The sequence below is a fragment of the Pseudomonas sp. Con_6 genome, assembly GCF_059379395.1.
In genome coordinates, this window is record NZ_CM182011.1 from 6,953,343 (window position 1) to 7,009,566 (window position 56,224).

The 56,224-nt window shown below is 62.3% G+C and carries 51 protein-coding genes and 1 pseudogene (2 of these 52 only partly in view); 25 read left to right on the forward strand and 27 right to left on the reverse strand.

Translation table 11 applies throughout. The annotated features are described in order from the left end of the window. On the reverse strand, positions 1–390 hold the 5' portion of the coding sequence (purE, locus tag AC5QPF_RS31515) for a 5-(carboxyamino)imidazole ribonucleotide mutase (RefSeq protein WP_009402441.1). 102 nt of this gene lie to the left of the window's left edge; 390 of the gene's 492 nt are visible here — the first part of the coding sequence; the start codon lies at positions 388–390; its stop codon lies beyond the left edge, outside the window. 258 nt (positions 391–648) lie between these two features. Between purE and AC5QPF_RS31520 the strand changes: the two genes are divergently transcribed. Continuing rightward, the gene (locus tag AC5QPF_RS31520) at positions 649–1,278 is read left to right on the forward strand and encodes a zinc metalloprotease (protein ID WP_494961449.1); all 630 of its coding nucleotides are present in this window, start codon (positions 649–651) and stop codon (positions 1,276–1,278) included. On the opposite strand, the gene AC5QPF_RS31525 is transcribed toward AC5QPF_RS31520, so the two are convergent. Continuing rightward, on the reverse strand, positions 1,259–2,188 hold the full coding sequence (locus tag AC5QPF_RS31525) for a LysR substrate-binding domain-containing protein (RefSeq protein ID WP_494961450.1): 930 nt from the start codon (positions 2,186–2,188) through the stop codon (positions 1,259–1,261). The two genes, AC5QPF_RS31520 and AC5QPF_RS31525, sit on opposite strands and share 20 nt — an antisense overlap. Positions 2,189–2,371: 183 nt before the next feature. Between AC5QPF_RS31525 and aspA the strand changes: the two genes are divergently transcribed. Next, complete coding sequence (gene aspA / locus AC5QPF_RS31530) at positions 2,372–3,796, forward strand: aspartate ammonia-lyase (protein WP_458979728.1); 1,425 nt, start codon at positions 2,372–2,374, stop codon at positions 3,794–3,796. A gap of 116 nt (positions 3,797–3,912) precedes the next feature. Here the strand turns inward: aspA and AC5QPF_RS31535 are convergent, their stop codons facing one another. Genes AC5QPF_RS31535 through AC5QPF_RS31565 form a run of 7 tightly spaced genes read right to left on the reverse strand, consistent with a single transcriptional unit; the run spans position 3,913 to position 10,639 of the window. After that, complete coding sequence (locus AC5QPF_RS31535) at positions 3,913–4,722, reverse strand: glycosyltransferase (RefSeq protein ID WP_494961451.1); 810 nt, start codon at positions 4,720–4,722, stop codon at positions 3,913–3,915. Positions 4,723–4,733: 11 nt separating this feature from the next. After that, positions 4,734–5,090: an SMR family transporter gene (locus AC5QPF_RS31540; protein WP_494964286.1), complete on the reverse strand. Its 357-nt coding sequence runs from the start codon at positions 5,088–5,090 to the stop codon at positions 4,734–4,736. Between the two features lie 2 nt (positions 5,091–5,092). Next, on the reverse strand, positions 5,093–5,920 hold the full coding sequence (locus AC5QPF_RS31545) for a TIM barrel protein (protein ID WP_494961452.1): 828 nt from the start codon (positions 5,918–5,920) through the stop codon (positions 5,093–5,095). Continuing rightward, a complete protein-coding gene (locus AC5QPF_RS31550; RefSeq protein WP_494961453.1) occupies positions 5,917–6,711 on the reverse strand; it encodes an NAD-dependent epimerase/dehydratase family protein in 795 nt (264 codons plus the stop codon). The genes AC5QPF_RS31545 and AC5QPF_RS31550 overlap by 4 nt, the downstream gene beginning before the upstream one ends. Positions 6,712–6,730: 19 nt before the next feature. Then, a complete protein-coding gene (locus AC5QPF_RS31555) occupies positions 6,731–8,515 on the reverse strand; it encodes a hypothetical protein (protein ID WP_494961454.1) in 1,785 nt (594 codons plus the stop codon). Continuing rightward, entirely contained in the window at positions 8,502–9,617 is a 1,116-nt protein-coding gene (locus tag AC5QPF_RS31560) for an FAD-dependent oxidoreductase (RefSeq protein ID WP_494961455.1), read from the reverse strand. Before AC5QPF_RS31560 ends, AC5QPF_RS31555 begins: the two co-directional genes overlap by 14 nt. Then, complete coding sequence (locus AC5QPF_RS31565; RefSeq protein ID WP_494964287.1) at positions 9,617–10,639, reverse strand: glycosyltransferase; 1,023 nt, start codon at positions 10,637–10,639, stop codon at positions 9,617–9,619. Before AC5QPF_RS31565 ends, AC5QPF_RS31560 begins: the two co-directional genes overlap by 1 nt. Positions 10,640–10,991: 352 nt before the next feature. On the opposite strand from AC5QPF_RS31565, the gene AC5QPF_RS31570 reads away from it, so the two are divergent. The 4 genes from AC5QPF_RS31570 to AC5QPF_RS31585 all read left to right on the forward strand — a co-directional run bounded on the left by AC5QPF_RS31570 (position 10,992) and on the right by AC5QPF_RS31585 (position 15,313). Further along, a complete protein-coding gene (locus tag AC5QPF_RS31570; RefSeq protein WP_494961456.1) occupies positions 10,992–11,987 on the forward strand; it encodes an asparaginase domain-containing protein in 996 nt (331 codons plus the stop codon). A 51-nt stretch (positions 11,988–12,038) separates the two neighbouring features. After that, positions 12,039–13,022 carry an AraC family transcriptional regulator ligand-binding domain-containing protein gene (locus tag AC5QPF_RS31575; protein WP_494961457.1) on the forward strand — a complete coding sequence of 328 codons (984 nt, stop codon included), beginning with the start codon at positions 12,039–12,041 and terminating at the stop codon, positions 13,020–13,022. Positions 13,023–13,166: 144 nt separating this feature from the next. Further along, positions 13,167–14,213 carry a histone deacetylase family protein gene (locus AC5QPF_RS31580; RefSeq protein ID WP_494961458.1) on the forward strand — a complete coding sequence of 349 codons (1,047 nt, stop codon included), beginning with the start codon at positions 13,167–13,169 and terminating at the stop codon, positions 14,211–14,213. Beyond that, positions 14,210–15,313, forward strand: coding sequence for an extracellular solute-binding protein (locus AC5QPF_RS31585; RefSeq protein WP_494961459.1), 1,104 nt, complete (start codon positions 14,210–14,212; stop codon positions 15,311–15,313). The genes AC5QPF_RS31580 and AC5QPF_RS31585 overlap by 4 nt, the downstream gene beginning before the upstream one ends. Before the next feature lie 93 nt (positions 15,314–15,406). Here AC5QPF_RS31585 and pdxR read toward each other — a convergent pair whose 3' ends face one another. After that, on the reverse strand, positions 15,407–16,936 hold the full coding sequence (pdxR, locus tag AC5QPF_RS31590; RefSeq protein ID WP_494961460.1) for a MocR-like pyridoxine biosynthesis transcription factor PdxR: 1,530 nt from the start codon (positions 16,934–16,936) through the stop codon (positions 15,407–15,409). A gap of 93 nt (positions 16,937–17,029) precedes the next feature. Between pdxR and AC5QPF_RS31595 the strand changes: the two genes are divergently transcribed. The 3 genes from AC5QPF_RS31595 to AC5QPF_RS31605 are packed head-to-tail and all read left to right on the forward strand — an operon-like array spanning position 17,030 to position 18,811. Continuing rightward, positions 17,030–17,662, forward strand: a complete 633-nt coding sequence (locus AC5QPF_RS31595) for an FMN-binding negative transcriptional regulator (RefSeq protein WP_494961461.1) — start codon at positions 17,030–17,032, stop codon at positions 17,660–17,662. A 13-nt stretch (positions 17,663–17,675) separates the two neighbouring features. Beyond that, positions 17,676–18,125 carry a GNAT family N-acetyltransferase gene (locus AC5QPF_RS31600; protein ID WP_494961462.1) on the forward strand — a complete coding sequence of 150 codons (450 nt, stop codon included), beginning with the start codon at positions 17,676–17,678 and terminating at the stop codon, positions 18,123–18,125. Positions 18,126–18,139: 14 nt separating this feature from the next. Beyond that, the gene (locus tag AC5QPF_RS31605; protein WP_494961463.1) at positions 18,140–18,811 is read left to right on the forward strand and encodes a GNAT family N-acetyltransferase; all 672 of its coding nucleotides are present in this window, start codon (positions 18,140–18,142) and stop codon (positions 18,809–18,811) included. A gap of 35 nt (positions 18,812–18,846) precedes the next feature. Here AC5QPF_RS31605 and AC5QPF_RS31610 read toward each other — a convergent pair whose 3' ends face one another. Next, a complete protein-coding gene (locus AC5QPF_RS31610) occupies positions 18,847–19,746 on the reverse strand; it encodes a homocysteine S-methyltransferase family protein (protein WP_494961464.1) in 900 nt (299 codons plus the stop codon). Positions 19,747–19,851: 105 nt separating this feature from the next. On the opposite strand from AC5QPF_RS31610, the gene AC5QPF_RS31615 reads away from it, so the two are divergent. Together AC5QPF_RS31615 and AC5QPF_RS31620 are read left to right on the forward strand one after the other, a co-directional pair. After that, a complete protein-coding gene (locus AC5QPF_RS31615) occupies positions 19,852–20,673 on the forward strand; it encodes a transporter substrate-binding domain-containing protein (RefSeq protein WP_494961465.1) in 822 nt (273 codons plus the stop codon). Continuing rightward, positions 20,670–21,491: an ABC transporter permease subunit gene (locus AC5QPF_RS31620; RefSeq protein WP_494961466.1), complete on the forward strand. Its 822-nt coding sequence runs from the start codon at positions 20,670–20,672 to the stop codon at positions 21,489–21,491. The genes AC5QPF_RS31615 and AC5QPF_RS31620 overlap by 4 nt, the downstream gene beginning before the upstream one ends. A 91-nt stretch (positions 21,492–21,582) precedes the next feature. Here the strand turns inward: AC5QPF_RS31620 and AC5QPF_RS31625 are convergent, their stop codons facing one another. From AC5QPF_RS31625 to AC5QPF_RS31640, 4 genes are all read right to left on the reverse strand, one after another. Then, positions 21,583–21,861, reverse strand: a complete 279-nt coding sequence (locus AC5QPF_RS31625) for a helix-turn-helix domain-containing protein (protein ID WP_494961467.1) — start codon at positions 21,859–21,861, stop codon at positions 21,583–21,585. Further along, positions 21,858–23,183 carry a HipA domain-containing protein gene (locus AC5QPF_RS31630; RefSeq protein ID WP_494961468.1) on the reverse strand — a complete coding sequence of 442 codons (1,326 nt, stop codon included), beginning with the start codon at positions 23,181–23,183 and terminating at the stop codon, positions 21,858–21,860. The genes AC5QPF_RS31625 and AC5QPF_RS31630 overlap by 4 nt, the downstream gene beginning before the upstream one ends. A 199-nt stretch (positions 23,184–23,382) precedes the next feature. After that, entirely contained in the window at positions 23,383–25,191 is a 1,809-nt protein-coding gene (oadA, locus tag AC5QPF_RS31635) for a sodium-extruding oxaloacetate decarboxylase subunit alpha (RefSeq protein ID WP_494961469.1), read from the reverse strand. A 10-nt stretch (positions 25,192–25,201) separates the two neighbouring features. After that, positions 25,202–26,617 carry an acetyl-CoA carboxylase biotin carboxylase subunit gene (locus tag AC5QPF_RS31640; RefSeq protein ID WP_494961470.1) on the reverse strand — a complete coding sequence of 472 codons (1,416 nt, stop codon included), beginning with the start codon at positions 26,615–26,617 and terminating at the stop codon, positions 25,202–25,204. Positions 26,618–26,821: 204 nt separating this feature from the next. Between AC5QPF_RS31640 and AC5QPF_RS31645 the strand changes: the two genes are divergently transcribed. After that, positions 26,822–27,769, forward strand: coding sequence for a LysR substrate-binding domain-containing protein (locus AC5QPF_RS31645; protein WP_494961471.1), 948 nt, complete (start codon positions 26,822–26,824; stop codon positions 27,767–27,769). On the opposite strand, the gene AC5QPF_RS31650 is transcribed toward AC5QPF_RS31645, so the two are convergent. Both AC5QPF_RS31650 and hexR read right to left on the reverse strand, forming a co-directional pair. Beyond that, positions 27,711–27,929, reverse strand: a complete 219-nt coding sequence (locus AC5QPF_RS31650) for a PA3496 family putative envelope integrity protein (RefSeq protein WP_494961472.1) — start codon at positions 27,927–27,929, stop codon at positions 27,711–27,713. The genes AC5QPF_RS31645 and AC5QPF_RS31650 overlap by 59 nt on opposite strands. Before the next feature lie 246 nt (positions 27,930–28,175). Continuing rightward, positions 28,176–29,042, reverse strand: a complete 867-nt coding sequence (hexR, locus tag AC5QPF_RS31655) for a transcriptional regulator HexR (RefSeq protein WP_330072859.1) — start codon at positions 29,040–29,042, stop codon at positions 28,176–28,178. 103 nt (positions 29,043–29,145) lie between these two features. On the opposite strand from hexR, the gene zwf reads away from it, so the two are divergent. Then, positions 29,146–30,588, forward strand: coding sequence for a glucose-6-phosphate dehydrogenase (zwf, locus tag AC5QPF_RS31660; protein WP_494961473.1), 1,443 nt, complete (start codon positions 29,146–29,148; stop codon positions 30,586–30,588). A gap of 33 nt (positions 30,589–30,621) precedes the next feature. On the opposite strand, the gene AC5QPF_RS31665 is transcribed toward zwf, so the two are convergent. Then, positions 30,622–33,492 carry an EAL domain-containing protein gene (locus AC5QPF_RS31665; RefSeq protein WP_494961474.1) on the reverse strand — a complete coding sequence of 957 codons (2,871 nt, stop codon included), beginning with the start codon at positions 33,490–33,492 and terminating at the stop codon, positions 30,622–30,624. 235 nt (positions 33,493–33,727) lie between these two features. Here AC5QPF_RS31665 and uvrD point away from each other — a divergent pair, with 235 nt between their 5' ends. The 4 genes from uvrD to AC5QPF_RS31685 all read left to right on the forward strand — a co-directional run bounded on the left by uvrD (position 33,728) and on the right by AC5QPF_RS31685 (position 38,445). Then, positions 33,728–35,908: a DNA helicase II gene (uvrD, locus tag AC5QPF_RS31670; RefSeq protein WP_494961475.1), complete on the forward strand. Its 2,181-nt coding sequence runs from the start codon at positions 33,728–33,730 to the stop codon at positions 35,906–35,908. 180 nt (positions 35,909–36,088) lie between these two features. Continuing rightward, complete coding sequence (locus AC5QPF_RS31675; protein ID WP_494961476.1) at positions 36,089–36,943, forward strand: TIM44-like domain-containing protein; 855 nt, start codon at positions 36,089–36,091, stop codon at positions 36,941–36,943. Positions 36,944–37,060: 117 nt separating this feature from the next. Next, positions 37,061–37,468 (forward strand): SMI1/KNR4 family protein, encoded by a 408-nt coding sequence (locus AC5QPF_RS31680; RefSeq protein ID WP_494961477.1) that lies wholly within the window; start codon positions 37,061–37,063, stop codon positions 37,466–37,468. A gap of 164 nt (positions 37,469–37,632) precedes the next feature. After that, complete coding sequence (locus AC5QPF_RS31685; protein ID WP_494961478.1) at positions 37,633–38,445, forward strand: alpha/beta hydrolase; 813 nt, start codon at positions 37,633–37,635, stop codon at positions 38,443–38,445. Here the strand turns inward: AC5QPF_RS31685 and AC5QPF_RS31690 are convergent. Continuing rightward, the gene (locus AC5QPF_RS31690) at positions 38,439–40,199 is read right to left on the reverse strand and encodes a cation:proton antiporter domain-containing protein (protein ID WP_494961479.1); all 1,761 of its coding nucleotides are present in this window, start codon (positions 40,197–40,199) and stop codon (positions 38,439–38,441) included. The genes AC5QPF_RS31685 and AC5QPF_RS31690 overlap by 7 nt on opposite strands. Positions 40,200–40,517: 318 nt before the next feature. On the opposite strand from AC5QPF_RS31690, the gene AC5QPF_RS31695 reads away from it, so the two are divergent. Further along, positions 40,518–41,009: a hotdog domain-containing protein gene (locus AC5QPF_RS31695; RefSeq protein WP_494961480.1), complete on the forward strand. Its 492-nt coding sequence runs from the start codon at positions 40,518–40,520 to the stop codon at positions 41,007–41,009. A 170-nt stretch (positions 41,010–41,179) separates the two neighbouring features. On the opposite strand, the gene pdxY is transcribed toward AC5QPF_RS31695, so the two are convergent. After that, a complete protein-coding gene (gene pdxY / locus AC5QPF_RS31700) occupies positions 41,180–42,046 on the reverse strand; it encodes a pyridoxal kinase PdxY (RefSeq protein WP_494961481.1) in 867 nt (288 codons plus the stop codon). A gap of 116 nt (positions 42,047–42,162) precedes the next feature. On the opposite strand from pdxY, the gene AC5QPF_RS31705 reads away from it, so the two are divergent. After that, positions 42,163–42,555 carry a DUF3301 domain-containing protein gene (locus AC5QPF_RS31705; protein ID WP_494961482.1) on the forward strand — a complete coding sequence of 131 codons (393 nt, stop codon included), beginning with the start codon at positions 42,163–42,165 and terminating at the stop codon, positions 42,553–42,555. Here the strand turns inward: AC5QPF_RS31705 and AC5QPF_RS31710 are convergent. The 3 genes from AC5QPF_RS31710 to zigA are packed head-to-tail and all read right to left on the reverse strand — an operon-like array spanning position 42,549 to position 45,417. Then, positions 42,549–43,526 carry a GTP-binding protein gene (locus AC5QPF_RS31710; RefSeq protein WP_494961483.1) on the reverse strand — a complete coding sequence of 326 codons (978 nt, stop codon included), beginning with the start codon at positions 43,524–43,526 and terminating at the stop codon, positions 42,549–42,551. The two genes, AC5QPF_RS31705 and AC5QPF_RS31710, sit on opposite strands and share 7 nt — an antisense overlap. 44 nt (positions 43,527–43,570) lie before the next feature. Continuing rightward, the gene (locus tag AC5QPF_RS31715; protein ID WP_494961484.1) at positions 43,571–44,206 is read right to left on the reverse strand and encodes a DUF1826 domain-containing protein; all 636 of its coding nucleotides are present in this window, start codon (positions 44,204–44,206) and stop codon (positions 43,571–43,573) included. Next, on the reverse strand, positions 44,206–45,417 hold the full coding sequence (zigA, locus tag AC5QPF_RS31720) for a zinc metallochaperone GTPase ZigA (RefSeq protein ID WP_494961485.1): 1,212 nt from the start codon (positions 45,415–45,417) through the stop codon (positions 44,206–44,208). Before zigA ends, AC5QPF_RS31715 begins: the two co-directional genes overlap by 1 nt. Before the next feature lie 128 nt (positions 45,418–45,545). Between zigA and AC5QPF_RS31725 the strand changes: the two genes are divergently transcribed. The 3 genes from AC5QPF_RS31725 (at position 45,546) to AC5QPF_RS31735 (ending at position 47,470) form a co-directional block, all read left to right on the forward strand. Next, entirely contained in the window at positions 45,546–45,929 is a 384-nt protein-coding gene (locus AC5QPF_RS31725) for a glutamine synthetase (protein ID WP_494961486.1), read from the forward strand. Between the two features lie 74 nt (positions 45,930–46,003). Then, positions 46,004–46,891, forward strand: a complete 888-nt coding sequence (gene folE2, locus AC5QPF_RS31730) for a GTP cyclohydrolase FolE2 (protein ID WP_494961487.1) — start codon at positions 46,004–46,006, stop codon at positions 46,889–46,891. Positions 46,892–46,909: 18 nt separating this feature from the next. Further along, the gene (locus AC5QPF_RS31735) at positions 46,910–47,470 is read left to right on the forward strand and encodes a gamma carbonic anhydrase family protein (protein WP_330072875.1); all 561 of its coding nucleotides are present in this window, start codon (positions 46,910–46,912) and stop codon (positions 47,468–47,470) included. Here the strand turns inward: AC5QPF_RS31735 and AC5QPF_RS31740 are convergent. After that, the gene (locus tag AC5QPF_RS31740) at positions 47,467–47,994 is read right to left on the reverse strand and encodes a DUF3617 family protein (RefSeq protein ID WP_494961488.1); all 528 of its coding nucleotides are present in this window, start codon (positions 47,992–47,994) and stop codon (positions 47,467–47,469) included. The two genes, AC5QPF_RS31735 and AC5QPF_RS31740, sit on opposite strands and share 4 nt — an antisense overlap. A 128-nt stretch (positions 47,995–48,122) precedes the next feature. On the opposite strand from AC5QPF_RS31740, the gene cls reads away from it, so the two are divergent. Continuing rightward, a complete protein-coding gene (gene cls / locus AC5QPF_RS31745) occupies positions 48,123–49,562 on the forward strand; it encodes a cardiolipin synthase (RefSeq protein WP_494961489.1) in 1,440 nt (479 codons plus the stop codon). Here the strand turns inward: cls and cfaB are convergent, their stop codons facing one another. After that, the gene (gene cfaB, locus AC5QPF_RS31750; RefSeq protein WP_494961490.1) at positions 49,563–50,747 is read right to left on the reverse strand and encodes a C17 cyclopropane fatty acid synthase CfaB; all 1,185 of its coding nucleotides are present in this window, start codon (positions 50,745–50,747) and stop codon (positions 49,563–49,565) included. Positions 50,748–50,958: 211 nt separating this feature from the next. On the opposite strand from cfaB, the gene lpdA reads away from it, so the two are divergent. Further along, positions 50,959–52,359, forward strand: a complete 1,401-nt coding sequence (lpdA, locus tag AC5QPF_RS31755; RefSeq protein WP_494961491.1) for a dihydrolipoyl dehydrogenase — start codon at positions 50,959–50,961, stop codon at positions 52,357–52,359. A 102-nt stretch (positions 52,360–52,461) separates the two neighbouring features. Here lpdA and AC5QPF_RS31760 read toward each other — a convergent pair whose 3' ends face one another. Beyond that, on the reverse strand, positions 52,462–53,229 hold the full coding sequence (locus AC5QPF_RS31760) for a methyl-accepting chemotaxis protein (RefSeq protein ID WP_375547338.1): 768 nt from the start codon (positions 53,227–53,229) through the stop codon (positions 52,462–52,464). Positions 53,230–53,364: 135 nt separating this feature from the next. Next, positions 53,365–54,426: pseudogene (locus tag AC5QPF_RS31765) on the reverse strand (cache domain-containing protein); the annotation flags it as partial. Positions 54,427–54,869: 443 nt separating this feature from the next. Here AC5QPF_RS31765 and AC5QPF_RS31770 point away from each other — a divergent pair. Continuing rightward, on the forward strand, positions 54,870–56,224 hold the 5' portion of the coding sequence (locus AC5QPF_RS31770; RefSeq protein ID WP_494961492.1) for an MFS transporter. Its footprint extends 235 nt past the window's final position; 1,355 of the gene's 1,590 nt are visible here — the first part of the coding sequence; the start codon lies at positions 54,870–54,872; its stop codon lies beyond the right edge, outside the window.

Consider the following 56,224-nt stretch of genomic DNA (forward strand, 5'->3'; position numbering starts at 1 on the left):
GCTCGCCGAGAGCAACGCGGCGTTGATCGCGCCAGCCTTGCCGATGGCCAGGGTCGCCACCGGGATACCGGCGGGCATCTGCACGATAGACAGCAGCGAGTCGACACCGGACAGCATCGACGATTGCACCGGCACGCCCAGCACCGGCAGGTGGGTCTTGGCGGCGCACATGCCCGGCAGGTGGGCAGCGCCACCGGCTCCGGCGATGATCACCTCGATACCGCGGCCTTCCGCCTCTTCGGCGTACTGGAACAGCAGATCCGGGGTGCGGTGGGCGGAAACCACCTTCACTTCGTAGGGAATGCCGAGTTTTTCCAGCATATCGGCGGTGTGGCTAAGGGTGGACCAATCGGACTTGGAGCCCATGATCACGCCAACCAGTGCACTCATCGTCGAGCCTCTCCTGCAAGCGTCTTGTGACGCGCCAAAAGCAACGAGCCACGCAGGAAGACCGGCGTGGCTCGTCATACGGATTCTGAATCGACCGGGTCGGTCGAAGGCGCGGGATTATAGCGCAGTCGGGGCCGGAGCGCCCAGCCCCGTTGGTAAGCTCGAAAATTACCCCGCAGACAGGCTTCCAGATGCTCTGGCGTGTGACTGGGGGACTACTGTCGGAACCAACTGTAGCCGCACGTCAAGGATGACCTCATGCGCAAACACCTCCGCACCACCCTGCCGCTGGCTCTGGCGGCCATGTTCCACGCCACCTTCGCCGGTGCCGATCACCGCCCCCTGACGATCTGGGTCTTCTCCCACGATGAGCTGACGGATATTTCAGACGAGCAACTGCGTCAGGACTACTTCGCCAACTGGCTCGCAGAAATACGCGAGATCAAGAACGTGCCCGTCGAGATTCATTTCCGCCGCCAGACCCCGGGCCTGACCGACCTCGACTATCGCAAGATGGACAGCCTGACCGCCCTCTCGGCCTGGTCCGACGCCACCGCAGCCTGGCGACGACAACAGAACAACCCGGGCGGGATGACGCGCTACCTGCTGCTGACCCGCAGTCCGCTGGACGAGGACGGCACCACGCTGGGCCTGGCCCACCAGACCGGCAACGCAGCCATCGCCTCGATTCATTCCTACGCTACCGCCGGCCATGAACTGGGCCACACCCTCAGCGCCACCCACGAAGCCTCCGAGGTGCTGTTCAATGGCTGGTTCTGCGAAACCTACATGTTCCCGACCCGGCTCAGCATCCGCTCCAACTGCTACCGCTATTCGGACACCAACCGGGAGAACATCGCCACCTACCTCAAGCGCCTGGGGCACTGACCGTGCCAGGCTCCTGCCGCGCCGATTCGAGCTTGCGCCACAGCAAGCGCACATTGGCCTTGCGCACCAGAGCACAGCGATACAGGCGGATCTCCAGCGGCACATGCCACTGGGGACCGCCACAGATCACCAGTTCGCCCCGTTCCAGCTCGGCTCGCGCCGACAGGCGCGGCACCCAGGCGATACCCAGCCCCTCCAGGGCCATGCTCTTCAGGCTGTCGGCCATGGCGGTCTCGTAAACCGTGGTGAAACGCAGGTTGCGCTGGCGCAACAGCAGGTTCACCGAACGACCGAGGAAAGCACCGGCGCTATAGGCCAGCAGCGGCACGCTGCCTTCACCTTCGAGGTCGAACAGCGGCTGGCCATCCGGGCCGGCGGCGCAGACCGGCAGCATCTCCGTATGCCCCAGGTGCAGGGAGGGGAAGATTTCCGCGTCCATCTGCAAGGCCGCGTCCGGGTCGTAGAACGCCAGCATCAGGTCGCAACCACCCTCGCGCAGGGCGTGAACAGCATCGCCGACGTTGGTCGCCACCAGGCGCGTGGCGATATTGAGACCGTCATTGCGCAACTGGGCGATCCAGCGCGGGAAGAAACCGAGCGCCAGCGAGTGCGCCGCAGCAACCTGGATCACCTCGCCCTGGCCGCCTTCAAGGTGGTGCAAATGGCGAAGAACTTCGCTCAATTGGTCGACAACGGTACGCGCGGTGACGAGAAACAGCTGACCGGCCGCAGTCAGCTCGATTGGCGTGCGCGAGCGGTTGACCAGGGTCAGCCCCAGTGCGGCTTCAAGGCTGCGAATCCGCCGGCTGAACGCGGGCTGGGTAACGAAGCGACGCTCGGCGGCCTGGGAGAAGCTGCGGGTCGCAGCCAGGGCGCTGAAGTCTTCCAGCCATTTGCTTTCAAGGTTCATCGGTCACTACTCCAAAAACATGCACCAAAATGGCACACGCTCGATCTCGGAAGAACGTCACATGGGGCGTTATGCCGTTTGTGCATAGGTTAGCGTGCAACAGCATTGGCCGCAAAACGGCCTCCGCCCCTACGATTGGCGCCATTCCGGCACATGCCGGGTTATTTCGAGATGATAATCATCATGTCCGCTGCTGCATCGTTCCGCGTTGAAAAAGACCTGCTTGGCACCCTGGAAGTCCCTGCAGATGCCTACTACGGTATCCAGACCCTGCGCGCTGCCAACAACTTCCACCTCTCCGGTGTTCCGCTGTCGCACTACCCGAAGCTGGTCGTGGCCCTGGCCATGGTCAAGCAGGCCGCTGCCGACGCCAACCGTGAGCTGGGTCACCTGAGCGATGCCAAGCACGCTGCCATCAGCGAGGCCTGCGCCCGCCTGATCCGCGGTGACTACCACGAGCAGTTCGTGGTCGACATGATCCAAGGCGGTGCTGGTACTTCCACCAACATGAACGCCAACGAAGTGATCGCCAACATTGCCCTGGAAGCCATGGGCCATGAGAAAGGCGAGTACAAATACCTGCACCCGAACAACGACGTGAACATGGCGCAGTCGACCAACGACGCCTACCCGACTGCGATCCGCCTGGGTCTGCTGCTGGGTCACGACGCCCTGCTGGCAAGCCTCGACAGCCTGATCCAGGCCTTCGCTGCCAAGGGTGAAGAATTCAGCCACGTACTGAAGATGGGTCGTACCCAACTGCAGGACGCGGTACCGATGACCCTGGGCCAGGAATTCCGCGCCTTCGCCACCACCCTGACCGAAGACCTGAACCGCCTGCGCACCCTGGCTCCGGAAGTACTGACCGAAGTGAACCTGGGCGGTACCGCCATCGGTACCGGCATCAACGCCGACCCGGGCTACCAGGCCCTGGCCGTACAGCGCCTGGCAACCATCAGCGGCCAGCCACTGGTTCCTGCCGCCGACCTGATCGAAGCCACCTCGGACATGGGCGCCTTCGTTCTGTTCTCCGGCATGCTCAAGCGTACCGCGGTCAAGCTGTCGAAGATCTGCAACGACCTGCGCCTGCTGTCCAGCGGCCCGCGCACCGGTATCAACGAGATCAATCTGCCAGCGCGTCAGCCAGGCAGCTCGATCATGCCAGGCAAGGTCAACCCGGTTATCCCGGAAGCCGTCAACCAGGTGGCCTTCGCCATCATGGGTAACGACCTGGCGCTGACCGTCGCCGCCGAAGGTGGCCAACTGCAGTTGAACGTCATGGAACCGCTGATCGCCTACAAGATCTTCGACTCCATCCGCCTGCTGCAACGCGCCATGGACATGCTGCGCGAGCACTGCATCGTCGGCATCACCGCCAACGAACAGCGCTGCCGTGAACTGGTCGAGCACTCGATCGGCCTGGTCACCGCCCTGAACCCGTACATCGGCTACGAAAACGCCACCCGTATCGCCCGCATCGCCCTGGAAACCGGCCGCGGCGTACTGGAACTGGTGCGCGAAGAACAGCTGCTGGACGAAGCGATGCTCAACGACATCCTGCGTCCGGAAAACATGATCGCTCCGCGTCTGGTTCCGCTGAAGGCGTAACCACCCGCGACAACTGTCTCACCAGGTCGAGGGACTAGACACCTCTCACCTTTCAAGGGCCCGGGATACTTCCCAGGGCCCTTTTTTTATGTCTGGGCACTCACGCGCCCATCGCGTTACGGGTTGTAGGCCCCGAAACAGGCGCGGAACAACACTTCCAGCACGGAGAGGTTGCCCTTCACGCTGCTGATCTTGGTCGGTACCTCACCTTTTGGATAGCGCCGCACCGTGGCCAACTCGACACAGCGATAGCCCAACTTCGGTGCCCGGTAGGAGAGATAGGCCAACAGTTCATAAGTGCTGAAGACATCGCGGAACGGTGCCACAGCCGGATCCAGCAGCATCTTGCGGCTATAGGCACGGAAACCCTGGGTGGTATCCGTCCATTTGAACCCGGAGGACAGACTCAGCATCGGCGCATGGATGAAACGAATGGCGAAGTCGCGTGAAAGAGGAGTGTTTTCCGCAACACCGCCAGCAATGAAACGCGACGCCTGAACGAAGTCGACACCCTGCTCGAGTGCCTCGATGAAACGCGGAATTGCTTCCGGATCGTCCTTGTCATTACCGTCAATGGTGACGATCCCCTCGTAGCCCTGATCGAGCGCAAACGCATAGGCGCAGCGCAACTGGGCGCTCAGTTTGCCAGGGGCGGTCTTCACCAGCAGCCCACGCACACCTACCTGCTGCAGGTCCTGCAACTCCAGCGAACCGTCGGTGGAACCACCATCGACGATGATGATGTCGGCCATGCCACTGATGTCGAGCGCCGCCATCCGCGCCAGCAGGTTCTTTATCCGCGAGCCTTCGTTGATGACCGGAATCACCACGCACCAAGGGTGCTGGCGACCGAGCCATAGACGCGTATCAAAGGAGGGCACCTGCCAGGTACCACGTACTGCGGAGATTTCAGCGGGGGAATTCATTTTCATCACCATCAAGCCACGCGGGCGGTGATCAACGCCACGCCAGCAATTACCAGAACGATTCCCGCCCCTGTTGTCCAGTGGAAGGATTCACGAAAGAAGAGCAATGAGAACAGTGCGACGGTTGCGATCGCGCCAGCGGTCAGCACCGGGTGTGCAACATTCAGCGGCAGGCGGGCCAGTGCTGCGGCATAGAGGAGAAAGGCCGCGCCATAAAGGCCTAATCCCAGCCAGAAGGGCCAATTGCTCAATGCCGCCATGGGATCGCTGAGGGAGGGGAACTTGCGGGGAGGCATCATCGCCATTTTCACCAGCACACTGGCGGATGCGTTGGAAAGGATACCCAGAAGCAGGATCAGCCACTTCATGCTCATGCCACGTCCCCTGCTCCGTAATACCGCACCGCGACTCCAAGCGCCCGTTCGACGGCTTCGATGGGCGGCTCCTCCTTCGTCGCAACCATTTCGATGGCGACCAGGGCCTGAGGCAAATGCTGGCGCAGCGCTTCCGCCATCTCCTGGTGCTGACAGCCGCCATCACCCAGCGCCAGCAAGTCGGGTTCGCTGGCATGCACATGGCCGATGAGTTCAGCGCAATCGGCCAGTACTTCAAACGGATTTTCGCCATTGATGGAAAGCGCGCCGGTATCCAGCTGCATCCTGATCGCGGGGTGGGCGATACTCCTGACCATAGCCGCCGTCTCGGCACTGCCGGTCATGAAGTTTGCCCCATAGCGGGTCGGATTCGGCTCGAGACAAATGACGACACCCTCGGCCTGGGCAATATCGCCCAAGCGGCGGAAGAACGGCACCGCCACCTCCAGCACCTCGGCATCGGTCAATCCACTGCGGTCGCGGTTCCTGGGCGAACCGAACACCAGCCGCGTGGCCCCGAGACCACCACCGATACGGCACACGGCCGCCAGGTGGGTCAACAGGGCCGCCTGGCTCTCCGGCGTGCCGAAGACGTTCAGGCCCGTGGTGCCGAACAGCAGCGCCTGCATGCCGGTGATTTCGATGCCGCGCTCAGCCCACCAGCCCCTGACGCGGGCAATGTCCGCGTCGGTCGCAGCGGCTGGCTGCGGAAAGTACTTGCCCGGCGCGATGTCGATGGCATCGACGGCAAAGCGCTCGAGCAACGCCGCAACCGCCTCATCCTGCGCGGTGTCCCACGCGATATTGGAAATGGACAGCCTCATTGACCCGCTCCCGCGTCATCCTTCACCGTGACCGGCTCGGATTGCGCATAGGCCCTGACAGCCAGCAGCGTCTCCCGCTGACTGTACTGATAGCGGCCGGTTGCACCGAAAACGGCGGCATGGCGGGTCTGCATGTCGTAGGCACCCACCGGGTTGTCGAGGGTATTGTCGAATGGCTTGCCGAATCCATAAGCAGCGATGTCCGCAACGCTGACGGGCTCGGCTGTGAGGTGAACCAGCGCAAGCCCGGCCTTGCGCGCCGCCTGGATGTCATGCCAAAGGTTGACCATCGGGTAGAACTGGAAAACACCCCGGCTGTCGATCGCCTGCAGGTTGTTGCCGTTGAGGAAGTCGAAAATCACGTTCTTGCGCAGCTTCGGCCCGACCAGGCCAGGAAGCCGAATGATCAGGTGGTCGGGAAACTGGCTTTCGACGAACTTCTCCAGCAATCGACGATTGAGCCCATATGCATGCAACCCAGCCTCCTCCACCGGAGTGTCCTCGTCCACGCCAGCGGAGTTCTTGAAGACATCGACGGTGCTGATCAGGATGAAGGTCTTGCATGTGATGGTCTTCAGGTGAGCGATCAGGCCCTCGATCTTCAGACGATCCTGTTCAGGCTCGCGGTTGGCGATCCACTTTTGCGCCGGTGCTCCGGCGCAGATCACCATGTCGTACGAACGCCCTTCGATCTCGCCGATCGTGGTAGAGCGATAACAATCGTCGAAAGTCGTCTGTGCCAACAATGTGCTGCCGACGAATCCGGAGTAGCCAATGAGTGCAGAAGTCATGCGTTCTACGACCTGTGAATTAGTGTGCAGAAATCAATGCGTTCTCTGGATCGACATACGTCTTGCCGCCCAGATCGATGCGTTGCTTCCAGGCAATACTGCCGTCAGGAAGGGTTTCACCGATCTCCAGGCTGGCCAGAGGGTAGGCCGGTAATTGAATGGGCGCAGCACAGCTCTGGTAATACTTCGAAGCCAGTTGCGCATTGCCGTTGAACACCAGCTTCGAACCCACATCGAGGAAGCCGTCCGTCATACCCGAAATGGCTTCAGGAGACTGCGGATAAACATGAATGAAGTAGGTGCCGGGCCGATAGGACGGGACGCAATTCTGCCGGAACAGTGTCAGTCCAGCAGTATCGGACACCAGCAGCCTGGCACCTGACTGCAGGTCGAACGAGGCTGTCGCAGAGGCATAGCGGCTGTCCAGCATGCGGTCGCTGTTCTTCACGTAAACGACCCAACCCGTCGCCATCAGGCAGACCACTGCGGCGACAGCAACTTTGCCCTTCACCCCAGCATGCATCAAGAAACCGGCGGCATCGCTGCCCATCCGCACCAAGTAGAAGACAACGGTATAGGCCAGGGCGGGCACGAAGCCGAAGTACCACAGGATGTAGTTCAGTTGCGTATGGCCGTAGGAATGGCTCTTGGCCAATACATACCAGGACAAGGACGCCAGCAGCATGATCGCGGTCAGGGCGACGAGACGCAGGTCATGCCAGCGACGCCGGGCAACGGAATATGCCAGGCCCAGGCCGACGACCAGCATGCTGAAGTTCAGATAGAACGCGGAAATACCCGCGAAGACCGGCGTGCGCCAGTTCAGCCACGACCAATAGATCTTCAGAACATCGACAATCGAAGCGTTCAGAGAATCTCTTAGCACCGGGTCAAATGCCGAAGCATCGCCATAAGTCCTCTTCTTCACATCTTGCTCGATGATGTTGGCGAGCCCATGAGCGATGGTGTCGCCACGCATTCCTGCATGCAGAAGGAGCGCGAGCACGAAGCCGAGTACACAGAGAACCCCAGCCAGCGCAGCCAGTTTCACATTGCTGAAGTAACTCCGACCAACGGGCTTGAACAGCGGTCCGATCACGAAAACAGAACACACCAGAATGGTGACGGCGGAAAGGTATTCATAGCCGGTGAGGCTTTTCACAAACATCGAGAGCAACAGGCCAATGGCAGCCAGCCACTGTCCCTTCGAAGTCTTGGCGAGGTAGAGCAGGGTCGAGAAGACCGCCGGCAGAAACCATACAAACGGCACCCAGTAGAGGTTGCGGGCGAAGGCAACAATCCAGGGCGAAGTGACCATGACAATGAAGAAAGCGAGGGCGAACTTCCAGTCGTAGGCCCTTGCGAACAGCACCGTCAACATTGCGATAACCAAAGCGAACAGGGTCGCATTGACAAACTGCAGGCCGTATACGTTCAGACCGAAGACATCGTGAAGCCAGAGAAATGCAGCCCCTTGGAGACCCAGATGGGACTGATAGGGGAAGTAGACGACCTCAGGCTTGGCGCCACTGGCGACCAGCGCGTTATAGGTCTCCAGATTGTGCTCGGTGTATTCCAGAACACCATTGATCTTGACCGAGCCCAGACTCCAACCCTGGCTGTCGACACCGGCATCATGAGCAATCAGGCGACCGGTGACCAGAATTTGCGAAAACCTGTCGAGTGCATCGAAGAAGCGATCATCGACTGTTTTCAGACCATTGCTGTTGAAAACGAAAATACCGGCCAGAAAAGCAATGAGGAATATTAAACTCGACCCCAATTTTCCATTATAAGATTTCAATTAACCTCTCCAGCACATCATAGATATTATCAATTTTCCCACCCAGCACCGAATAACACCCTGGCAAAGTATTATGCTGCTCAAAAAGAATCGGTCGACCGTCGTCACCTTCGTTCTTTACAAGTACAGTTTTAACTTCAAACAGCGAGTCAACGTGTTTCGCCTTCAACACTTCCGGAATATATCGCCCCGTGTCGCGGACCATCCGATCAACACGCGACTGTCGCTGATAGTTGTGCAGTCTCGCATAAGGATTTATACCCGCTTCATCCGCCCAATTAAAATGCGGCGTATAGCGAACATGCGACAAGGTGTGCAGCCCGCGGGCTGGAAAAGGCATCATCGAGAAGAATGGGCCGTCCATGACGGTCACTCCAATTCCAGCGAGCGACTCAGGCATCTGCATCAGCGCCATCTCGGTCACTTCTTGCTTGAGCGGAGTGCTGACGCCCGGAAAGTCACCGCGAAGTTGATTCAAGCCACTGTAAGTGCAGTTGAATACATAGCGGCTGGCAATCTGCTGCTTGTCACCCTGTGCCGTTTCAGCCACCGTCAGCAGTGAGTCCTGGCCTTTCGAGATTTCGCTGGCCCGAGTACTGAGCCGGACCTGAACGCCATGCTCCTTCAGGTTTCTCTGCGCCCAACTCGCCAGCCGTGTGGTGTCAAAGGCATATTCCTCGACCTGAAAGACATCTTCGATCAGCCTCGGCTCGAAAAGGTCGCGCAAGGCGCGCTCGGCTGGCTGAATCTCGGCACCAATGTCACGGCAAAAGCGTTCGAACTGTCGGGCGGTGACCTTGGAGTTGCGCCGCGCTATCGCATAGACCTTGGTGAAATCCTGCTTTACCGCATCCGGCCAGTCGCGAACGAACCTTGGCAAGTTCACCCGGCTGCGATAGGCCGTCGTAAAGCTGCGAGGATAATGGTAACCGTTGTGCACGCGGGCCTGGTTATTGTACGAGGCGCGCCGCATAAGCGCCGGCTCACGCTCGATCAGCAGGACTTTGAAACCGTATTGCCTGGCGAGAAAGATGGCGATGGCCGCTCCGTAGAACCCCCCCCCTACTACCACGGCATCCTGAACATGAGCAGACGCTGACATCAAACGGGCTGCCTGTAGTCACGCGGGTGACTCGTATCATCCGGCGCGACTTCTTCGATGTTCAGTTTTTCCAGGCGGGTCATGTGAGCGCTGGTGAACTCCTGACCGACATGGTAAAGCGGCCCCTCATTGGACAGGCTTGCCATGTTGAGGATGTATTCTCCCAACACCAGCAAGACCAGGGAGATCAGGAAGAACATACCTGACTGCTGCAACGAAACACTGATCCAGCCGGGAGCCACATCGGTTTTCAGGATGCCGACAGCAACCACGTAGACGCAGTACAGCAGGTTGGCAATGGCGCCAAACAAGGACAGCATGGTGACCAACCGCATAGGCGCCCGCGTCGTCGACACCAACAAACGCATGCCGCGGTCGATACTGTCGCCCAGGCGTTTCGCTCGCACCGCCTTCGGTTCGGCGCTGTAGTTGAGGTACTCGCGTGAAAAACCACCGGTGGCGGGCAGATGCCGATACGTCATCGATGGCTGCGGATGCTGCAGGATAAAATTGATCACACGCTTGCTAAGCACTCGAAAGTGCGGTGCTTCCTTGGCCAGATGAACACCGTTGAATGCATTGTACAAACGATGGAAGATGGCATCGGCAGTACGATACAACATACTCTGCGGCAACTTCTTTTCGTTACGGGCAAAGACGACATCCGCGCCGCTTACCGCTTTATCGAGCATTTCCGGAATGAAGTTGATGTCATCCGCCAGCGGATCGATGACAACGACAAAATCACCCAGGGCATTCTCCATTCCCACCCAGGAGGCAGTGTCGGTGTCGACTTCCTTGGTCAATGCATAGACCTGAAGATTGGCCAGTCCGCTCATACCGGTGAGCTGTTTCAATGTGGCGATACTTTCGTCGTCCGAGGCATTGTCAACCACGATAAGTTCATAATCACTTACGATGGAGGACACCACCGAAGCTGCATCGGCAAGAATACTTTTCAGCTCATCCGACTGATTACGAAAGACAAACACCACAGATAAAAAACAGGGAAAGAATGCCATCATAATTCTCGTTAAAATCTCTACCTGTCCGGTAAAGAAAATTCCATTTTCAGCAAGCGCCCGCGGATGAGAGGCATGCACCACGATGATCTCTCTGGTGCGGCATCGCGCCAAAAATCTGTCATGAACAGCTAGGCAGCAAGCTTTGCACTGGGAGCAAAAGTACCACATCACAGACACATTCTGTAAGAACCGTCCTACTTAGCTTGGAACTGAAACATACATTCAATCCATCTCCTTGCTTGCCATACTTGCACAGCTTCTCGCTGAATCAGCGAAAACCGCTGACACCCCATAGACCCATGGCGTACTGTGCCCGGCTACCAACAAGACCGACCATGGAGAATGGCGCATGATTTCGGCGCCCCCCCGCCCCGCTCGCAGCATCATGGTGCTGTACACCGGCGGCACCATCGGCATGCAAGCCAGTGCCAACGGCCTGACCCCCGCTTCCGGCTTCGAGCAGCGTATGCGCGCCGGTTTATCCACAAGGACCGACCTGGCTCCGTGGCGCTTCCGCGAAATGGCACCGCTGATCGACAGCGCCAACATGACCCCGCAGTACTGGCTGCGCTTGCGCGCGGCGATCATCGAGGCAGTGGACGCCGGCTGCGACGCGGTGCTGGTGCTGCATGGCACCGACACCCTGGCCTACAGCGCGGCGGCCATGAGCTTCCAGTTGCTCGGGCTGGAGGCGCCGGTACTGTTCACCGGCTCGATGCTGCCGGCGGGCGTGGATGACAGCGACGCCTGGGAAAACCTCACCGGTGCCTTGAATGCCCTGACCACAGGCCAGCCGGTCGGGGTGCAACTGTTCTTCCATGGTGAACTGCTGCCGCCACACCGCACCGCCAAGGTGCGTAGCTATGGCCGGCATCCCTTCGTTGCCCTTGCCCGCAACGTCTCGGCGAGCGACACCCCCGCGCTGCCTGCTGCCCTGGACTATCGCCAGCCACGCCAGCCTGTGGATATCGCCGTACTGCCCCTGGTTCCGGGCTTTTCCGCGGACCTGCTGCGGGCAGTTATCCACAGCGGGGCCCAGGGCCTGATCCTCGAATGCTTCGGCAGCGGCACAGGGCCGAGCGACGACGCGGATTTCCTCGCCGCCCTGGAACAGGCACATTCACGGAACCTGGTGGTGATCGCCATCACCCAATGCCATGAAGGCGGCGTCGAACTGGACATCTACGAGGCCGGCAGCCGCCTGCGCCAGGCCGGCGTGCTCTCCGGCGGCGGCATGACCCGCGAAGCGGCGTTCGGCAAGCTGCAGTTGCTGCTCGGCAGCGGCCTGCCGGTAGAGGACGTCCGTCGCCTGGCGGAACAGGATCTGGCCGGCGAACTGCGCTGAAGGCATGCAATTTGCTCGCTCCCCGAACAGTCCATCAGCCCGGTACCGAGCATGTTGCACTCCCACCTGACCACCCTGAACGCGGTTTCCCTGGTCCTGCAGACCTTCCAGGATCAGGGAGATGCCCTGCTTCATGGCAGCGGCATCAGCGCGGCCGACCTGGGCCGTGCCGACCCGCGCATCACCACCCGCCAGGAAATGCAGGTGTGCGCCAACGCGGTCGCGCGGCGGCGCGATATCGGCCTGGAACTGGGGCGGCGCATGCACGTTTCATCCTACGGCATGCTCGGCTATGCCCTGCTCTCCAGTGCCACCTTAGGTGACGCTTTGCGCCTGGCGCTGCACTACCCCGCGCTGTTGGGAACACTTTTCCGCCTGCGCCTGATCGAGGATGGCGAGCGCATCTGGTTCAGCGCCAGCGAGTACCGCGAAGAGCCACAGCTGGCGGCGTTCAATGCCGAGTTCTGCCTGGTGTCGCTGAAGGTCATCTGCGACGACCTGCTGGGGCGTTCGCTGCCGCTGCTCGGCGCGCGCTTCGCCCATGCCGAGCCGGACTACCATGCCCAGTACGGGGCCACCTTCAGCTGTGCGCTGCAATTCGACGCCGGCGATAACGCCTTCGCCTTCGACCGGGCCTGGCTGGCGCAGCCCTTGCCGCTGGCGGACCTGGTGACCCACCGGGCGATGAGCGAGCGTTGCCGGCAACTGAACCTGGAATTCACCGGACGCCAGGCCTGGCTCGGCAAGATCCGCCAGTTGCTTATCGACCAGCTCGATGCGCCGCCGGGGCTCGAGGGGCTGGCGCGGCAGATGAACTGCTCTTCGCGGACCTTGCGCCGTCATCTGGGTGAGATGGGCAGCAGCTATCAGCAACTGCTCGATGAACTACGCTTCGAGCGGGCCAAGCAGTTGCTCGGTGAAGGGCAGATGCCGATCTACCGGATTGCGGAAGTGCTGGGGTTCAGTGAGACGGCGAGCTTCCGGCATGCGTTCATGCGTTGGAGTGGGGTAGCCCCGAGCCACTTCAGGGCCTGAGCCAGCGATTGGGAGCACCACTGAATCAAGCCTGGCCACCCGCCCTGGCCATTTCGATCCCCTTTTGGCCGTTTGCGCCGTTCAGCTTCACCGCCCCACCCAGCACCATTCAGGAAAAAAACGCCAGTGATTTGGAGAACAACAATGCTGACGATCTATTCCGATGACCACCGCCTGCACCACGGCCGCTGCGAGCTGATCGACGGCCAGCTCAAGCCTTGCTTCGAGATGCCTTCCCGCGCCGACCACGTCCTTGACCGGGTCAAGGCACGCAATATCGGCCCCGTCAGTGGCCCCACCGATTTCGGCCGCGCGCCTCTGCAACGGGTGCACAGCGCCGATTACCTGCAGTTCTTCGAAGGTGCCTGGGCTCGCTGGGCCGAGCTGGAGCGCGACGGCGACCTGCTGCCCTTCACCTGGCCGGCACGCACCCTGCGCAAAGTCAAACCCACCAGCCTTCTGGGCGAACTGGGCTACTACAGCTTCGACGCCGGCGCGCCGATCACCGCCGGCACCTGGCAGGCCGCCTACAGCGCAGCGCAGGTTGCCCTCACCGCCCAGGCCGCGATCCAGGCAGGCGCCCACAGCGCCTTCGCCCTTTGCCGTCCGCCTGGACACCACGCCGCCAGCGACGTGATGGGCGGCTACTGCTACCTGAACAACGCCGCCATCGCCGCCCAAGCGTTTCTCGACCAGGGCCACAAGCGCGTGGCCATCCTCGATGTCGACTACCACCACGGCAACGGCACCCAGGAAATCTTCTACCAGCGCAACGACGTGTTCTTCGCCTCGATCCACGGCGATCCGCAGGCCGAATTCCCGTTCTTCCTCGGTTATGCCGACGAGCACGGTGAAGGCGACGGCGAAGGCTACAACGTCAACTACCCCCTGCCCGCCGGCAGTGACTGGGCTACCTGGAGCGCCGCCCTCGACCAGGCCTGCGCCCGCATCGACGCCTACGCGCCGGACGTGCTGGTGGTTTCCCTGGGCGTGGACACCTTCAAGGACGACCCCATCTCCCAGTTCAAGCTCGACAGCCCCGACTACCTGGCCATGGGCGAACGTATCGCGCGCCTGGGCAAGCCGACCCTGTTCGTCATGGAGGGCGGCTACGCAGTGGAAGAAATCGGCATCAACGCCGTGAACGTTCTCGAAGGTTTCGAACGCGCCCAACAGGAAGCCCACGCATGACTCGACTCAAGCGACTGCTCGCCCCCCTGCTGTGTACCACCCTGCTCGCCGGCAGCCTCCAGGCCGTCGCCGAGCAGCGTACCTTACGGGTCTACAACTGGTTCGACTACATCACCCCGCAGACCCTGACCGACTTCCAGAAGGACGGCCAGGTCAAGCTGATCTACGACATCTTCGACACCAACGAAGCGCTGGAGGCCAAGCTGCTCACCGGCAACTCCGGCTATGACGTGGTGGTCCCGTCCAACGTGTTCCTGGCCAAGCAGATCGAAGCGGGCGTGTTCCAGCCACTGGACCGCAGCAAGCTGCCTAACTGGCAGCACCTTGACCCGGCGCTGATGAAGCTGATCGAAGCCAATGATCCGGGCAACCAGTTCGCCGTGCCGTACATGTACGGCACCGTGCTGATCGGCTTCAACCCGGCCAAGGTCAAGGCTGCGCTGGGTGACAATGCGCCAGTGGACAGCTGGGACCTGATCTTCAAGGAAGAGAACATTTCCAAGCTCAAGCAGTGCGGCGTGGCGTTGCTCGATTCGCCATCGGAAATCATGCCGCTGGCCCTGCAGCACCTGGGCCTGCCGCCGAACAGCAGCAAGCCGGCCGACTACAAGAAGGCCGAGGATCTGATGCTGAAGATCCGGCCGTACATCACCTATTTCCACTCGTCCAAGTACATGGCTGACATCGCCAACGGCGATATCTGCGTGGCGGTCGGTTATTCAGGCAGCTTCTCGCAGGCCGCCAACCGCGCCATCGAGGCGAAGAATGGCGTGGTGGTGGACATGCGCCTGCCCAAGGAAGGCGCGCCGATCTGGTTCGACATGCTGGCGATTCCGAAGGGCGCGGCGAACCCGGAGGATGCCCACGCGTTCATCAACTACCTGTTGCAACCGAAGGTGATCGCGCCGATCAGCGACTTCGTCGGCTACCCGAACCCGAACAAGGACGCCACCGAGCTGGTCGCTCCGGCGATCCGCAACAACCCGAACCTGTACCCGACCCCGGAAGCGATGACCAAGCTGTATACCCTGCAGCCGCTGAACCGCGAGGGTGAAAGGGCCCGTACGCGGGCGTGGACCAAGATCAAGGCGGGGACCTAGTTCTGCGTCGCTGCTGATGGCCTCATCGCGGGTAAACCCGCTCCCACAGGTTTCGCGGAGCATGTGGGAGCGGGTTCACCCGCGATGAGGCCGTCAACCCCTCCACACCTTCCGGAGCTTGCCGAGAGCCTCGGCAATCTCCTTCTCCCCCACCGCCGCAAATCCCAGCACCAACCCCGCCTTCTTATCCACAGCCTGCTCCGGCTCGCAGAACCAATAATCACCCAGTCCATTCAGTTCCACCCCCACTTCCAGAGCCCTTTCAACCAGCCAGCGCTCGTGTTCGGAGTTATCCACATCCACCTTTACATGCAACCCGGCGACCATTTCCGGCAATCCTCCGACCCCGGGAATATCCACAGGCCACCCGGCCAGCAGCGCATTGCGTCGCACCAGCGCCGCCCGGCGCATGCGGCGTATATGCCGCTGAAAATGCCCTTGGGCCATGAACTGCGCCATCACCGTCTGCGTGCCCACTTCAGAATGCCGCACCATCAGCGCCCGGCATTGCGCAAACGGCTGTACCAGTTGTCGGGGCAACACCAGGTAACCCAAGCGCAATGCCGGAAACGCCACCTTGCTGAACGTTCCCACGTACAGCACCCGCCCACTGCGGTCCAGCGCAGCTAAAGGCGCCAGCGGCGCGCCGCTGTAACGGTACTCGCCGTCATAGTCGTCCTCGACGATCCAGCCTTGATTGCGCTCGGCCCAGGCCAGCAGTTCCAGGCGCCGGGCCAGGCTCATGACGACACCAGTGGGGTACTGGTGAGACGGGGTGACATAGGTCAGACGGCAATCGCCAAGCGCAGCCAGCGCCGCACAATCCAGGCCATCGTTATCCACAGCCACGCCATGTACGGCCGCGCCGGTCAGGGCGAAGGCACAAGCCGCCGCCCGATAGCCGGGGTTTTCCACAGCCACCCCCGCCCCCGGCTCCAGCAGCAGCTGTGCACAAAGGCTGATGGCCTGCTGTGCACCGGTGGTGATCACAATTTGTTCAGGCGTGCAGGAAAGTCCTCGTGATCGACGCAAATAGGCCGCAATGAGTTCCCTCAGCAGCGGTTCCCCCGCCGGATCCCCATAACCCAGCGCGGCCATTCCGGGATTTCGCCAGAAACCCGCCTGCAGCTTGGCCCAGACCTCGAACGGGAACAGGTCGTAAGCCGGTACGCCGACGCGAAACGCCCGTGGCGGACCGTTTCTTGGCGTAGGCAAATGATGGTTTTCCAGACGAAAAAGCGGTGCCGTGTGGATAACTTTACTGGACGGATCACCAGTATTTTCCGAGGGTTTTGTGGATAAACCTGTAGATAAACCCCGGGATAACCCTGTGGATACTTTTGTGGACAGTTTTGGCAGCTGACTGACATAGGTCCCGTCACCGACCCGGCTTTCGATGAAGCCTTCGGCATAGAGTTGGTCGTAGGCGCGCACCACGCTGTTGCGCGAGAGGCCGAGGATCGCCGCCATGTCCCGGCTCGCTGGCAGGCGCGTGCCGCTGCCCAGGCGCCCATCCAGCACCCGTGCGCGCAGTTCCTGGTAAAGCTGGCGGCTCAGGCCCTGGCGGCGGTCGAGGACAATGCCGGAGGGATCGAAAGGCAGGAAAACGGACGGCTCGACCATGATCAATGGACCCATGAAATTGGCACACAATGGCTCTTACTCTGGACCAATAGCCTGCCTAGGATTGCTCCCACTCGCCAAGGGATTTTTTCCATGTATACACCCAGCGCTTTCAAAGACGACGACCTGCAACGCCTGCACGACCATATCGCCAATACCCGCCTGGCGCTGCTGGTCAGCAATGGCGAGCAGGGCCTGCAAGCCACTCACGTACCGCTGCTGCTGGACCCGAACGTCGGCGCCAAGGGCACGCTCTACGGCCATGTCGCCCGCGGCAACAAGCAATGGCGTGACCTGGAAAGTGGCGCCGAAGTGCTGCTGGTGTTTCCCGGCGCCGACGCCTACGTGAGCCCCGGCTACTATCCGAGCAAGGCGCAAAACCCGCGCACCGTGCCGACCTGGAACTACGTCGCCGTGCACGCCTGGGGCATCCCGCAAGTTATCCACAGCCCGGAGCCGTTGCTGGACATCGTCCGCCGCCTGAGCGACCGCCACGAGCAAGGCCGCGACCGCCCCTGGTCGGTGGATGACGCACCGGCGGACTACCTGGACGGCATGCTCAAGGCCATCGTCGGTTTCGCCGTGCCCATCGAGCGCCTGCAATGCAACCGCAAGCTGAGCCAGAACCGCTCGGCCATCGATCACGAAGGTGTGCGCAGCGGCCTGGCCGCCAGCGCCGACCCGCTGGACAACAACCTCGCCGCGCTGATGCAGCGGCAATCCTGAAGGAACGCGTCCCATGTCTACCGTAGAGATTCGCCCGGTCACCGCCGCCGACCACGCCGCCTGGCTGCCGCTGTGGCAGGCCTACCTGCGTTTCTATGAAACCTCGCTGCCCGACGCGGTCAGCGCCGAAACCTGGAAGCGCTTCCTCGACCCGGCGGAAACCACCAACTCCGCCCTCGCCTGGGTCGATGGCAAGGCAGTGGGCATGGTCAACTGGATCTACCATCGCTCCAACTGGTCTGTGGAAAACTCCTGCTACCTGCAGGATTTGTACGTGGATGGCAGCCAGCGCGGGCAAGGGGTCGGTCGTCAGCTGATCGAGCACGTCTACGCCGTGGCCAGCGCGGCCGGCTGCAGCAAGGTCCATTGGCTGACCCACGAAACCAATGCCACTGCGATTTCCCTGTATGAGCAGGTCGCAGAGCGTCCCGGCTTCATCCAGTTCCGCAAATCACCGCTATAAGCCGAGGTGCATTCATGAGCAGCCAACTGAACTGGATACCGGCCACCGAGCCTCAAGCCGAACCGCTGACCGGACGTTTCATCCGCCTGGAAAAACTCGAGCCTGCGAAACATGGCGACGACTTGTGGGAAGTACTGCAAGGCCGGGACGCCGACACCGCGCTCTGGGACTACCTGCCCTACGGCCCCTTCACCGAGCGCGAGCCGTTCGATCGCTGGCTGCAGGACAACGCCAACAGTCGCGACCCGCTGTTCTACAGCGTGATCGACCTGGCCAGCGGCCAGGTGCAGGGCATTCTCAGCCTGATGTCCATCGTTCCGGCCCATGGTCGTATCGAAGTCGGTCATATCGCCTTCGGCGCGGCCATGCAGCGTACGCCCAAGGGCACCGAAGCGGTCTACCTGCTAGGCAAGCTGGCATTCGAGCTGGGTAACCGTCGTTTCGAATGGAAGTGCAACAACGCCAATGCCCGCTCGCGGCGCGCTGCGGAGCGCTTCGGATTCAAGTTCGAGGGGGTGTTCCGCAACCACATGGTGGTGAAGGACCAGAACCGCGATACGGCCTGGTATTCGATTACCGATGAGGAGTGGCCAGCGGTGGCGGCGGGGTTCGAGCGCTGGTTGAGCGAAGAGAACCAGCAGCCTGGGGGGCAGGTCAGGACGCTGGAGGCCTGTCGCAACGGCTAAATGCAACTGGGGCCGCTGTGCGGCCCCAAATAAGGTTACTTAAGCCCCTGAGCCAGCGAAGCAATATGCTCCGGCCCGATCCCGCAGCAGCCGCCCAGCAGACTGGCACCGCGCTTGCGCCAGTCCTGCGCCCACTGCAGGTAACCCGGCGGATCGAGGTCTTCACGCAGCTCATCCAGCCCATCGTTGGCCGTCGCATCCTTGGGCTGCGGCGGGAAAGCGTTGGCATAAGCACCCACCGAGATATCCACACCCAGGCGCTGGAATGTCGCCAGCGCAGCATCGATGGCATCACCGATCACTTCCGGCTGACTGCAATTGAACAACAGGGTCTGCACACCCAGCGCCGCCACCGCTTCGGCCGCTTCTGCCACCGGCTCGCCCGAACGCAGGCGCGGCACTTCATCAACATCCTCGTCCTGCAGGGTGAACGATACCCAGAACGGCTTGCCGTCCTGCGGCAGACCCGCACGAATCGCACGAACCTCGGCAACGGCACTCTGGGTTTCCGCCAGCCACAGGTCGACATGTTCGGCCAGGCCTTCTACCAGCGGGTTCAGAACTTCACCAACGCGCTCGGCCTGGAAAAGATCCGGGCGATAGGAACCAAACAGCGGCGGCAAGGAACCGGCAACCCGCACTTGCTGCGGCCCGGCATCCGCCGCGGCGCGAGCCAGTTGCCCGGCAGTGCTGGCCAGGGCGCGGCCTTCGGCCTTGAAGCGCTCCTCGCCGATATGGAACGGCACCACCGCATAACTGTTGCTGGTGATCACCTGCGCACCGGCCTCGATATATGCACGGTGCACGGCCACCACCGCTTCCGGCGCCTCGCTCAATGCGAGCGCCGACCACTCCGGCTGGCGGAATGGCGCGCCCCGACGCTGCAGTTCCCGGCCCATACCGCCATCAAGAATGACCAACGACTTTTCGCCCATATAACACTCGCTTCTATAAATATAAATAAAACGTATTAGTGCCCGAATATTTATAACTATTTAATACATGCCACGTTCTGTCTTACAACTTTTCCGGTGATTCTCATGCAACTTTCCTCCCTGTTGGGCGCGGGCCTGCTGGCCTTGACCGCTGCTACCCAAGCCTTCGCCGGCGCCACCCTGGACCGTGTGGAATCCCGCAAGGAACTGGTCAACGTGTTGATGGAAAGTTACCCACCGTTCTCCTTCCTCAACGAGCAGAACCAGCTGGACGGCTTCGACGTCGACGTGGCCAAGGCCGTCGCCGACAAGCTGGGCGTCAAGCTGCGCCTGGAAACCCCGTCGTGGGACGTGATCGCCGCTGGTCGCTGGAGCGGGCGCTACGACATCTGCATCTGCTCCATGACCCCGAGCAAGGCCCGCGCCGAAGTCTTCGATTTCCCGGTGGAGTACTACGCCTCGCCCGCCGTTATCGTGGTCAACGCCAAGGACGATCGCATTCATTCGGCCAAGGACCTGGACGGCCTCAAGGTAGGCCTGACCAGCGCCTCCAGCTACGAGAGCTACCTGAACAAGAACCTGGTGATCGAAGGTGCCGAGGACCAGAAGATCGACTACCCGTTCGACGCCGTGCAGATCGCCCCGTACGACACTGACAACGTCGCCTTCCAGGACCTTGGCCTGGGCGCCGGCAAGCGCCTGGATGCCATTCTCACCAACCTGGTCACCGCTCAGCCGCGCCTGAACCAGGATCAGCGCTTCAAGCTGGCCGGTGCGCCGCTGTATGAAGAGCCGAACTCGGTCGCCATCGAGAAAGGCGATGCCGAGTGGGACGCCAAGGTCCGTGAAGTCTTCGCCCAGCTCAAGGCCGATGGGACCCTGGCCAAGCTGTCCAACAAGTGGATCGGCGCCGACATCAGTAAATGAGTGCTCACGAACCCTCGCCAAAGCCCGTCGCCTCGCGCACGGGCCTGCCGCTACCGGGCTTCCGGACGCGGCTGTACCTCACCTGGCTGGTCCTGCTGCTGGTGTTCGTCGGCTTCTTCCTGAGTTTTGACCTGAAGTTTTCGATCATCATCGAGAAGTTTCCGAACCTGGCCGGTTTCAAGCTGGGCCCGAACGGTTTCCTCCAGGGTGCGGCGCTGACCCTGTTCCTCTGCCTGTGCTCGATGTTCTGCTCGGTGGTGCTGGGCTTTGCCGCAGCGCTGGCGCGCTTGTCCAGCAGCGCCGTATTGCTGGGCGTAGCGAGTTTCTACACCTCGTTCTTCCGCGGCACGCCGCTGCTGATCCAGATCCTCCTGATCTACCTCGGCTTGCCGCAGATCGGCCTGGTGCCGGGCGCCATCAGCGCGGGGATCATCGCCCTGTCGCTCAACTATGGTGCCTACCTCAGCGAAATCTTCCGCGCCGGCATCCTCGGTGTCGCCCCGGGCCAGCGCCAGGCGGCCATGGCATTGGGCATGCGCCCGGCAACCATCTTCTGGCAGATCACCCTGCCCCAGGCCATGCGCACCATCATCCCGCCGGGGGCGAACCAGTTCATTTCGATGCTGAAGGACTCGTCGCTGATTTCGGTGATGGGGGTGTGGGAAGTGATGTTCCTGGCCCAGTCGTATGGGCGGTCGAGCTATCGCTACCTGGAGATGCTGACGACGGCGGCGTTGATCTATTGGCTGCTGTCGGTGGCACTGGAGCTGGTGCAGGCGCGACTGGAGAAGCATTACGGCAAAGGGTTCGAGCGCTGACCGCGGCGCCTGAATCGCTGGCAAGCCAGCTCCCACAGGTCCTGCATGCACCGTACCTGTGGGAGCTGGCTTGCCAGCGATGATCTGAAGATCACCTCAATCTGTCAGGCCGCCGCAGAACCCCCATCTGCAACCCGAACGGCCGGAACACCGCATTCAGCGAATTGAGCGTCGGATTGCCCTCACCCTGTTCGATCTGGATCAGGGTCCGTACGGAAATCCTGCACATCTTCGCGAACTGGGTCTGCTGCAGCTTCGCCACCTCCGTGCGCAACTTGCGCACCGCAGCGCCCAGTTCCAGCGAACCATCGGCGATCCCCTCCAGAACGCTCTCGATCAGCAAGGCGCGAATCTCGATCGAAACCGTCATAGCAATCCCCAGCCCTTCATACGTTGTTCAAGATTCTTCAAAGCGATGGCCGGGTGATTCATCACCGCCTCCGGCAATCCTGAGTCAACCAGCAGATCCGGCAATGCCATCAGCCCACGAGCGTCATGGCGCAAGCGCTCGAACGCCTGTTGCGGATCGACGATCGGCTCCAGCAAGCGGCAGGCCGCAAGCCAGTCGACCTCTCCGCCGCGCTCCACCGGTGAGGCCCATTTGGTCGTCCGCGTGATGCCCTCGGCATCCATGACCATGGGCGCCAGATCGTAGATGGGCGCCAACCGCAACTTGTCGTCGCTACGAATGATCGCAGTGTTGCGGCCATGGTTGTCGGCGTTGCCAAGGATCTTGTTGATCAGGTCACGCCGCAGGTATTCAGCCACCAGGTCTGGCACCTGGTCCTTCTGCCCGGCTTTTATCCACAGCCCGGCGAGCGCCCGGATAACTTCCAGATGGTCCATCCGGCTGCCCGGCTCGGTCACTCCGGCCAGCGAATATACCGACTCCACGGCCAGCCGCTCGACGCCTGCCGCACCAATTCGACGGTCGAAGCGTTTCATCCACAGACTGGGCCTGTCGCCCTCTTTCAAATCCAGTTCGGCAGTCGCCACCGTGTCGATGCCCAGACGCTCCAGCGCTTTGTAGTAGAGGTATTCGGCGCGCAGGATGGTCTGGTCATTAACCAGCGCCTGGTTGCGGGAGAACTTCACGAACCAGTGGCGGGCCGCCCGATCATCCTGGAGCACCGCGTCCGGATAGAGCCGGCCGTCCCCTCCTTCGGTCAGCAGCAACTTGGGCGCCTCGCCGCCAGCACCTGTGGCACCGCCAATAGCCGCGCCTTGCTCATAAGCATATTCGAGGAAGCGTTGATCCCGGATGACCACATCGTCGAAGCTGAAGCCCATGGGATCCGAGGTATCCAGGCCTTCCAGCGATTCCTTGACCCGCAGGTTGCCGATGGGGGCTGGCGTACTGCGGGCAAGCAGGAAGAGGTCGTCAGCCAGTCCTTCCGGCTTTTCCCGGTTCATGTGTTTCAGCAGGAAACGCTTGGCGGCGCCAGACGGAGCGATGTCATGCAAGAACGCCGGTGCCTTCTTTGAATGCTGCGTATCGAAATCCACCGGTAACCTGACGCTGACGGCCTTGTCGAAGGTGCTTTCGTAAGCGTCCAGATTGGCTCCCACGTAAGCCGAGGTGTAGCCGAACTGGCAAGGACCGAGAAACCCTTTCTCCGGCTCGGAAAAGTTCAAGGTCATGGCGTCCTGCCATTTACCCTGGGCATGGATTTGGAGGGTCAACAAGGACATGGCGGCCTCGATCAACGTGAAACTGACTGATCTGCAATATAGTGCAATTCCTTCAGAAATCCCGCCAAGTTTCTGCATTAAAATGCACATATACAAATAAAAAGCCAGATGAAGCTGCATTAAAATGCAGATTCACAGAATAAAAAAAGGGGAGCAATTCGCTCCCCATGAGGTTAACCGTTTACCGCCGAAGGCTATCTCAGCCCTCGATCTCGATCAGGATTTCGCCCGGATTCACGCGGTCACCCTTGGCGATGTGGATCGCGGCAACCTTGCCGGCGATCGGCGATTGCACTTCGGTTTCCATCTTCATCGCTTCGGTGATCAGCACGGCCTGGCCGGCCTTGACCGTGTCGCCTTCCTTGACCAGAACATCGACGATGTTGCCCGGCATGGAAGTGCTGATATGGCCCGGCTCGCTGGCCTGCTTGCGCTTGCTGCCGCCACCGCCGACGAACTCGTTGAGCGGCTCGAACACCACTTCTTCCGGCATGCCGTCGATGGACAGGTAGAAGTGACGCTTGCCTTCGGCCTTGACGCCGACACCGGTGATGTCGACGCGGTAGGTCTCGCCGTGGACGTCAATGACGAACTCGGTCGGCACGCCTTCACCACCGGCCGAGGCTACGGCGCCGGCTTCCGGAATCGGCAGCAGCACTTCAGGGGTCAGGGTGCCGGCTTCACGTTCTTCGAGGAACTTGCGCCCGATATCCGGGAACATGGCGAAGGTCAGTACGTCTTCTTCGGAGTGCGCGAGGTTGCCGATATCCGCACGCAGCTTGGCCATTTCCGGCTTGAGCAGGTCGGCCGGACGCACGTCGATCACTTCTTCGCTGCCGATGGCCTGGCGGCGCAGCTGTTCGTTGACTACGCCCGGGGCCTTGCCGTAACCGCCTTGCAGGTACAGCTTCACCTCGTTGGTGATGGTCTTGTAGCGCTCGCCGGCCAGCACGTTGAAGAAGGCCTGGGTGCCGACGATCTGCGAGGTCGGGGTCACCAGCGGCGGGAAGCCGAGGTCTTCGCGGACCCGCGGGATTTCCGCGAGCACTTCGTTCATGCGGTTCAGCGCACCCTGCTCTTTCAGCTGGTTGGCCAGGTTGGAGATCATGCCGCCTGGCACCTGATTGACCTGCACGCGGGTGTCCACTGAGGTGAACTCGCTTTCGAACTGGTGGTACTTCTTGCGCACGGCGTAGAAGTACAAGCCGATTTCCTGCAGCAGCTCCAGGTCCAGGCCGGTGTCGAACTCGCTGCCCTTGAGCGCGGCGACCATCGATTCGGTGCCCGGGTGGCTGGTGCCCCAGGCGAAGCTGGAGATGGCGGTGTCGATATGGTCGGCGCCGTTCTCCACTGCCTTGAGCTGGCACATCGCGGCCAGGCCGGCGGTGTCGTGGGAGTGGATGAACACCGGCAGCGATTGCTCGGCCTTCAACGCCTTGACCAGTTCGCCGGTGGCGTACGGGGTCAGCAGGCCGGCCATGTCCTTGATCGCGATGGAGTCGCAACCCATGGCTTCCATCTGCTTGGCCTGGGCGACGAAGGCGTCGATGGTGTGCACCGGGCTGGTGGTGTAGGCGATGGTGCCCTGGGCGTGCTTGCCGGCAGCCTTCACCGCTTCGATGGCGACGCGCAGGTTACGCACGTCGTTCATGGCGTCGAAGATGCGGAACACGTCGATGCCGTTGACCGCGGCCTTGGCGACGAAGGCTTTGACCACGTCATCGCTGTAGTGGCGGTAGCCCAGCAGGTTCTGGCCGCGCAGGAGCATCTGCAGACGGGTGTTGGGCAGTGCGGCGCGCAGCTTGCGCAGGCGCTCCCACGGGTCTTCCTTGAGGAAGCGCACGCAGGCGTCGAAGGTCGCGCCGCCCCAGACTTCCAGCGACCAGTAGCCGACCTTGTCGAGCTTGTCGCAGATCGGCAGCATGTCGTCGGTGCGCATGCGGGTGGCCAGCAGGGACTGGTGGGCGTCGCGCAGGATCGTGTCGGTTACGAAGATTTTCTTGGACATTATGGGTTCCTCACAGGCCTGCATGCGCGGCGATGGCGGCGGCGATGGCGAGCGCCAGCTCTTCGGGTTTGCGCTTGATCGAGTAGTTGGTCAGTTCCGGGTGGCTTTCGACGAAGCTGGTGTTGAACTGGCCGCTGCGGAATTCCGGGTTGCGCAGGATTTCCTGGTAGTACGCGGCGGTGGTCTTCACCCCTTGCACGCGCATGTCGTCCAGGGCGCGCAGGCCGCGGTCCATGGCTTCTTCCCAGGTCAGTGCCCAAACCACCAGTTTCAGGCACATGGAGTCATAGAACGGCGGGATGGTGTAGCCGGTGTAGATCGCCGTGTCGGTACGCACGCCGGGGCCGCCGGGGGCGTAGTAGCGGGTGATCTTGCCGAAGCTGGGCAGGAAGTTGTTCTTCGGGTCTTCGGCGTTGATCCGGAACTGCAGGGCGAACCCGCGGTGCTGGATGTCTTCCTGCTTGACCGACAGGGGCAGGCCCGAGGCGATGCGGATCTGCTCGCGAACGATGTCGATGCCGGTGATTTCCTCGGTGATGGTGTGTTCCACCTGCACCCGGGTGTTCATTTCCATGAAGTACACCTCGCCCTCGGCGAGCAGGAACTCCACTGTACCGGCGTTTTCATAACCGACCGCCTTGGCCGCGCGCACCGCCAGGTCGCCAATGTAGGCGCGCTGTTCCGGGGTGAGCTGCGGGCTCGGGGCGATCTCGATCAGCTTCTGGTTGCGGCGCTGGATCGAGCAGTCGCGCTCGAACAGGTGCACCACGTTGCCGAAGCTGTCGCCAATGATCTGGGCTTCGATGTGTTTCGGGTTGACGATGCATTTTTCCAGGAAGACTTCGGCCGAGCCGAAGGCCTTGGTCGCTTCGGAAATCACCCGCGGGAAGGCCTGTTCCAGCTCGTCGCGGCTGTTGCAGCGACGAATGCCGCGGCCGCCACCGCCGGAGGTGGCCTTGAGCATCACCGGGTAACCGATACGGTCGCCTTCCTGGAGGGCTTCGTGGATATCGGCAACGTTGCCTTCGGTACCCGGGGTGACCGGGACGCCGGCCTTGATCATGCTGCGGCGGGCTTCGGTCTTGTCGCCCATGCGGCGAATGACTTCGGCGGCCGGGCCGATGAACTTGATCCCGCGCTCAGCGCAGATATCCGCCAGCTCGGCGTTTTCCGAGAGGAAGCCATAACCCGGATGCAGGGCGTCGCAACCGGTTTCCACCGCCAGGTTGACCAGCTTGCGCGGGTTCAGGTAACCGGCCAGGGGCTCGGCACCGATGCTGTGGGCCTCGTCGGCGCGCTTCACGTGCAGGGCGTGACGATCGGCGTCGGAATAGATCGCCACGGAGCGAATACCCATCTCGGCGCAGGCCCGCACGATCCGAACTGCGATTTCACCCCTGTTGGCGATCAGGATTTTTTTTATCACTGGAGTCTTCCCAAAGCCGCTGGACAAACGACCCGGAAATACGGGTCGGCGCGTGACCAGAATCAACTGGCCAGTCGTGCAATCACCCTAGCGCTGTGTGTGAATAAACAAAAATCAATAATTATTAGGGGCTCTATTAGCAATTGCTTATAGTGCGGTAACAAGGTTTTTCAGAAGGCTGGGGATAACGTGCGTAAGTCATTGATGCGTATGACATTGCGTCAATTGCAGATCTTCAATGAGGTGTGCGATTTGCGCTCCTACAGCCGCGCTGCGGAGGAAATGGCGCTGACGCAACCCGCCGTTAGTCTACAGATCCGCCAGCTCGAAGAACTGGTGGGGCAGCCGCTGTTCGAGTACGTCGGCAAGAAACTCTATCTCACCGAGGCCGCCGAAGCCCTGCAAAGGGCCAGCCGGGACATCTTCGGGCGCCTGGAAAGCCTAGACATGCAGCTTTCGGACATGCAGGGCTCGCTGCAGGGCCAGTTGAAGCTGGCGGTGGAGTCCAGCGCCAAGTACTTCGTGCCGCACCTGTTCGCGGCGTTCAAGAAGCTGCATCCGGAGGTCAACCTGACCCTGACCGTGGTCAACCGGGCCCAGGCCATTCGCCGGCTTTCCGACAACCGCGACGACCTGATCATCATGTCCATGGTCCCGCAGGACATGGGCCTGGAGTTCCTGCCGTTCCTCAACAACCCCATCGTCGCCGTGGCCCCGCCGGATCATCCGCTGTGCAAGCTGGACAGCCTGCGCCTGCAGGACCTGGAGCCGCATACCCTGCTGGTCCGCGAGCAGGGCTCGGGTACGCGCAAGGCCTGCGAGGAATACTTCAAGGAGAAGCGCGTGCACTTCACCCAGACGCTGGAAGTGGCCTCCGCCGACGCCCAGCGCGAATGCGTGATTGCCGGCCTGGGCATCGCCCTGCTGACTCGCCACGCTTTGAATCTGGAACTGGCCACCGGGGTGCTGCGCGAGCTGCCGGTGGAGGAGTTGCCGCTGTATCGGAGCTGGTGCGTGGTGCAGTCCAAGGCCAAGCGGCAGTCGCCAGTGGCCTTGGCGTTCCTTGCGTTCATCCGCAGCGAACGTGCACAGATCAGCGGACTTGTTGAGCGGTTCTCCGGGGTTCTGCCGCCGACACCTGCCACACGTTGAAATCTTTCAGGTCGGGGAAGTCGGCGATGTCCTGGAGCAGGCGACGCTGCTCGGAATAGCTTTCGATCGCACGGCGGAATTCCATCCGACGTTGATCCTTTTCCTGCTGCTTGCGGGATTTGGCGCTGGGTTGAAACGAGCCATCGAATTCACGAGCCATTGCATATCTCCCTGATCGAGTGCGGGAGCTTCAGACTGGAGTGGCAAGTTGACGGTTTGACGGCGGGAGGGTGACAGGGGTGTGAATCGTGATGGCTGGTTGATAACAGTCTCGAACGCTACGAGCCCCCCTGTGGGAGGTGGCTTGCCAGCGATAGCGATCGACTGGGCAATGATGCTGTCATTGCCGGCCTCATCGCTGGCAAGCCAGCTTCCACAGGGAATCTGGCCAGCAAGAAGATCGAGTTTATTCGTCAGCGTTCTTCAGCGACTTGGGCGACAGACGCAAGCTGCGCAGGCTGCGCTTCACGCTCTTCAGGTGATTGACCAGGCTCGGCCCGCGGGCCATGGCCACGCCCATCGCCAGCACGTCGATCACCACCAGGTGGGCGATGCGCGAGGTCAGCGGGGTGTAGATCTCGGTGTCCTCGTGCACGTCGATGGCGAGGTTGACCGTCGACAGCTCGGCCAGCGGGGTCTGGCTCGGGCACAGGGTGATGAGGTTGGCGCCGCTCTCGCGAACGATGTTCGCGGTGATCAACAGGTCCTTGGAACGCCCGGACTGGGAAATGCACACCGCCACGTCGCCAGGCTTCAGGGTTACCGCCGACATCGCCTGCATGTGCGGGTCGGAATACGCCGCCGCGCTGAGCAGCAGGCGGAAGAACTTGTGCTGGGCATCCGCCGCCACCGCGCCGGACGCGCCAAAACCATAGAACTCCACCCGCTGCGCCTGGGCCATGGCGGTCACTGCGCGCTGCAGGGCCACCGGGTCGAGGTGCTCGCGCACTTCCATCAGGGTGTGCAGGGTGGTGTCGAAGATCTTCAGGCTGTAGTCAGCGACGGAGTCGTCTTCATGGATGGCGAACTGACCGAAACTGGCGCCGGCGGCCAGACTCTGCGCCAGTTTCAGTTTCAGGTCCTGGAAGCCCGAACAACCGATGGCCCGGCAAAACCGCACGATGGTCGGCTCGCTGATGCCGACGCTGTGCGCCAGATCAGCCATGGAGCTATGCATGACCGCCGCAGGGTCAAGCAATACGTGGTCGGCAACCTTGAGTTCCGACTTGCGTAGCAGATGCCGCGACTGGGCGATGTGTTGCAACAGATTCAATGGCTGGACTCGGTTATGATCGGCTGGCCGGTTGTAGCAATCTTGTAGTTATACTACATGACTGGCGAACCGCCCAGCTAAACGAGACAGGAGAGTAGTGGGTTTGACTATTCCATGTGACATTCTGGTCTTCGGCGGTACGGGCGATCTGGCCCTGCACAAACTGCTTCCGGCGCTCTACCACCTGTATCGTGAGGGTCGTCTGCACCCTGCGGTGCGCATCGTCGCCCTGGCTCGCAGCCCGATGCCACGCAATAGTTTTCAAAAGCTTGCGGAACGCCGCTGCCGCGCCCAGATCGCCCGCAACGACTTCGACGAAGACACCTGGGACCGCTTCTCCACCCGTCTCGACTATTTCTCCATGGACGCCTCGCAGAGCGCTGATTTCGGCCGCCTGGCACACTTCCTTGGCGAGCCGGGAGGCCTGGCGCGGATCTACTACCTGGCCACCGCGCCCAACCTGTTCGTACCGATCGTCACCCACCTGAACATCGCCGGCCTGGTGGACAGCGAATCACGCATCGTCCTGGAAAAGCCCATCGGTCATTCGCTGGAATCCGCCACCGCGATCAACAGCGCCATCGGCGCGGTGTTCGAGGAGTCTCAGGTGTTCCGCATCGACCACTACCTGGGCAAGGAGACGGTGCAGAACCTCATGGCGCTTCGCTTTGCCAACGCCCTGCTGGAACCGGTGTGGCGCGCCAGCCAGATCGACCATGTGCAGATCAGCGTCTGCGAGACCCTAGGCGTGGAAAACCGCGGCGCCTACTACGACCGCGCCGGCGCCACCCGCGACATGCTGCAGAACCACCTGCTGCAACTGCTCTGTTTGGTGGCCATGGAACCACCGGCACAGTTCGACGCCGAGGCGGTGCGGGACGAGAAGGTGAAGATCCTCCGCGCGCTGAAGCCGATCAGCGACCAGGACGTGCAGGAAATGACCGTGCGCGGCCAGTACAGCGCCGGCAAGATCGGCGGCCAGGAAGTCCCGGCCTACTACTTCGAGAAGGATGTGGACAACGACAGCGACACCGAGACCTTCGTCGCCGTCGAAGCCCATATCAACAACTGGCGCTGGGCCGGCGTGCCGTTCTATCTGCGTACGGGCAAGCGCCTGGCCAAGCGTTCGTCGCAGATCGTCATCCAGTTCAAGCCGGTGCCGCACCGCCTGTTCGAAGGCGATCGTGCCAATCAGTTGCTGATCCAGCTACAGCCGGACGAGCGCATCAGCCTGCAGATGATGACCAAGACGCCCGGCAAGGGCATGCGCCTGGAGCCGGTGGAGCTCAACCTCAACCTGGCCCAGGTATTCGGCCAGACCCGTCGCTGGGATGCCTACGAACGCCTGTTGCTGGATGTGCTGGACGGCGACTCGACGCTGTTCATGCGCCGCGACGAAGTGGAGGCGGCCTGGGCCTGGATCGATCCGATCCTCAATGGCTGGCAAGAACACTTCCAGCCGCCGCGGCCATACCACGCCGGGAGCAATGGCCCGGAACAGGCCCACAGTCTGCTGGCGCGGCATGGACGGTACTGGCACGGCTAGGCTTTTGGGGGCCGCCTTGCGGCCTCAAATGGCCTACCAGACCGCCTCTTCCCGCAGCAGCTTCGCCAGCACGCTGGCCTGCACCGGCCGGCTGATCAGATAGCCCTGCACTTCATCGCAATCCTGCTCCCGCAGGAAGCGCAGCTGTTCCTCGGTTTCCACCCCTTCGGCAACCACCATCAACTCCAGGCTATGGGCCATGGCGATGATTGCCCGGGTGATCGCCGCATCCTCGCTGCCTTCCTTCAGACCGCGGATAAAGGCCTGGTCGATCTTCACGTAGTCCACCGGCAGACGCTTCAGGTAGCTGAGCGAGGAATAGCCGGTCCCAAAGTCGTCGATTGCCAGCTTCACCCCCAGCTCATGCAACTGCTGGAAGGTCGCGATGATGTGCTCGACGCTATCCAGCAACTGGCTTTCGGTCAGTTCCAACTCCAGCAGGTGCGGCGCCAGCCCGCTGTCCTCCAGGACCTGGCGCACCAGGCTGACCAGCTTGCCCTGGCGTAACTGGTAGACCGACAGGTTCACCGACACACGAATCGGCTCCAGCCCCTGGCGCTGCCATTCGCAGGCCTGCCAGCAGGCCTGGCGCAGGACGAACTCGCCCATCGGCGCGATCAGCCCGGTTTCTTCGGCCAGGCCGATGAAATCCCCCGGCGGCACCATGCCCATGACCGGATGATTCCAGCGCACCAGAGCCTCGGCCGCATGCAGCCGGCCAGTGGCCAGGAAAACCTTGGGCTGGTAATAGACCTCCAGTTGTCCCTCGTCGATGGCCTTGCGCAGCTGGTTTTCCAGTTGCAGGCGATCGAGGGTGCTGGCCTGCAGGCTCTCGGTGTAGAACTGGAAATTGTCGCCGCCCAGGTGTTTGGCGTGCTGCATGGCCATGTTGGCCTGGTTGACCAACTGGTTGAGGTCCAGGGTCATGTCCGACAGCAGGGCGACACCCACCGAAGCACTGATGACCAGCTCATGGTTGTCGAAACGCACCGGCACCCGCAGCTTTTCCAGCAGGCGCGTGGCCACGCGGACCAGGCTCGACAGGTTGCTGTAGCCGTCGAACAGCACCACGAACTCGTCACCAGACAGACGCGCCACGGTATCGGCCTCTGGCATGGCGTTGGCGATACGCAAGGCAATCTGCTTGAGTAACTGGTCGGCGACTTCATGGCCCAGGCTGTCGTTGAGCAGCTTGAAACGGTCCAGGTCGATATGCATCAGCGCCAGGCTGCGCCCACTGGTGCGCAGGCGCGCGCCGGCCTCATGCAGGCGCAGGCGGAACAGGGCGCGGTTGGCCAGGCCGGTCAGTTCATCGTAATGAGCCAGGTAGCGCAGGCGTTCTTCGGACTCGCGACGTTCCGACAGATCGCTGAAGAAGCCCACCACATTGCTGATCTTGCCGCGGCTGTCGACCACGCCATTAAGTTGCAGCCACTGTGGATACAGCGTGCCGTCCTTGCGGGCTTCGACCAGTTCACCCTGCCAACGACCATGCTGCTCCAGCGCCTGATCGATCGCCCCGTAGTGCCGTCGGGCATCCAGGCTGCAGGGCAGTTCCAGGGCATTGCGCCCGATCAGTTCCTGGCGGTGGTAGCCAGTCATGCGGCAGAACGCCTGGTTCAGCGCCAGCAGTTCATAGTCCGGGCCGAGAATGGCGATGCCCTCGCTGGCAGCTTCGAACACCGTCGCCGCCAGGCGCTGCTGCTCTTCCTGGGCCTTGCGCGCGCTTATATCGCGGCGCGTGCCGATCATCCGCACCACCCGCCCTTCGTGGTCGCGCTCCACGGCGCGTCCGCGGTCCTCGATCCAGCACCAGTGGCCGTGGTTGTGGCGGAAGCGGTATTCGATGCGGTAGTCGTCAGTGCGGCCCTTGAGGTGCTCGACCAGGGTGCGCTTGAGCGCCGGCACGTCATCCGGGTGCAGGCGCGGCTTGAGGTGGACCAGCATGGCCTTGACGTCGTCGGGGTTGAGGCCGAACAGCTCGCGCAACTGGGTGTGGTGGACCTCGTCGGTCTGCAGGTTCCAGTCCCACAGGCCCAGCTCGCTGGCCTCCAGGGCCAGGGCGAGGCGCTGTTCACTCTTGCTCAGGGCCTGGTTGGCCACGTCCAGCTCGGCGCTGCGCTGCGATACCCGATTCTCCAGCCCGGCCTGGGCCTCACGCAGTTGCTCCTCGACGCCGCGACGCTGCTCGACCTCGTCGGCCAGCGCCTTGTTGAGCTGTTCGCTACGGGCGTGGGCAGCCTGCAGGTGCTCGATCAGCGCCTGGTTCTGGAAGCGCCGCAGCAAGCTGTTCTCGATCAGCCGGTTGACCTGCCAGGCCACCACCAACAAGGCCCCCAGCAGCAACAGGCCGAGCAGGCCCCAGCCACGGTGCTGCTGGTCGCCACTCCAGAACAGGAAAGCGATGGGCGGCAGCAGACAAGGGAGGACGAAACTGAGGAAGGCCGGCAGGCTGACCGCATAGGCCACGCTGGCGGACAGCGCTGCGGCGCCGAGCAGGCCGAAGACCCAGGCCTGCTGCACGAAGTTATCCACAGGGACCAGGGCGATCGCCGCGCTTGCCAGGGTCAGGCCACTGAACGCCGACCCGAGCAGGAACATGCGTCGCCAGGTCGGCTTGGCCTGGCGGTCGGGCATCGCAGCATCGAACGCCGCCACCTGAATCACCCGTAGCGAAACCAGCGCCATCAGCCATACCACCCAGACGCTGACCAACAGGTAGCGCTGCGGACTCCACAACAGCCAGGCACAGACCAGGCCGTTCAGCAGCATGAACAGGGTGGGCAACAGAGAACCTTGGTACAACAAGCGGGTACGCTCAACCGCCAGCTGCGTGGCGAATTGCTTGCGAATGCCGCGGCGTGCCTCCAGCGGCACACCGGCAGGAGCAGATGCGAGTGTCATGGGCAGTGTTCTTGTAATGGTGAGCCACAAACGTGGACGGAGCATACACAAGCAACGCGCGCTGCCAAACTGCTCTGTGTCATAAATTCGCACCCCGCAATTCTCATTCCTTCGTACAAGCCGACCGCTCAAGCACGCGGGCCAAGGGCTGGGGCCGATGACCGGTCGGTCGTCGCGCATTTCTTTTTGCCAGGCGGGTTTGCCCCTGGATCCCCTGCCCCCATAGAATGGGCGGATGCATGACGATCTCTCTCTCCTGTTGAATTCCCTCAACGATGCCCAGCGCCAGGCCGTCGCCGCGCCGGTCGGGCGTCAGTTGGTCCTGGCCGGTGCCGGCTCCGGCAAGACCCGTGTGCTGGTGCACCGCATCGCCTGGCTGATCCAGGTCGAGCAGGCCTCGCCGCACTCGATCCTGTCGGTGACCTTCACCAACAAGGCCGCCGCCGAGATGCGCCACCGCATCGAACAACTGTTGGGCATCAGTCCGGCGGGCATGTGGGTGGGCACCTTCCACGGCCTGGCGCATCGCTTGCTGCGTGCACACTGGCAAGAAGCCGGTCTGAACCAGAATTTCCAGATCCTCGACAGCGATGACCAGCAGCGCCTGGTCAAGCGGGTGATCCGCGAGCTCGGCCTCGACGAGCAGCGCTGGCCGGCACGCCAGGCGCAATGGTTCATCAACGGTCAGAAAGACGAAGGCCTGCGCCCGCAGCACATTCAGGTCAACGGCGACCTGTACCTGGGCACCATGCGCAGCATCTATGAAGCCTACGAGGCAGCCTGCCAGCGCACCGGCGTGATCGACTTCTCCGAACTGCTGCTGCGCGCCCTCGACCTGTGGCGCGACCATCCGGGCCTGCTGCAGCACTATCAGCGCCGTTTCCGGCACCTGCTGGTGGACGAGTTCCAGGACACCAACGCCGTGCAGTACGCCTGGCTGCGCCTGCTGGCGCAGGGTGGCGACAGCCTGATGGTAGTGGGCGACGACGACCAGTCGATCTACGGCTGGCGCGGCGCGCGTATCGAGAACATCCAGCAGTTCTCCAGCGACTTCGCCAACGCCGAGGTGATCCGACTGGAGCAGAACTACCGCTCCACCGCAGGCATCCTCAAGGCCGCCAACGCCCTGATCGCCAACAACAGCGGGCGCCTGGGCAAAGAACTGTGGACCGAGGGTGGCGACGGCGAGCCGTTGAGCCTGTACGCCGCGTTCAATGAACACGATGAAGCCCGCTACGTGGTGGAAACCATCGAGAGCGCGCTGAAAACGGGCCTTGCCCGCAGCGACATCGCCATCCTCTATCGTTCCAACGCCCAGTCGCGGGTATTGGAAGAAGCCCTGCTGCGCGAACGCATCCCATACCGAATCTATGGCGGCCAGCGCTTCTTCGAGCGCGCCGAGATCAAGAACGCCATGGCTTACCTTCGCTTGCTGGAAGGACGCGGCAACGACGCGGCGCTGGAGCGGGTGATCAACGTGCCGCCACGGGGCATCGGCGAGAAGACCGTCGAAAGCATCCGCGAGCATGCCCGGCATGCCCAGTTGTCGATGTGGGAAGCCATGCTCCAGCTACTCGCCAACAAGGCCCTCAAGGGCCGCGCCGCCAGTGCACTCGCTGCGTTCATCGAGCTGGTCGAAAACCTGTCGGCCAAAGTGCTGGACATGCCGCTGCACCTGATGACCCAGACGGTCATCGAGCAATCCGGACTGATCGTCTATCACCAGGAAGAGAAAGGCGAAAAGGGTCAGGCTCGGGTAGAAAACCTTGAGGAACTGGTCAGCGCCGCGCGCAACTTCGAGACCAGCGACGAAGACGCCGACCTGTCGCCACTGTCGGCCTTCCTCGGCCATGCCTCGCTGGAAGCCGGCGATGCCCAGGCCGACGAGCACGAGGACAGCATCCAGCTGATGACCCTGCACAGCGCCAAGGGCCTGGAATTCCCCTACGTGTTCCTGGTGGGAATGGAAGAAGGCCTGTTCCCGCACAAGATGAGCCTGGAAGAATCCGGCCGTCTCGAAGAGGAACGTCGCCTGGCCTATGTCGGTGTGACCCGGGCCATGCAGAACCTGGTCATGACCTACGCGGAAACCCGACGTTTGTATGGCAGCGAGACCTATAACAAAGTGTCGCGCTTCGTCCGCGAGATTCCCGCCGGGCTGGTCCAGGAGGTACGCCTGTCCAACAGCGTCAGCCGGCCATTCGCCGGGGCCAAGCAGACCGTCAGCAACCTGTTCGCCAACGCCAGCATCCCGCAGACCGCCTTCAACCTGGGTCAGCGCGTGCAGCACGCGGTGTTCGGCGAAGGCGTCATCCTCAACTTCGAAGGCTCCGGCGCTCAGGCCCGGGTCCAGGTGAACTTCGCCGAGGGCAGCAAGTGGCTGATGCTCGGCTACGCCAAGCTCGAAGCCATTTAAAGAACAATTCCGACCGTCGGCGTAGACCTTTCTTTCATCCAATGAAAGAAAGGCCTACGGCATCCTGTGTAGGCGGTCAGAAATTTCAGGCAAAAGCTCGAAACATCTTGTCGCTGTCATGCGTCCCTGAACTTGTGCAACATGGCGCGCGTGTAATCCACAAAACGGGAATACCCTTCTATGCAACGTTTTCTCAGCATCGCCCTGGCGCTGTGCATCGGTCTCACGATGAGCCTCGACGCCAACGCCAAGCGCTTCGGCGGCGGCAAGAGCTCTGGCGCCGCGCCGACGCACCAGGCCCGTCAGGCCACCCCTGCCAACCCTGCCGCTACCCCGACTGCGCCAGGCCGTGCTCCCGCCGCTGCCAGCGGTGCCTCGAAGTGGCTCGGCCCACTGGCCGGCATCGCCGCCGGTGGCCTGCTGGCCTCGATGCTGATGGGTGATGGCTTCGAAGGCATGCAGATCTTCGACATCCTGATCATGGCGCTGATCGCGTTCCTGGTCTTCCGCTTCATCGCCGCCCGTCGCCGCAAGCAGCAGCCGCAAATGGCCGCCGCCGGCCACCCGGCCTACCAGCGCGAAGCCTACGAGCAGCAGCCTGCCCAGGCCCAGCAGTCGATCTTCGGTGGTTCTGCGCCAGTTGCACGTCCAGTGATCAACGCCCCGGCCTGGTTCAACGAACAGAACTTCCTGGCTGCTGCGCGCAATCACTTCCAGACGCTGCAACAGCACTGGGATGCCAACGAAATGGACAAGATCGCCGAGTTCGTGACGCCACAGCTGCTCGAGTTCCTCAAACGCGAGCGTGCCGAGCTGGGTGACGGCTTCCAGTCCACCTACATCGACAACCTCGATGTGCAGCTGGAAGGCGTCGACGATCGCGCCGACAAGACCATCGCCACCCTGACCTTCAGTGGTGTGTCGAAGTCCTCCCGTTTCGACCAGGGCGAAGTGTTCAGCGAGAGCTGGAACATGGAGCGCGCCCAAGGCGAAAACCAGCCTTGGCTGGTCGCAGGGATCCGCCAGAACGGCTGATCTTGAGGCGTTTCACAAAAAACCCCGGGCTCGCCCGGGGTTTTGCTTTTAGCGCACTGCACTACTAGGGTATAACGCGCAACGTTTTCAACAGGCCAGGAATAGAGGACGCGAACCGTGGAAGAAGTCATTGAACAGCTTCGGGAAGCCAACGAGCCGGTACCGGTACCGCTCGAACTGCCCGACGAGGACCAACTGGTCGAGATCGAAGAGCAGTTGTTCATCAACATCCCGTTCGTCTTCAAGGAATTCCTCCTCACCGTCAGCGACGTGGTCTACGGCAGTCTGGAGCCGGTCACTGTCACCGATCCGCAATCCCACACCTACCTGCCGGACGTTGCCGCCAACGCCTGGGATGCCGGTGTGCCGCGCGACCTTATTCCGCTGTGCCAGGACGGCGATGACTACTACTGCGTCGAGGAAGACGGCACCGTGGTGCTGTGGTCCAGCGAGGAAGAAATCGTCACCGAGGAAAGCTGGGAATCGGTATGGCACTGGGCGCGAGACGTCTGGCTGGAAAGCTGAATCATTTCCATTGGGAAAATAATGGCTTAGCGCCATCAATCTTCGTAGAATCGCCACGCCTTCCTGTGCGTGGCGGGTCGCTACCGCTCCATCCCCTCGGACATTCGTCCCGCTCGCACAAGAAGCCTGAATCGCTGCACCGCATACCCTGTGGGAAATCCCGGATGCTACGTTATGTGCTGCCCCTCGCCGTGCTTGTGCTCTCAGGTTGCCAGTCACCCCTGACCCAGCTCCAGAAGCTCAGCACCCAGAACGCCCATCAGGTCGTCATTCAACCAACCCGCCCCTTCCCACTGGCCATGAGCGTACCGGCCATCAAACCCGGCAGTGCCCGTCTGCGCATCTACCTCGAAGGCGACGGCCATGCCTGGGCCACCGCATCACAACCCAGCCTGGACCCCAGCCCGCGTACCCTGCTCATGGCCCGTCTGGCGGTCGCCGATCCGCAGCCCAGCCTCTACCTCGCCCGTCCCTGCCAGTTTGTCAGCGCCCCGGCCTGCAATCCAAAGGTCTGGACCGACCAGCGCTTCGGCCAGGCCGTGCTCGACAGTCTCGACCAAGCCCTGAGTCAGGTCCGCCGGCAATACGGCAATCGGGATTTCGAACTGATCGGCTATTCCGGCGGCGCCGCGCTGGCCCTGCTGCTGGCCGCGCAGCGCAACGACATCGCCGTAGTACAGACTCTGGCCGGCAACCTCAGCCCGCGGCAGTGGGCACAGTCACTTGACCTGACGCCCCTGCGCGGCTCACTGGAGCCCCTGGACCGCGCCGAGCGCCTGCGCCACGTGACCCAGCGGCACTTCATCGGCTTCGAAGACCGCACCGTGCCGCCCATCCTGTACCAGCATTACCGCCGCACCCTGGGTCCGGCGGATTGCCTGGAAGTGGTCAGGCTGCCGGACGTCGACCACGAAAACGGCTGGGCCGAGGCCTGGGCGCAGTGGAGGTACAAGCCCGTGCACTGCACGCCTCAATGATGGTGTTCCTTCTGGTTCTCCAGGGTTTCCAGCAAAGCGATCTGCATGCGCGTGTGTACGCGGATGAACCAGCGCCAGAGCAGCGCCACTACACCAGCCGCGACGACCGCAATCAGCAGCAATAGCTCGCTGGTCGGCAGGATGCTCGCCGACAGCGCTGAAAGCAGCAGGAAGATCACCAACAGCGACAGCAACGGAATCACCTCGGCAATGACTCGGCGTACGCGCTGGGTATGCCGCCCGGCCATTTCCGGCTTGACCCCCATCTCCGCCAACAGCATCGACAGCGCCTTGAGCTTGCGGTACGCGGCGATCAGGAACGGCAGTGAAAGCAGCAACGCCAGGCCCCAGATCAGCGCCTTCTGCTGGCCGAGGTCGGCGATCCAGTCGCTCAGGTAGGCGCCGATCTGCGCGGCGAAATAGCCGCCACTGAAGAAGATCGCCACCACCAGCGCCAGGTTGACCCCCACCTGCAACAGGATGCGTCGGATCATCGCCGCCAGCATGGCGCCCTCGCCCTGCGGCTGGATACTGCGCAACCACTCGCCATACAGCGACAGCACCCGGGCCAGACGCCCCGGCACCACCTTGGCAAGGGTCAGCGACAGCGGATCGGCAGCGCGAATCAGATAGGGGGTCAGCAAGGTGGTGATGACCGAGACCGCCACCGCCACCGGATAGAGAAAGTCGCTGGTGACCTGCAGGCTCATGCCCAGCGCGGCGATGATGAAGGAAAACTCGCCAATCTGTGACAGCCCCATCCCGACCCGCAGCGAGGTGCGTCCGTCGTTGCCAGCGATAAAGGCGCCCATGCCGCAGGACAGCATCTTGCCCAGCACCACGGCAATGGTGATCACCACGATGGGCCAGATGTACTCCACCAGCACCGAAGGATCGAGCATCAGGCCGATGGCGACGAAGAAGATCGCGCTGAACAGGTCGCGCACCGGCTCGATCAGGCGCTCGATCTTCATCAACTGACGCGACTCGGCCATGATCGCGCCAATAAGGAAGGCACCGAGGACCATGCTGTATTCCAGCTTGACCACCAGCAGGCAGAAGCCGAAGCACAGGCCGAGCACGGTGATCAGGAGCATTTCGTTGCTTTCGAATTTCGCCACGTAGGCCAGCAGCCGCGGCACCAGGAGAATACCCACCACCAGCGCGACGATCATGAACAGCGAGAGCTTGCCCACGGTGGAGAACACTTCGCCGGAGCTGACCGTGCCGCTGACGGCGATCCCCGACAGCAGGGCAATGATGCCGATGCCAAGGATGTCCTCGACGATCAGTACGCCGAAGATCAGTTGGGCGAAGCGCTCGTTCTTCATCTTCAGGTCGTTGAGCGCCTTGACGATGATGGTGGTCGAGGAAATCGCCAGGATCGCGCCGAGGAACAGCGAGTCCATGGTATTCCAGCCAAACCAGCGGCCGATCTCGAAGCCGATCCAGATCATCAGGACGATTTCCAGGAAGGCGGCGATGAACGCCGTGGCGCCCACCTTGAACAGCTTGCCGAGACTGAACTCCAGACCCAGGCAGAACATCAGGAAGATCACTCCCAGTTCGGCGAGGGTCTTGATGGTGTCTTCGTCGTGGATCAGACCGAAGGGCGGGGTGTGCGGGCCGATGATGAAGCCGGCGACGATATAGCCGAGGACCACCGGTTGCTTGAGGCGGTGGAAGAGGATGGTGACCACACCGGCTACCAGCATGATGACCGCCAGATCCTGGATGAAGCTGATGGCATGCACGGCGGACGCTCCTTATCTCCATGACGAAGAACAAAGCGCAGCCCGACCGTCAGGTCTGATTGAGCTGCGGAAATTTCGGTTTTAAATGTAGGAAATGGCCTCATTGTTGAGCCCTGCCCGCAGGTTAACATCGACGTCGCGTGCAAATTGGCTGCGCAATATGTAGAAACAGATCGGCACTTTCGTCATCGCCAATGGCGTGAAACACGTGACGGCAACCCAATGGTCAACGTCCCGTTTCAAGATGGCAGTACACAAGGGGAAGAAGCGTCCAGACCGCGCCGCCCCGCCTCAGCGCAATCTCACCGTGAGCACACTATGGAACCCGGAAACGCCCAACTGTCGATGACCGTCCTGATGACCCCGGACATGGCCAACTTCTCCGGCAATGTCCACGGCGGCACCCTGCTGAAATACCTCGATGAAGTGGCCTATGCCTGTGCCAGCCGCTATGCCGGGCGCTATGTGGTGACCCTGTCGGTGGACCAGGTAGTGTTCCGCGAGCCGGTCCATGTCGGCGAGCTGGTGACCTTCCTGGCGTCGGTCAACTACACCGGCAACACCTCGATGGAGGTGGGGATCAAAGTGGTGACCGAAAACATCCGCGAGCGCTCGGTGCGCCACAGCAACAGCTGCTTCTTCACCATGGTGGCGGTGGACGACGATCGCAAGCCGGTGCCGGTGCCACCGCGGCAGCCGCAGACCAGTGAGGAGAAGCGGCGGTTCCTGCAGGGCAAGCAGCGACGCTTGATCCGGCAGGAGTTGGAGAAGCGGTATCAGGAGTTGAAGACCGAGTCGGATTCAGACTGATCAGGCACGACCCGATCCCTGTAGCAACCGGGATTCTGCGGCGAGCCCGGTACCCCGTGGGAGCGGGCGTTGCCCGCGATGACGTCAGACCAGACACATCATTGCCAGTGCCGGCCTCATCGCTGGCAACGCCAGCTCCCACAGGGTTCAGTGTTGTACTCGGGATCTGATCAGATCTTCCGCGCCTCGAAGCGCACCCGCGGGTGCACGATCCGGTCCTGCGCCCGCACCACTTCCAGCTCATAGCTGCCGCAGGCTTGGGTCTCCAGCAGCACCTCATGCACCGCCGCCGCCGTGAACTCGAACGCCGCCACCCATTCGTCCCCCAGCAGCAAGCGCGCCAGGAACACCCCTGCGGTCAGGTCGCCGACGCCTACCGGCTGTCGCGGAAACGCCAGCAACGGCCGCTGCAGATGCCAGCTACCCTCCGCCGTCACCAGCAGCATCTCGAATTCGCCCGCCGCCTTGCCGGGATAAGACAAGTGCTTCACCAACACCGCCTTCGGACCGCGCACCAGCAGCTCCCGCGCCATGCCGATGCAGTCCTCCAGCGACTGCGCGCGGCGTCCTGCAAAACTGTCCAGTTCCAGTTGGTTCGGACACAGCACATCCGCCGCCGCCACCGCTTCCTCCAGCAGGAAATCGCTGACCTCGGCCGGCACGATGCAGCCCTTCTCCGGATGCCCCATCACCGGGTCACACAGGTACAGCGCCCGCGGGTTGGCCTGCTTGATCTGCTGCACCACACCGAGGATCGCCCGGCCCTGTTCGGCACTGCCCAGGTAGCCGGATAGAACTGCGTCGCAATTGCCCAACTCACCGATATTGCTAATCCCTTCCACCAACGCGGGAATTTGCGCCGGGGCAAGCACTTCACCGGTCCACTGGCCATACTGAGTGTGATTGGAGAACTGCACGGTATTGAGGGGCCAGACATTCACCCCGACCCGTTGCATGGGAAACACCGCGGCGCTGTTGCCGGCATGGCCAAACACGACGTGAGACTGGATCGCAAGCAGGTGCGGTGTGCGTTTCATGCGGGACGTCCAAACCAATGAATGACAAACAAGGGGCGCAGTATGGCGCCAAACGCCACCTGTACGACAGACCGTGGTGGCAGTTAAGCTGGCTCACCTCGTTGGAGCATGTGTAGATGGTTACCCTCGAAAACATCCTGGTGTTGATGGTCCTGGCCACGGCGGCGGCCTGGCTGTGGCACAACCACGGATTGCGGGAAAAGGCCCTGGAGCGGGTCAAGCAGCATTGCGCCAAGCTCGACCTCGAACTGCTCGACGGCGCCGTCGCGCTGAAGAAGATCGCCTTCGTCCGCGACGCCAATGGCCGCAAGCGCCTGGCGCGGATCTACAACTTCGAATTCACCGTGACCGGCGAGCAGCGCCACCCGGGCACCGTCACCCAGTTCGGCGCCCACAGCGTGCAGATCGAACTGGCGCCCTACCCGTTCGAGATCAAGCCGCCAGTGCACGGCGACAACGTCATCGAGATGAAGCAGTGGCGCCAGGAGCACAATCGCTGGCGTCAGTGATCCACAGGCAGGCGGCAATCGAGCATCTGGCGCTGCAGTGCAGCGTGATCCTGCGCCTCAGCGAAGATCAGCTCGATCCGCGAGTCCCTTCGCCAGGCACTGTCTTCCCAGGTGAGCGCCTGTCCGGCCAGGGCATTGGCTGAACGCCAGCTTTGCGCGCCGTGCACCACCATCTTGGCGCGCCGCCAGCTCAGTCCGTCGATAAACACCTGAAGCAGCGCGATGTCGAGACGCTGCTGTGGATGAAATCGCCAGCCGATGCTCCAGCCATCCGCTGCCTGTTGATAACTGCACAGGGGCTGCGTCAGATCTGTCCACAGCACGCTGACCGGCGCTTTTCCGTCCGGAATATCGTTATCCACAGAAGATTCATCCACTTCCGCGCTGACAGTCCTGGGCAGATCTGCCAGGTCGATACGCCCGTGATCTACCCAACGAAGCTCGACCGAGGGCAGTCCGGCTGTTATCCACAGCCGCTGCGCTTCATCCACAGTGCCAGCCTTATTCATAACCAGCAGCCCGGCGCTTGCCAAAGCCTGGGACTGTGCCTCCGGCAACACCGCACCTTGCGCCATGGCCAGCGCATCGAGCACCAGTACAGAAGGCTGTACCGCCAGCACGCCGCGCCATGGTGGCAACTGCAACTGAGCCAGCAACTGGGCCGGGTGCCCGAGACCAGACGGCTCGATAAACAGACGGTCCGGTCGCGCCTTGCGCAACAATCGCCCCAGCCCCACCTGGAACGGAGCGCCATTGACGCAGCACAGGCACCCGCCCGCCACCTCGCCCATGCTCACGCCGTCGTCATCGCTGCTGAGCAACGCAGCGTCGAGGCCGATCTGGCCGAATTCGTTGATCAGCACGGCCCAGCGCTCATGAGCCGGGCGCTGACCTAGCAGTTGGCGAATCAGGCTGGTCTTGCCGGCGCCCAGCGGCCCGGCAATCAGATGAGTCGGAATGTTCTGCAGCATGAGTGGGCCGTTCCAGCGGAAATCTTCGCCACTATGCTCCCGACTCAGGCCAGCCAGTCAAGGGTCAGAATCAGGCGGCGACTGCCTTTATCCACAGATGGTGAGCGGTGCACAAGACCGCAGCCCTCGTTGCCCAGCCATTTCTCGCCCTTCAGCAACGCCACGTCACCACAGGCCAATTGGCGGATATCCACAGGGTCGACTTCCGTCTGGGCCAGTCGTCTACGATCGACCGCACCCTCTTCCAGCCACTCGCTGGCAGGCCCCGCGTAGGTGCTGATCAGGCGCAGCGGCACATGGTCGACATGAAAGCGCGGGCACATGGCGCTTTCCAGCACCCGCAAGCGCAAGCCGACGCTGCGCGCATCGAGCAGACAGGCGTAGGCACCCACCAGCCAGCCGAGGTCGGCTATAAAGCCTTCATAGCCGGAAATATCGCCGTAGGCGCTGGCGATCCCGTCGAGCGGCGGCACTTCGCCGTCCTTGCCGATCTCCAGGGTGCGCGCATCGGCCAGCGGCTCGTTCAGCGACAGCAGCAGACGGGCGAAGTCCTCGATATGCGCCGGCAGGCGACGCTGCCAGACCGCCAGGTTGACTCCATCCTGCAAGGCCTCAGTGAGCACTTCAGGCGTTTCTCCAAACGCCTGGCGCACCGGTACCAGCGCTTCAGCGAGCAGCATCAGGCCACCTCTTCCTGGTCATGCCAGGCACCGAACGGGTCCGGCAGGACCCGCCACGTTGCAGCGCCCAGAGCCATTTCCTCGTCGTCGAGCAGACACGCGTCCAGCTCGGCATGCAGCAGTTCCACATCGATATGCTGGCCGATGAACACCAACTCCTGCCGGCAATCCCCGCACTCCGGGTCCCATTGCTCGAGAATCGCCGCGGTGCTCTGCGAATCCTGCGGCCAGTGCGCCTTGGGCACAAAACGCCACCAGCGCCCGGCGAATCCATGGCGCATCATGCCGCCGGCCTGGGACCAGCTGCCGGCTTCCTGATACTTGCTGGCGAGCCAGAAGAAACCCTTGGAGCGCAGCAGCCGGCCATTCACCCAGGGTCTGTGGATAAAGTCGAAGAAGCGTTGCGGATGCAGCGGTCGGCGAGCTTGCCAGACGCTGGCGGCAATGCCGTACTCCTCGGTTTCCGGCACATGTTCGCCGCGCAGCTCCTGCAACCAACCCGGAGCACTGGCGGCGCGCTCGAAGTCGAACAGGCCGGTGTCGAGGATGTCCTTGAGGTCGACTTCGCCCATGACCATCGGCACGATCCGCGCGTGGGCGTTGAGCCGGCGCAGGATGGCGCTCAGCTCTTCGCGCTCGTGGCTGCTGATCAGGTCGATCTTGCTCAGGAGGATGACGTCAGCGAACTCCACCTGGTCGATCAGCAGGTCGCTGATCGACCGCTCATCGTCTTCACCCAGGGTTTCGCCGCGGGAGGCAAGGCTTTCGGCGGCCTGGTAGTCGCGTAGGAAGTTCAGGCCGTCGACGACGGTGACCATGGTGTCGAGCCGGGCCATCTCGGCCAGGCTGCGACCCTGGTCGTCGCGGAAGGTGAAGGTTTCGGCCACCGGCAGCGGCTCGGCGATGCCGGTGGATTCGATCAGCAGGTAATCGAAACGGCCTTCGGCAGCGAGGCGGCCGACCTCTTCCAGCAGGTCCTCGCGCAGGGTGCAGCAGATGCAGCCATTGCTCATCTCCACCAGTTTCTCTTCGGTGCGGTTAAGGCTGACGTTGCGCTGCACCTCGGTGGCGTCGATATTGATCACGCTCATGTCGTTGACGATCACCGCCACCCGAAGGTTGTTGCGGTTGCGCAGCACATGGTTGAGCACCGTGCTCTTGCCGGCACCAAGAAAGCCGGACAGCACGGTTACGGGAAGACGATCGGGCATGGCGCAGTTCCTCATCAGGGCGGCAAAGTGCATTCGAGCGATGTTTTGATTGAATGTTATATTATAACAATGCACTTTAGCCAACCGCCTGTCCGGCCTTCGCTGCCGCAGACGGTGAAAGGATCTTCATGAAGTCACTGCCAACACTGCTGTGGATTACCTTGCTCTGCGCCGTCGCCAGCGCTCAGGCGGCGGTACCGACCGTCCAGCTCGCCGACTGCACGCGCAGCGCCAACCTGCTGGCCTGTGCCGATCGCCAGGGCAGCTACTACAGCGTACAGACCCAAGGCTCGACCATTTACCTACGCGGCTACGACGCGCCAAGCCATCGACGCTGGGCACAGACCAGCAGCCGCTACGGCCAGCTCACCTTCCACACCGGCCTGGCCAGCGATGGCGAAGCTTGGGTCGGCTACAGCCGCCGGGTAGGCTGGACCACTCTGAACCGTATTTCCAGTTCCAGCAGCCAGCGCTTCAGCCTGCGCTGCAACCGTCTGACCGGTTGCGAGTGAGCCGTGGAAAAAGTGCTGGCAATAGAATTGTTATAATGTAACGTATTGCAGACTTCTACTCGATGGTTCGCAACATGACCGCCCTGACCCTTCCCGATATCGCCGCCCAGGCCAACGGACAATCCCTGCCGCTGGACTGGGTCGGCATGTGCGGCATCGCCCTACCAATCCGCCTCGACGAGCACTCCTTGCACGCCACCGCCGACGCCGGTGTGGACCTAAGTGATGGCTCCTCTCGCGGAATCCATATGTCGCGTCTGTACCTGGCCCTCGCCGCGTTCAAGGATGAAGCGCTGTCGGTTGCCTTGATCCGCCGAGTGCTTGGCCAGTTCCTCGACAGCCATCAGGGACTGTCCACCTCCGCGCATCTCACCCTGCGCTTCGACGTGCTGCTGGAGCGGCCAGCGCTGGTCAGTTCAGAATCCGGCTTTAAACGTTATCCGCTAGTCCTCGAAGCCAGACTCTCCGCCGAAGTGTTCCACGTGGAACTATTAGTGGACGTGGTCTACTCCTCCACCTGCCCATGTTCCGCCGCACTTGCCAGGCAGTTGATTCAACAGCAGTTCCTGACCGACTTCGGCAACCGCAGCCTGACCCACGAAGAAGTACTGAGCTGGCTCGGCAGCCCCCAGGGCATCGTTGCGACTCCACACAGCCAGCGCAGCACCGCGAAACTGCGCATACGCTTGAAGCAGGACTGCAACGAGCTACCGATCCGGGAACTGATCGATCGGGCCGAGGCTGCCTTGGGCACCGCCGTACAGACGGCAGTGAAGCGCGCCGACGAACAGGCGTTCGCCCTGGCCAACGGGCAGAACCTGATGTTCTGCGAAGACGCCGCCCGGCGCCTGAACCTGGCAGTACGACACCTGTCTTCGGTGGCTGGCTTCCAACTGCGCGTGGAACACGCGGAGAGCCTGCACGCCCATGACGCTGTCGCCCAAAGCCAGTGGAACTGGTAACCGAACGGAGATACTTCGATGATCCGCAAGAACCCGACCGGCGATCTGCCGGTCATTGCCGAATCCGCGTACGTGGACCACACCGCAATCATCTGCGGCAAGGTGGTGATTGGAGAGAATGTGTTCGTCGGTCCGTACGCGGTGATCCGCGCCGACGAGGTGGATGAGACCGGCTCGATGCAGCCGATCGTCATCGGCTGCAACTCGAATATCCAGGATGGTGTGGTGATCCACTCCAAGTCCGGTGCCGCGGTGACCATCGGCGAGTTTACCTCCATCGCCCACCGCTCGATCGTCCATGGCCCCTGCACCGTGGGCAACCGCGTGTTCATCGGCTTCAACAGCGTACTGTTCAACTGCGTGGTCGGCGACGGCAGCGTGGTACGACACAACTCGGTGGTGGATGGCCGCGACTTGCCGGAGAATTTCTACGTGCCATCCACTACCCGCATCGGCCCGGCCACCGATCTGGCGCAGTTCCCGCCGGTCAGTGTGAGCGCCTCGGAGTTCTCCGAAGACGTCGCTCACACCAATATCGATCTGGTGAAGGGCTACAAGGCCCTACAGAACGAGTTCTAGCTGCGCGGCTTCACCGTCCCGCAGTTGGCGCCCAGCCATACCGCCCGGGTGTTCATGCTGCCCTGCTGCTGAACCCCGCTGGCATTGAACGTGCCTTGCACCGCGGTGGTGAATTCACGGTCGCTGAGGAACTGCGCCTGACCGGTACCCTGGGCTTTAGGGCAACTGAACTCGAACTTCCAGGTCTTGCCGCTGCGGTCGGTGATGCGCTGGGTGCAGCCCGACTGCGGGTCCTGCAGGGGGATGTCATCGGTCTTCACCTGCTCCGGGGTCAGGCAGGAGCGCACGCCCTTGCCGCCCACGGTAATGCCCTGCTTGGCCAGCGCGCCCTCCATCATCGCCCGCTGCTCCGGCGGCAGGTTCTTCAACTGGCCGAGCATGAATTCCATATCCGGCAGCGGCTTGCCATCGACCTGCATGTTGCTGGTGGTCAGCTCCCACAACCCCGGTTGCAGCATCTGCGCCTGGACCAGGGGACTCGACAGGCCAATCAGCAGCGCTAGCGCCGACACGCGAATGTTCATCTTGTGACTCCTGAAATTTCCGGCCCTGTGCCGGATGTGGCTTGGACTTCGAAAAGCCCCTTGGGTTGCAAGACTAGTCGGGATCGTGGTCTGTTAGAGGCTCGATTGGCGGATCGCACAGGATGTGTATGGATTACCACAGCCTCCAGTTCTTCGGTTACCTCATCGGTGCGACGCATTTCATCGGCGCGCTTGCCGCCGTCCACGCGGTGCTCACTGTGCGTACCGCCCAAGGCTCGATCGCCTGGGCCCTGTCGCTGCTGTTCATGCCCTACCTGACCCTGATCCCCTACCTGATCTTCGGCAGCCGCACCTTCGACGCTTATATCCAGGCACGTCGCCAGGCCAACCAGGAAATGCACGTGGCTATGGCCGACCTGAACTGGCGACCTTGGGTCGAGGAAGCCCTGGCAGCCAGTAACTCGCCCGCCTACGCCGGATTGCGCGCCCTGCCCAAGCTCGGGCGCATGCCCTGCCTGGCGAACAACCGGGTGCACTTGCTGGTCGATGGCCATGCCACCTTCGAGGCGATCTTCAAGGCCATCGAGCAAGCGCGCGACACGGTGCTGGTGCAGTTCTTCATCATCCACGACGACCAGCTCGGGCGGCACCTGCATGCCCTGCTGCTGAAAAAGGCGGCCGAGGGCGTGAAGATCTTCGTGCTCTACGACAGCGTCGGCAGCCATGCCCTGCCCGCCCGCTACAGCCAGAGCCTACGCGACGGCGGCGTGGAGATTCGCGCCTTCGCCACCCGCCGCGGCTGGTTCAACCGCTTCCAGGTCAACTTCCGCAATCACCGCAAGATCGTCGTGGTGGATGGCGTGCAGGGCTTCCTCGGCGGACATAACGTCGGCGACGAATACCTCGGGGGCAGCCCGCACCTGTCGCCTTGGCGTGACACCCACGTGCAGGTCACCGGCCCGGTGCTGGCCTGCCTGCAGGAATCCTTCGCCGAGGACTGGTACTGGGCCGCGCGCGCGCTTCCGCCGCTGATTCTCCCGGAGACCTACCCGGAGAACGGCCTGCTGTGCCAGGTCCTGGCCAGCGGCCCGGCCGATCCCCAGGAAACCTGCTCGCTGTTCTTCGTCGACGCCATCCAGGCGGCCCAGCACCGGGTGTGGATAACCAGCCCTTACTTCATCCCCGACGAGGCGGTTTTCGCCTCGCTGCGCCTGGCGGTGATGCGTGGCGTGGATGTACGCATCCTCATCCCGTCACGCCCGGACCACCGCGTGGTCTACGCCGCTTCCAGCCTGTTCGCCTTCGAGGCCGTGCGCGCCGGGGTGCGGATGTTTCGCTACCAGCCAGGCTTCCTGCATCAGAAGGTGATGCTGGTGGACGACGACGTGGCCGCCATCGGCAGCGCCAACCTGGACAACCGCTCGTTCCGCCTGAACTTCGAGATCACCTTGGTGACCATCGACCAAGGCTTCGCCGCCACGGTGGAAACCATGCTGGTGAGTGACTTCGAGCAATCCCGGGAAATCACTCCGGAAGACAGCCGTGACACGCATCGCCTGCAACAGCTGGGGATGCGTATCGCGCGGTTGATTTCGCCGATCCTGTGATCAGCGATACAGGTCTTCGCGGGTCAGCGGCAGGTCATGGCTGCCATCGGCGCGGGGTTTGACGGCGAGGATCTGGTGCAGGTTGATCCAGCCTCGGGAGAAGGCATAGGAACAGCCGGCCAGGTAAAGGCGCCAGATGCGCAGGGCCTTTTCCGGGACCATGGAGGACGCCTCGGCGAGACGTGATTCCAGATTGTCGCTCCAGAACTTCAACGTACGCGCGTAGTGCAGACGCAGGCTTTCCACGTCGACCACTTCCAGCCCCGCTTCGCTGATGAAGCCGCTGATCATCGACAGGTGAGGCAGCTCGCCATGGGGGAAGACATAACGCTCGATGAAGTTGCCAGCGCCACGCCCCACCGGACGGCCATCGGTGTGCTTGGCGGTGATGCCATGGTTCATCACCAGGCCGCCCTCGCGCACCGCACCGAACAGACGCTGGGCATACAGTTCGAGGTTGGCGTGGCCGACGTGCTCGAACATGCCGACGCTGACCACCTTGTCGAAACGGCCATCCTGCGGCAGGTCGCGGTAATCGAGGATCTGCAGCTCGACCTGCTTCTCAAGGCCTTCCGCCGCCACCCGCTCGCGACCGAGGGCCAGTTGCTCCTTGCTCAGTGTGATGCCGAAGACACGCGCGCCATACTCGCGCGCGGCGAAGCGCGCCAGCCCGCCCCAGCCACAGCCGACATCCAGCAGATAGTCGCCCTTCTGCAGGCGCAGCTTGCGGCACAGGTGGTCGAACTTGTTCTGCTGGGCCTGATCGAGACTGTCGTCGGGCGTCTTGAAGTAGGCGCAGGAGTACGCCATGTCGCGATCCAGCCACAACTGGTAGAACGCGTTCGACAGGTCGTAATGGTAGGAAATCGCCGCCGCGTCGGTGGCCTTGTCGTGCTGGCTGCGTACTGGCAGTTCCTCCTCCTCGTCCTTGAGCAAGGCTTCGCTCAGTTCATCGCAGATGCGGATGACTTCGCTCATGGTGCCTTCCAGGTCCAGCTTGCCTTCAACGAACGCCGAGCCCAGTTCGTCCAGGCCCGGGTGGGTCAGCTGGCTGATCATGCTGGGGTCCTTGATCATGATGGTGACCTGAGGCTGCGGACCCAGATCGAACTCATGGCCGTCCCACAGACGCAGACGGAGCGGAAGATGCAGGCTTTGCAAAACCGGTGGAAGTTGCACGAGCATGAACTGAGCCTCCCCATTTATACATACGGACGTCACCGAAACAGGGTAGTTCATAGATTCGAACTGTCCGGCTATCGCGACGATAGTCGAACGCTATCAAGAACTTCCCAGCCGCAGATTTTGCGCAAAACCAAGGCATAAATTGTATACAATCGCCAAATCGAGCGATTAACCTTGCGCCACTGTCGATTCTTCATCCGGGAGCAAAACAATGAAAAGCTACGACGTCATCATCATCGGCGGCGGTCCCGGCGGCTACAACGCCGCCATCCGCGCCGGCCAGCTGGGCCTGAGCGTGGCCTGCGTGGAAGGCCGTTCGACCCTCGGCGGCACCTGCCTGAACGTCGGCTGCATGCCATCCAAGGCGCTGCTGCATGCTTCGGAGCTGTATGAGTCAGCCGCCAGCGGCGAGCTGGGTCATCTCGGCATCGAGGTCAAGCCGAGCCTGAACCTGGTACAGATGATGAAGCAGAAGGATGAGAGCGTGACCGGCCTGACCAAGGGCATCGAGTTTCTCTTTCGCAAGAACAAGGTCGACTGGATCAAGGGCTGGGGCAAGCTGGACGGTGTCGGCAAGGTCAAGGTCAGCGACGACCAGGGCAACGTCACCGAGTACCAGGCCAAGGACATCGTCATCGCCACCGGTTCCGAGCCGACGCCCCTGCCCGGCGTGACCATCGACAACCAGCGCATCATCGATTCCACCGGCGCCCTGGCGCTGCCCGAGGTACCCAAGCACCTGGTGGTGATCGGTGCCGGCGTGATCGGCCTGGAGCTGGGTTCGGTATGGCGCCGCCTGGGCGCTGAAGTGACCGTGATCGAATACCTCGACCGCATCTGCCCCGGCATCGACGAGGAAACCGCCAAGACTCTGCAACGCTCCCTCGCCAAGCAAGGCATGAGTTTCAAACTGGGCAGCAAGGTGACCCAGGCCGCGCCATCGGCCGACAGCGTCAGCCTGACCCTGGAGCCCGCTGCGGGCGGCGAAGCGCAAACCCTGCAGGCGGACTACGTGCTGGTGGCCATCGGTCGCCGTCCCTATACCCAGGGCCTGGGCCTGGAAAGCGTCGGCCTGAGCACCGACAAGCGCGGCATGCTGGAGAACCAGGGCCATCGCACCCGCGTGCCGGGTGTCTGGGTGATCGGCGACGTCACCTCCGGCCCGATGCTGGCGCACAAGGCCGAGGACGAAGGCATCGCTTGCATCGAGCTGATCCACGGCAAGCCGCACGAGGTGAACTACGGCCTGATCCCGGGTGTGATCTACACCAAGCCGGAGCTGGCCACCGTGGGCAAGACCGAAGAACAACTCAAGGCCGAAGGCCGCGCCTACAAGGTCGGCAAGTTCCCGTTCCTGGCCAACAGCCGGGCCAAGATCAACCACGAGACCGAGGGCTTCGCCAAGGTCATCGCCGATGCCAATACCGATGAGGTGCTGGGCGTGCACCTGGTAGGACCGAGCGTCAGCGAGATGATCGGCGAGTATTGCGTGGCAATGGAATTCGCCGCCTCGGCGCAAGACATCGCGCTGATCTGCCACCCGCATCCGACCCGCTCCGAGGCGTTGCGCCAGGCGGCGATGAATGTGGATGGGATGGCGATGCAGATCTGATCTTCAGGGCCCCAACGCCGGCTCCCACAAGGACCGCATGCACCGCGCCCCCTGTGGGAGCCGGCGTTGCCGGCGATGAGGCCAGTACTGACTACAGAAGAATCAGGTCCTGAACCGCGAAACCAGGCTCCTGAACTCCTTCGACAACTCATTCAACTGCCGCGAATCCGCCTGTGCCGACCCGGCAAGTTCCTCGATCAACTGCGCATCCGCCTGGATCTGGATGATGTGCTGGTTGATGTCTTCCGCCACCTGGTGCTGCTCTTCAGCCGCCGTGGCGATCTGCGTGCTCTGGTCGCGGATCTCGTCTACCGACGCACGAATCCCCTCGAAGCTGTCCCGCGCCTCGCGAATGCTGTCGACGCTCTGCTGCGACATGTCCAGGCTGCTGCGCATCTGCTGCGTGACATCCTGCGCCCGGCGCGCCAGCCCACCGAGCAGGCCATCGATCTCACCGGTCGAGTCAGCGGTACGCTTCGCCAGTGCCCGCACTTCATCGGCTACCACGGCGAAACCACGTCCCTGCTCTCCAGCCCGCGCCGCCTCGATCGCTGCGTTCAGCGCCAGCAGGTTGGTCTGCTCGGCAATCGAGCGGATGGTGCCGAGGATGGTGTTGATGTCCTGGCTCTCGCGCTCCAGCTCCTGCATGGCCTCCGTGGCCTGCAACAGGTTCTCGCTGAGACGGGCGACGCTGCTGGTAGCCTGTTCGATCTGTTGCTGGCCGGTACTGACCTGGCGCTGCCCGGCATCGGCCGAGGTCGCCGCCTGGCTGCAGGATTTCGCCACTTCGTTGGCGGTGGCGACCATTTCGTTGAACGCCGTCGACACCAGTTCCACCGCCTGGCGCTGGCGCCCGGTGGCATCGCCCATGTTCGAGGCAATCTGGCTGTTGGTTTCCGAGGCGGTCTGCAGATCGGCCGAGGCATGGCCAATGCGCTGAACCAGAGCGCGGATACGTTCCAGGAACTGGTTGAACCAGCCGGCCAGGGTCGCGGTTTCGTCATTGCCTGTGATCGGCAGCGAACGGGTCAGGTCGCCTTCGCCCTGGGCGATGTCTTCCAGGCTGCCGGAAACGCCGTTGATAGGCTTGATGATCACGTTGGCAAACGCCGCGCCGAGTGCCGCGAAAAGCACCGCCAGCACCAGAGCAATAACGGCGATGGTCCAGGTCAGGCTGGTGACCCCGGCCATGACTTCACTCTTCTCGATCAGACCGATGAAACGCCAGCCCAGGGTCGGCGAGGTCCAGACGTTAGCCATGTAGCGCTTGCCGTCCAACTCCACCTCTACCAGGCCCTTGCTGGTGCCGGCCAATTGCGCGTATTCGCCGCCCAGGTCCTTAAGCTGCTTGAAGGCGTGGTTCGGATTGCTCGGGTCCACCAGAACCGCGCCGGTGTCCTCGACCAGCATCAAATAGCCGCTTTCGCCCAGCTTGGTTTTACCGATGAAGCCGGCCAATTGCCCCAGTGACACATCGGTACCCATCACTCCGACCACTTCGCCGGAAGGGCCGTGAATGGTGCGTACCGTACAGATCAGTGCTTCCTTGTCCCACAGGTACGCGCTGGTGCGCATGACCTTGCCGGGGTTGGCGACCGCCAACTGGTACCAGGGGCGCTTGCGCGGATCGTAGTTCTTCAGTTGCGCATCGTCGGGCCAGGCCACGTAGTTGCCATCGGTGCGCGCCATCGAGACGAACGCCGTGGTCGGGTGCGCCTTGGCGTAGCGGGTGAACCGTTCGAGCAAGGCACGGCTGCCCTCGGACAGAGGGATGCTCGGTGCGTCCTCACCGGTATAAACCTTCAGTTCCTTCGTGTTGACGATCTGCGGGTCATCGGCCCATTGCGCGACGTTCTGCGCGATGGAGTCGAGGAAGACGTTGACCGTGTTATCGATCTGCCGGATCTCCCGGCCAGAGGTATCCACGAAGCCATCGCGGGCTTGTTCGTTGAGGTTGTAGACCACCAGGCAGGCGATCAGCGCCACCGGGATGACGGCGAGAACGCCGAATGCACACGTCAGCTTTGTTTTTATATTCATGCGTTGGCTTCCGATACGACGTGCCATGAGCTCACGGACTCAGAGGGCTTTGGGATCTGCTGCTGCGCGCCGGCCGAGGGCAGGAAAACCGCTCTGCTGGACGTTTCAGCACGTCGGAGAATGGCAATTTGATGTTTCCGGCGCAAGACACCGGAATCGCCTTTGGGCCCCGAATCTACGGGGTTTCTACCAAAGCTGATCGCGTGGACAGGACAGGTTCTTGCCTGTTTTCACTACTTTTGTCTGGCAGATCGTTTCTGCTGGAAGCCGTTCGCGGCGCGACCCTTGCGACGTGCAGCGGCTTGAGAAAAAAGGAAAAAGAAGAAGGCAGGAAAATATTGTCACCCTGAGAGGGACAGTCATTCAACTTAATCGCTATTTGTACACGCAGATAGCGACAGTAAAGTGACTGACACAACGCACCGGGCCCCGTCCTGGATCACGTCCTCCCTCTCAAAGGCGACAACGGAATGAGCACATCGACATCAGGCGCCTGGAGTCCCCTGCGCAACCGCACCTTCCGCCTGCTGTGGATCGCGACCATCGCCTCCAACATCGGCACCTGGATGCACGAGGTCGGCGCCGGCTGGCTGATGACCACCCTGTCCGTCAACCCGTTGCACGTGGCGTTGATCCAGGTCGCGGGCTCGCTACCCATGTTCTTCCTCGCCCTGCCGGCCGGCGCGGCAGCCGACATCGTCGATAAGCGCCGCTACCTGTTGCTCGTGCAACTGTGGATGTCGGCAGTGGCCGTGACCCTGGCCAGCCTGACGCTGCTGGGCCTGATGAACGTTACCCTGCTGCTGGTCCTCACCCTCGCCCTGGGCATCGGCACCGCGCTGATGATGCCCGCCTGGAGCGCGCTTACGCCTGAACTGGTGGGCAAGGAAGACCTGCCCAACGCGGTGGCGATCTCCAGTGTCGGCATCAACGTGTCGCGAGCGATCGGGCCGGCGCTGGCGGGTTTGGTGGTAAGCCTGGTCGGACCATGGCTGACCTTCGCCCTTAACGCGATCTCGTTCGCTGGCGTCATCCTGGTGCTGTTCACCTGGAAGCGCGAGGTGAAGGAACCACTGCTTCCCGCGGAGCGCTTCCTCGGCGCCATGCGTACTGGATTGCGCTTTACCCGCAGTTCCAAACCCCTCCAGGCCGTGCTGGTTCGCGCCCTCGCCTTCTTCCTGTTCGCCAGCGCCGGGACATCGCTGCTGCCGCTGATCGTACGCGGCGAGATGCAGGGCACGGCCGCCGACTTCGGCATGTTGCTCGCGGCAATCGGTATCGGTGCCGTCGGCGGTGCGACCCTTCTGCCACGTCTGCGGGAAAGGGTCAGCCGGGATCGCCTGGTGATGATTGCCAGCCTGCTCTACGCGCTGTTCCTGCTGGTGCTGGCCTCGGTCCGCAACTTCTACGTGCTGATGCCGGCGATGCTGCTGAGTGGTGCAGCCTGGATCGCCGTGCTTTCCAACATGCAGGTCGCCGCCCAGACCGCGGTGCCGGCGTGGGTACGGGCGCGGGCGCTGTCGGTGTACATCCTGGTGTTCTTCGGCGCCATGGCCGGTGGCGGGCTGCTCTGGGGCAGCATCGCCAGCCACGCCTCGATCACCCTGAGCTTGCTGCTCGCCGCGGGTGGACTGGCCGTCGGCACCCTCATCACCTGCAAGGTCGCGCTTCCCGAGACCGAGGCCGAGGAACTGGCCCCTTCGCTGCATTGGCCAACGCCGCTGCTGAGCGACGAAATGGATCAGGAGCGCGGTCCGGTCATGGTGACGGTCGAGTACCACATCGATCCCAGCAAAGCCGGGGAGTTCGTTGAAGCCGTCCGCGA

Excerpts from the sequence above, each read along its gene's own strand:
- AC5QPF_RS31715 (WP_494961484.1), bottom strand. The coding sequence starts at position 44,206 with ATGCTGCTCGCTGAAGCGCTGGTACCGGTGCGCCAGGCGTTTGGAGAA.
- AC5QPF_RS31565 (WP_494964287.1), bottom strand. The coding sequence starts at position 10,639 with ATGGCATTCTTTCCCTGTTTTTTATCTGTGGTGTTTGTCTTTCGTAAT.
- AC5QPF_RS31535 (WP_494961451.1), bottom strand. The coding sequence starts at position 4,722 with ATGAATTCCCCCGCTGAAATCTCCGCAGTACGTGGTACCTGGCAGGTG.
- AC5QPF_RS31570 (WP_494961456.1), top strand. The coding sequence starts at position 10,992 with ATGATTTCGGCGCCCCCCCGCCCCGCTCGCAGCATCATGGTGCTGTAC.
- AC5QPF_RS31540 (WP_494964286.1), bottom strand. The coding sequence starts at position 5,090 with ATGAAGTGGCTGATCCTGCTTCTGGGTATCCTTTCCAACGCATCCGCC.
- lpdA (WP_494961491.1), top strand. The coding sequence starts at position 50,959 with ATGAAAAGCTACGACGTCATCATCATCGGCGGCGGTCCCGGCGGCTAC.
- AC5QPF_RS31580 (WP_494961458.1), top strand. The coding sequence starts at position 13,167 with ATGCTGACGATCTATTCCGATGACCACCGCCTGCACCACGGCCGCTGC.
- AC5QPF_RS31520 (WP_494961449.1), top strand. The coding sequence starts at position 649 with ATGCGCAAACACCTCCGCACCACCCTGCCGCTGGCTCTGGCGGCCATG.
- AC5QPF_RS31710 (WP_494961483.1), bottom strand. The coding sequence starts at position 43,526 with ATGCTGCAGAACATTCCGACTCATCTGATTGCCGGGCCGCTGGGCGCC.
- AC5QPF_RS31630 (WP_494961468.1), bottom strand. The coding sequence starts at position 23,183 with ATGTCCTTGTTGACCCTCCAAATCCATGCCCAGGGTAAATGGCAGGAC.
- folE2 (WP_494961487.1), top strand. The coding sequence starts at position 46,004 with ATGACCGCCCTGACCCTTCCCGATATCGCCGCCCAGGCCAACGGACAA.
- AC5QPF_RS31550 (WP_494961453.1), bottom strand. The coding sequence starts at position 6,711 with ATGACTTCTGCACTCATTGGCTACTCCGGATTCGTCGGCAGCACATTG.
- AC5QPF_RS31560 (WP_494961455.1), bottom strand. The coding sequence starts at position 9,617 with ATGTCAGCGTCTGCTCATGTTCAGGATGCCGTGGTAGTAGGGGGGGGG.
- AC5QPF_RS31615 (WP_494961465.1), top strand. The coding sequence starts at position 19,852 with ATGCAACTTTCCTCCCTGTTGGGCGCGGGCCTGCTGGCCTTGACCGCT.
- cfaB (WP_494961490.1), bottom strand. The coding sequence starts at position 50,747 with ATGCTCGTGCAACTTCCACCGGTTTTGCAAAGCCTGCATCTTCCGCTC.
- AC5QPF_RS31695 (WP_494961480.1), top strand. The coding sequence starts at position 40,518 with ATGGAACCCGGAAACGCCCAACTGTCGATGACCGTCCTGATGACCCCG.
- oadA (WP_494961469.1), bottom strand. The coding sequence starts at position 25,191 with ATGTCCAAGAAAATCTTCGTAACCGACACGATCCTGCGCGACGCCCAC.
- AC5QPF_RS31595 (WP_494961461.1), top strand. The coding sequence starts at position 17,030 with ATGTATACACCCAGCGCTTTCAAAGACGACGACCTGCAACGCCTGCAC.
- AC5QPF_RS31760 (WP_375547338.1), bottom strand. The coding sequence starts at position 53,229 with ATGGGCGATGCCACCGGGCGCCAGCGCCAGGCGGTGGAACTGGTGTCG.
- pdxR (WP_494961460.1), bottom strand. The coding sequence starts at position 16,936 with ATGGTCGAGCCGTCCGTTTTCCTGCCTTTCGATCCCTCCGGCATTGTC.
- AC5QPF_RS31740 (WP_494961488.1), bottom strand. The coding sequence starts at position 47,994 with ATGAACATTCGCGTGTCGGCGCTAGCGCTGCTGATTGGCCTGTCGAGT.
- zigA (WP_494961485.1), bottom strand. The coding sequence starts at position 45,417 with ATGCCCGATCGTCTTCCCGTAACCGTGCTGTCCGGCTTTCTTGGTGCC.
- AC5QPF_RS31545 (WP_494961452.1), bottom strand. The coding sequence starts at position 5,920 with ATGAGGCTGTCCATTTCCAATATCGCGTGGGACACCGCGCAGGATGAG.
- AC5QPF_RS31600 (WP_494961462.1), top strand. The coding sequence starts at position 17,676 with ATGTCTACCGTAGAGATTCGCCCGGTCACCGCCGCCGACCACGCCGCC.
- AC5QPF_RS31685 (WP_494961478.1), top strand. The coding sequence starts at position 37,633 with ATGCTACGTTATGTGCTGCCCCTCGCCGTGCTTGTGCTCTCAGGTTGC.
- AC5QPF_RS31620 (WP_494961466.1), top strand. The coding sequence starts at position 20,670 with ATGAGTGCTCACGAACCCTCGCCAAAGCCCGTCGCCTCGCGCACGGGC.
- AC5QPF_RS31575 (WP_494961457.1), top strand. The coding sequence starts at position 12,039 with ATGTTGCACTCCCACCTGACCACCCTGAACGCGGTTTCCCTGGTCCTG.
- AC5QPF_RS31645 (WP_494961471.1), top strand. The coding sequence starts at position 26,822 with ATGCGTATGACATTGCGTCAATTGCAGATCTTCAATGAGGTGTGCGAT.
- AC5QPF_RS31725 (WP_494961486.1), top strand. The coding sequence starts at position 45,546 with ATGAAGTCACTGCCAACACTGCTGTGGATTACCTTGCTCTGCGCCGTC.
- cls (WP_494961489.1), top strand. The coding sequence starts at position 48,123 with ATGGATTACCACAGCCTCCAGTTCTTCGGTTACCTCATCGGTGCGACG.
- uvrD (WP_494961475.1), top strand. The coding sequence starts at position 33,728 with ATGCATGACGATCTCTCTCTCCTGTTGAATTCCCTCAACGATGCCCAG.
- AC5QPF_RS31650 (WP_494961472.1), bottom strand. The coding sequence starts at position 27,929 with ATGGCTCGTGAATTCGATGGCTCGTTTCAACCCAGCGCCAAATCCCGC.
- AC5QPF_RS31675 (WP_494961476.1), top strand. The coding sequence starts at position 36,089 with ATGCAACGTTTTCTCAGCATCGCCCTGGCGCTGTGCATCGGTCTCACG.
- AC5QPF_RS31625 (WP_494961467.1), bottom strand. The coding sequence starts at position 21,861 with ATGACGGTTTCGATCGAGATTCGCGCCTTGCTGATCGAGAGCGTTCTG.
- aspA (WP_458979728.1), top strand. The coding sequence starts at position 2,372 with ATGTCCGCTGCTGCATCGTTCCGCGTTGAAAAAGACCTGCTTGGCACC.
- pdxY (WP_494961481.1), bottom strand. The coding sequence starts at position 42,046 with ATGAAACGCACACCGCACCTGCTTGCGATCCAGTCTCACGTCGTGTTT.
- AC5QPF_RS31525 (WP_494961450.1), bottom strand. The coding sequence starts at position 2,188 with ATGAACCTTGAAAGCAAATGGCTGGAAGACTTCAGCGCCCTGGCTGCG.
- AC5QPF_RS31735 (WP_330072875.1), top strand. The coding sequence starts at position 46,910 with ATGATCCGCAAGAACCCGACCGGCGATCTGCCGGTCATTGCCGAATCC.
- AC5QPF_RS31705 (WP_494961482.1), top strand. The coding sequence starts at position 42,163 with ATGGTTACCCTCGAAAACATCCTGGTGTTGATGGTCCTGGCCACGGCG.
- AC5QPF_RS31605 (WP_494961463.1), top strand. The coding sequence starts at position 18,140 with ATGAGCAGCCAACTGAACTGGATACCGGCCACCGAGCCTCAAGCCGAA.
- AC5QPF_RS31585 (WP_494961459.1), top strand. The coding sequence starts at position 14,210 with ATGACTCGACTCAAGCGACTGCTCGCCCCCCTGCTGTGTACCACCCTG.
- AC5QPF_RS31665 (WP_494961474.1), bottom strand. The coding sequence starts at position 33,492 with ATGACACTCGCATCTGCTCCTGCCGGTGTGCCGCTGGAGGCACGCCGC.
- AC5QPF_RS31610 (WP_494961464.1), bottom strand. The coding sequence starts at position 19,746 with ATGGGCGAAAAGTCGTTGGTCATTCTTGATGGCGGTATGGGCCGGGAA.